The organism is Hyphomonas sp., assembly GCF_022844445.1.
In the GTDB taxonomy this organism is placed as follows: Bacteria; Pseudomonadota; Alphaproteobacteria; order Caulobacterales; family Hyphomonadaceae; genus Hyphomonas.
Genome location: NZ_JALHLS010000019.1, coordinates 1 through 49,312 on the forward strand (window position 1 = coordinate 1; position 49,312 = coordinate 49,312).

Here is a 49,312-nt window from a genome sequence, read left to right on the forward strand (position 1 = left end):
TTTTCTACTACGGTGTGATCTACACGATGTGGCTGAAGCGGGCGACGCCGCAGAACATCGTGATCGGTGGCGGAGCAGGGGCCTTCCCGCCGGTTATCGGCTGGGCCGCCGTCACCGGCAACACGCCGCTCGATGCGTGGATCCTGTTCGCCATCATCTTCTTCTGGACCCCGCCGCATTTCTGGGCGCTGTCGCTGCTTGCCCACAAGGAATACGCCAAGGTTTCGGTGCCGATGCTGCCCGTCACGCACGGCGCCAAGGTCACCCGCTCGCAGATACTCGTCTACACGCTGGTACTTGTGCCGGTCTCGCTGCTGCCCCTGGCCACGGGGCTCGGCGGCTGGATCTATGGCGGCGTGGCCCTCGGCCTTGGCGCAGTGTTTCTGTCCTATGCGCTGCGCCTGTTGCGCTCCAATGCCGGTGACGCCTCGGCGTCCGGCGCCGACATGAAGCTCGCCAAGACGACCTTCGTGTTCTCGATTCTCTACCTCTTCGCCCTGTTCGGCGCCGTGCTCGTGGAGCATGCGGCCGGGCTCCACTTTCCGCTGACGGGACTTTGACATGCCCGAGCTCCCTGATCCCGTTGTTCCGAAGCTCGATGCCGAGGCCCTGAAGGCCCGCAACCGCCGCAACCTTTGGCTCGGCCTGGCGCTCGCCGCGTTTGTGGTTCTGGTGATGGTCACGACCATCATCCGGCTGCACGGCGCCCTTGGCGTATCGGAGAGGATATAATGCCCCTGACCAACCGTTCTGTCGCAACCATTGCCGCGCTCGGCGTAGCGGGCATGCTTGGGCTCGCCTTCGCGGCCGTGCCACTCTATGATGCCTTCTGCAGGATAACCGGCTTCGGCGGCACGACCCGGATCGCGACCGAGGGCCCGGCGGCCATCCTCGAGCAGACCATCGACGTGCGTTTTGACGCCAACGTCGCTGACACGCCGCTGATCTTCCGCGCGCTGCAGGCTTCGCAGACGGTGCAGGTCGGCCAGCACGGTCTTGCCTTCTACGAGGTGACGAACCCCTCCGCGCAGGAAGTCCGCGTCATCGCCAGCTATAACGTGACCCCGCATTATGCGGGACCGTACTTCAACAAGCTGGAATGTTTCTGTTTTTCCGAGCGCGTGATCGCGCCTGGCGAGACACGGAAGCTGCCGGTGGTTTACTTCGTGTCGCCGAATCTGGTGGAAGACCGGCTGGCGGGCAAACTGGAAACCATCACTCTCAGCTACACTTTCTTTGACAGTTCGGCGTATCCAGGCCCCCGCGACCAGTCGGTGGCCCAATCCGACGTGCAGGGTGCGGCGAATTCGGCCACACCCGGCTGAACCAGTTGCAACGTGGCCGGGGCGCACGTTAAACAGCCCCAAAGTTCAGGGATTCCATAAGGGATTTGACACTCATGGCCGGCGGCGAAGTCAAACACGACTACCACCTCGTAAACCCATCGCCGTGGCCGTTGATCGGCTCTATCGCGGTGCTGACGCTCGCGCTCGGCGCGGTCACCTACATGAAGGGCCTGTTCGGCCTGGCGGAAGGCACCTGGTGGCTGATGGCCGTCGGTTTCGCCATGGTCTTCTGGGTCATGTTCGGCTGGTGGGCGACCGTCGTGAAAGAGGGCCGGACCGGCGACCATACCCCGGTTGTCGAAATTGGCCTGCGCTACGGCATGATGCTCTTCATCGCGTCTGAGATCATGTTCTTCGTCGCCTGGTTCTGGGGCTTCTTTGAATTCTCGATCTTCTGGGACGCCCGCGTCGGTCACACCTGGGATGCAGCGAACCCGCTCTACCAGGAGGGTCTGGAGCGCTTCAAACAGTTCCCGCCCGCAGACGTCACCACGTTTGACCCCTTCCACCTGCCACTGATGAACACACTGGTCCTGCTGCTGTCAGGCACCACGGTCACCTGGGCGCACCATGCGCTCCAGCATGGCGACATGAAAGGTGCAAAGCTCGGCCTGTTCCTCACCATCCTGCTGGGCCTGGGGTTCACCGCTCTGCAGGTGCTCGAGTACAGCCATGCCGGCTTTACCTATGACGGCACGCTGTATGGCTCTGCATTCTATATGGCGACCGGCTTCCACGGGGCTCACGTCGTGATCGGCACGATCTTCCTGATCGTCTGCCTCGTCCGCATGTACGCCGGGAACCTGACACCGAAGAAGCACCTCGGTTTCGAATTTGCCGCCTGGTACTGGCATTTCGTGGACGTTGTGTGGCTCTTCCTCTTCGCCTTCGTCTACGTCGTCCCCTACCTGGCGTTCGAGGCGGGCAAGTAAGCTCAGGCAGGCAATCGCTGCTGAATAGAAAGCCCGCCGGTGCAACACGCGTCCGGCGGGCTTTTCACTTTCCGGAAGGACGACCGTGATGACCTTCAAGCCTTATCCGGTGCTGACGCTGCTGACCGCCGTGTCCGTGGTGATCCTGATCATGTTCGGGAACTGGCAGTGGCGCCGCTACGAAGAGAAAATGGCGGTGGCGGGGGCCGCGCCGGAATGGGCGACCGTGTCCGGCACGTTGATGCCGGGTAGTGTGCGGCAAGTCTATTCGCTCGCCGGCGGCAGCGCGGCCTGGCGCGACGTGGTGCTGGTGGAGACGGAAGAGGGCGCTGCCTTCGTCGCGCAGACGCTGCACTACGGCATGGACGCGCCTGCGCCGACGCTGATTTCCGAGCCGCAGTTCTTCTCGGCCCGTGGCATCTGGCACGAGGCGGGCCAGCGCAACACCTTCTCGACGGTCGACGATCCCGAAGCGGGTCTCTTCTATGCCTTCGATCCGGTCGCTCTGGCGGCGTCGCTTCCGGAGGATCTGGCCGGGAAGGTGCTGCCGCGCGTCTTCGAGCCGGAGACGCTGCTGCGCACCGACGGCGCAGCGCCGGAACCGGTAGTCAATCCCTTCGCCCAGCCCGAGCAGAACGAGCGCCTGCCGCCGGAGCGCCATTTTGGCTACGCCCTGACGTGGTGGGGCCTCGCCATCGGCCTGATCGGTGTGTATCTGGCCCTGCATCATCAGCGCGGACGCCTCCGCTTCAGGGGAACCGAGAACCCGTGAAATACATCTCCACCCGCGGCGAAGCGCCGGAAACCGGTTTTGCGGAAGCCTGCCTTGCGGGCCTCGCACCGGATGGCGGCCTTTACGTACCGAAGGAATGGCCGCGCATCGCGCCGGCGCGTCCGGGCGAGCCCTACGCCGAAGTCGCCGCGCGCATCATCTCTGCCTTTGCCGGCGACGCGATCCCGCTGGCGGACGTGCAGAAGATCTGCCGCGACGCCTATGCCGGTTTTTCGCACCACGCCGTCGCGCCGCTGACCCAGTGGGGTCCGGACTCCTGGCTGATGGAGCTGCACCACGGCCCGACGCTGGCGTTCAAGGACGTCGCCATGCAGTTGATCGCGAAACTATACGATTACTTGCTGGGCAAATCCGGCGCGCGGCTGACGGTGGTCTGCGCCACGTCCGGTGATACGGGCGGGGCAGCGGCGGCGGCCTTTGCGGGCGCGAAACAGTCCCGCCTCGTGATCCTGCATCCGCAGGGCCGCGTCTCGCCGGTGCAGCGCCTTTTCATGACGACAACCGGCGCGGGCAACATCCTCAACATCGCCACCACCGGCGACTTTGACGACGCTCAGGCGATTGTGAAGCAGCTGTTCGCCGACAAGGACTTCGCGCGCACGGTCAGCCTGTCGGGCGTCAACTCCATCAACTGGGCCCGCGTTGCCGCGCAGTCTGTCTACTACGCCACCACCCAGGCGCAGCTGCGCGGCTTGCCGATCCGCTATGTCGTGCCGAGCGGTAACATGGGCGACGCGCTGGCGGGATATGTGGCTGCGCGCTGCGGCCTGCTGACGGGCGGGTTTGAGACGGTCTGTGCGGTGAACGAGAACGACGCCCTCGCTCGGCTGTTTAATTCCGGACGGATGACGCGCACCGCTGCCGTCGCGACGCCCAGCCCTGCGATGGACATTTCCGTGCCGTCGAACTTCGAGCGCTTCCTGTTCGAAATGACCGGCCGCGATGCCGATGCCGTGCGCGCGACATATGCCGCCTACGCACAATCTGGCGACACGCCGCTGCCCGAAAGCGCCGCCGCGCGCCTCTCCTGCTCGGGCCTCTCCGCCGCTTCGATCGACAACGCCGAGACGCTGGCGGAGATGGAGCGCTACCGAAAGGAAACCGGCTGGCTGATCTGCCCGCACACGGCGGTGGGCACCGCGCTGGCGCGCCGCCTGCCGAAAAAGGATGTCGCCACTGTCGTCCTGGCCACCGCAGCTGCCTCGAAGTTCCCGGAGACGGTGCTGGAAGCGACTGGCCACGACGCCCCGCTGCCGGTGCGCTCGCAGGCGCTGCGCGACCGCGGTGAGGTCTTCGAAAGCCTCCCAGCCGAACTCGGCGCGGTGCGCACCCGTATCCTCGATTTCGCGCGCTGACCGCTCCCGATGGGCGTGCCGCTGGACACCCTGATCACGACGCCGCGGCTGATCCTCGCGCCGGCGCGCCGTCAGGACTACGCGGACTGGGCCCGCCTGCGCACCGGAAGCCGCGCCTATATCGAGCCCTGGGAGCCGCTCTGGCCCTCTGACGCGCTGTCACGGCGCGACTGGAACCGCCGCCTTTCGGCCTGGAATGCGGCGTGGAAGGCCGGCACCGCCTATGTGTTCTTCACCCGCCGCCAGAGCGACAACGCGCTGCTGGGCGGCCTCTCCTTCACGCAGGTGCGCGCCTGGCCGGCGAACGCTGCAAGCCTTGGTTACTGGCAGGGCGCAGGCTTCGAAGGGCAGGGCTACATGCGCGAGGCTGTCTCGGCGGCGTGCAGCTGGGCCTTCCGCGATCTCGGCCTCTGGCGTGTCGAAGCGGGAATCGTGCCCGAAAACGCGCGCTCCCGGCGCGTTCTCGAAGGCACGGGATTTGCTGAGGAAGGGCTGGCCGCGTCGTACCTGGAGATTGCAGGAACCCGCCGCGAGCACGTCCTTTTCGGTCTCGTCAGGCCGCGCACAGACCGCTAGGTATCCTGCCCATGGCACTTGCAAAACCCGCCCAGGCTCAAGGCAGCTGGATCTGGCGCCCTGAACCGGGCCGTCTCGAGATCGAAGCGCCGTCCGGCACGCCGCTGTCCGATCTGGGCGGCGTCTGGTCGCTGGATGCGCTGGACAAGATGCTGGAGGGGCTGAGCCGAGGCCGTCTTGGCCGTGCGTTCGCGCCGGGCGACGGATCGGTCCTGTGTCCCTTGCGCCTGTCCAGCGGGCAGGACGTCCACCTCGTCGGCATGTTCACCAGTGAAGTCGAAGCCCGTGGCATGCTGCTGACGGGCGAGAAGTTTCCGGAATTCGATCCTTCCGAACTGAAGCCCGGCCCGGATCTGGTGCCGGTCTACCAGCCAATCATCTCCCTGCGCGATGGCCGCGTCGTCGGCTTCGAAGCGCTTGCCCGATGGACCGGTCCCGGCCTCACCGCGCCGCCGAGCCGCTGGGAAGACCAGGCGCTCGCCTCGAACATGCTGATCCGCGCCGCCGAAACGCTGGCGGACCTGCGCCGCGAAGCGAAGCGCGATGATCTCTTCATGCATGTGAACCTGACCGCGCGCGAACTCACCAAGAGCACCATTCCGGCGCTGATCGATGCGCTGACGACGAGTTACGAATTGCCTGAGCGCGCCATCCGCATCGAGCTGACCGAACAGGCCGCCTTGCGCGACGAGACGAAGACGCTCGCGTCCGCGATGGCGCTGAAAGCCGTCGGTGCGGGCCTCGTGCTCGATGATTTCGGCACGGGCCACTCCTCCTTCGCCTGGCTCGCGGACCTGCCGTTCGACAGCCTGAAGATCGACCACGGCCTTACGGCCAAGCTCGGCCAGGCGCGCACCGACACGATCCTCTCGACGATCACATTGCTTGCCAGCCGCCTCGGTATGTCGACCACCGCCGAGGGCGTGGAGAAGCGCGAAGACGCAGGCCGCCTGCGTGCGCTCGGCTTCGACAACGCGCAGGGCTTCGCTTTTTCGAAAGGCATCGAAGCGAAAGCGGCGCTGAATTTCCTGAAGGGCTGAGGCTAAGCCGCCAGATCCCGTTCCATGAACAGCATCATTGGCCGCATGCGTTCCGGATAGTCCACGAACGGGGCGCAATCCGAGAACCCCATCGAATGGTAGAGGCCGATCGCCTCCACCATGTCCCGGGTCGTGTCGAGGCGCATGCGGCGATAGCCATCCTTCGCCGCCGTCTTCAGCAGCGCCTCGCAAAGCTTGCGGCCGAGCCCGCGGCCGTTCGCCGTAGTGCGCACGAACAGGCGCTTCATCTCGCACGTGTCCTCGTCCACATGCTTGTAAGCCACACCGCCGAGGATCTCGTCCGCATCCTCGGCAATCAGCATACGGCCATTCGGCGGCGCGTAGAGCGTCGTCAGCGCCATCAGTTCCGCGTCCAGCCCCTGATGGCTGAATGCCATCTCCACGAGCCAGGAATCGTTGCGATAGCGCTCGCGGCACCACGCGACATATTCGGAGATCAGCCCGCCGAAGGCAGCGATCTCCAGAGGGGAGGTCGCCTCGTGAATGGCAGTCGCCCCCGAATGTCTCATGCGTTGCCCGCCCCGGGTTGCAGTCTCGACAGATCAACGCCCAGCCGCGTCATTGCGTGGCGCCATTTGTGTTCATACGCACCGCCGAACACGAGATCGGAATCCGGCTCGCACACGAGCCAGGCATTTTCCGCCAGTTCGTTTTCCAGCTGCCCGGCGCCCCAGCCGGCATAACCCAGCGCGAACACGGACTGCCGCGGCGCCGCCATCGAGGCGACCATCCCCAGAATGTCGCGCGTCGCGGTCATGCAGATATCGCCGTCGACTTCCATAGTCGCGCCGTCGCAGATCACATCATCCGTATGCAGTACAAATCCGCGCTCGGTCGCCACGGGGCCGCCTTCCAGCACAGTCACGCCGCGCAGCGAGATTTCCATCTTGATGCCCATCTGCTCCATCAGGTCCTGGAGGTCGATACCCTCCACGGGCTTGTTGAGCACGATGCCCATCGCGAATTCCGGTGTATGGGCGCAGAGCAGGATGACGGAACGCTCGAATCGCGTGTCGCCGATGCCCGGAAGGGCGATCAGGAGCTTGCCGGTGAGGTCGGTCTCAAGCTGCATGCCTGCCTCCAGAACCAAGGCTGGGCCAGCGGGCAGCTGATTGCAAGTGAAAACCGGCGCACGGGCAACGCCGCCGCCGCCGGGGTATGGCTTGCGGCCCGGCGGCCCGCGCCCTATGTCCGGCAGTCAAACAAGGAGAATGCCCCATGACCATCAAAGTCGGCGACAAGCTGCCCGAAGCCACCTTCATGGAAATGACAGTCGATGGCCCGAAACCCGTCACCACCGCGCAGGTGTTCGGCGGCAAGACGGTCGCGCTGTTCGCGGTTCCCGGTGCCTACACGCCCACTTGCTCCGCCCGCCACCTGCCGGGTTATGTCGACAAGGCGGCCGAGTTCGAAGCCAAGGGCGTCTCGGAAATCGTCTGCACCTCGGTCAATGACGTTTTCGTCATGGGCGCCTGGGGCAAGTCCTCGCACGCCGAAGACAAAATCCGCATGCTGGCTGATGGCAACGGCGCCTTCGCGCAGGCGATCGGCCTCGAGCTGGATGCTTCCGGTTTCGGCATGGGCAAGCGCTCGCAGCGCTATTCGATGCTGGTTAAGGACGGTGTGGTCGCGGAGCTCAACGTGGAGCAGGGCGGCGAGTTCAAGGTGTCGGCCGCCGACTACCTCCTCGCCCAGCTTTAAGAGCGGCCGTTAACGAACCTTAACCGAATACGACCATGATCGGCCTGCTCGGGGTACGGGCGGGCCGATTTGCATTGCGTATTTATTGAAAAACGGCAAATCCTTCCCCAACTTAGATCCAGTTATCCTGTGGAGGGACACCTATGGACATTATCGTCGCAGCATTTGTGCTGATCTTCATCGTCGGCATTATCGGCCTGTTCGGGGCGCTCAAGTTCGTCCCGCAGGGCTACAACTGGACCATCGAGCGTTTCGGCCGCTACACGAAAACCCTGTCGCCGGGCCCCCACGTCATCAACCCGTTCTTCGACCGCGTCGGGCGCAAGATGAACATGATGGAGACCGTGCTGGACGTGCCCCAGCAGGAAGTGATCACGCGCGACAACGCGATGGTCTCCTGCGATGCCATCGTCTTTATCCAGGTCGTCGATGCGGTCCAGGCCGCCTATGAGGTCAACAACCTCGTCAGCGCCATCACCAACCTCTCTATGACCAACATCCGCACCGTCGTCGGCTCGATGGACCTCGACCAGGTCCTGTCGAACCGCGACGAGATCAACGCGCGCCTCCTCGGAACGATCGACGCCGCAACGCTCCCCTGGGGCGTGAAGGTCACGCGCATCGAGATCAAGGACCTTACCCCGCCGGCGGACATTACCGAAGCAATGGCCCGCCAGATGAAGGCCGAGCGCCTCAAGCGCGCCGAAATCCTCACGGCCGAAGGCGAGAAGCAGTCCGCCATCCTCAAGGCAGAAGGCATGAAGCAGGCGCAGATCCTGCAGGCCGAAGGCCGCAAGGAAGCCGCCTTTCGCGACGCTGAAGCGCGTGAGCGCGAAGCCGAAGCCGAAGCGAAGGCCACCGCCATGGTGTCCGAAGCCATCGCACGCGGCGACGTCAACGCCATCAACTACTTCCTTGGCCAGGCCTATGTCGCAGCGTTCGAGAAACTCGCTACCTCGCCGCAGCAGCGCACGGTAATCATCCCGGCGGAATTCTCCTCTATCCTCGGCACGATCGAAGGCATCCGTGGACTGACGGATTCCGCCAAGGTGGCAAACAATACGCCGCGCCCGCCCGGCGGCGCGGTTCCGCCGACCCGCACCTGATCCACCCACTGCCTGCAGAAGAGGGCACTTCCCATGGAACAACTGCTTACTCAGATCACCTGGTGGCACTGGCTGGTGCTGGCGCTGATCCTGTTCGGTATCGAGATGCTCACCGGCACGTTCGATCTGCTGATGGCCTCCATCGCAGCGGCGCTGACGGCGGGCTTTGCGGCGTTCGCGCCGGAAAGCGCCACTGCCTGGCATGTGCAGGTGCTTGTCTTCACCGTTGCCTCTGTTGCGCTGATCCTCGCCAGCCGCCTGCTGTTTCCCGGCATGCGAAAGGCTTCGCCCGAACATCCAACGCTGAACAAGCGCATGGCCAGCCTCGTCGGCCAGCGCGGCGAGGTTACGCGTGACCTTTCCGGCGGGCAGGGGCAGGTGAAGATCGGGGATACGGTCTGGGGCGCCGAAGCCGCGGACGGTGAAGGCCCTCTGGTCATCGGCAATGCCGTGATCGTGGACTCTACGCGCGGGATCATGGCGGTGGTGCGCAAGGCCTGAGCGGCGCCTACTCCGTACCCGGACGGCCGGCCTGTTTCGGGTCGTGCTTCGGGGCCGGGGCGAGGCGCATCACTTCGGTCTGGAAGCGCTCGTCATCGCCCGCCAGCAGGAAGGGCAGAGCCTTGCAGATCGCGTCGCTCAGCGGCACGAACCAGTCCAGATCCGCCTTGGAGAAGTCGGAAAGAACGTAAGGCATCACCATAGACTTGTCGCCCGGATGGCCAACGCCGACGCGGATGCGGCGGAAGTCCCCGGTCAGATGCGCCATGGCTGAGCGGATGCCGTTATTGCCCGAGTGCCCGCCGCCGCGCTTCACGCGCACACGGCCCGGCGCCAGGTCGATTTCGTCGTGCAATACGGTCACGGCCTGGCCGTCCACCTTGTAAAACGTGCAGGCCTTGGACATCGCCCGGCCGGACTCATTGTAGTAGGTCTGCGGCTTCATCAGCAGAACCTTCACGCGTCCGTTCGGTGTATCGACCGCGCCTTCAGACACATCGGACTCGAACTTTGCGCGCCACGGCCCGAAGCCGTGGACGTTATGAATCCGGTCGAGCAGCAGGAAGCCCGCATTGTGCCGGTTCTTCGCGTATTTCGCGCCCGGGTTTCCCTGTCCGGCAAGGATCAGCATGGCTCGCCTGTCCGTCGTTCATCCGCCCCCGGAATCAAAGAGGCCGCCCGCTTGTGACGGGCGGCCTCCAGATTGTCCAGAAGGATCACTTCTTGCCGGCAGGCTTCGCCGGAGCGGCGCCTTTGGCGGGGGCAGCGCCCTTCGCCGGGGCAGCAGCAGCGCCTGCGGCCGGGGCTTTCGCCTTGGCGGCCGGCACAGCGTCGGCCGAAGCCACTGCTGCGGGCTCTTCTTCAGCCTTGCCGCCGCGGCCGGCGATCGTGGCGATCGTGAAGTCGCGGTCGGTGATGGCCGGGGTCGCGTTGCTCGGAAGCTTGATGTCCGAAATCTTGACGTTATCGCCGACTTCGAGCGCCGAGATGTCGGCTTCGAGGTATTCGGGGATCTTGGCAGCCGGCACGTTCAGTTCGACCGAGTGGCGAACGACGTTCAGCGTACCGCCTTTTTTCAGGCCGGGGCTGGCTTCCTGGCCTTTGAAGTGGACCGGAACCTCGACCTTGATGATCTGGTCAGGCTCGACGCGGCGCAGGTCAACGTGCCAGGGCTGGTCGGAAACCGGGTGCATCTGGATGCCCTGAGGGATGACCAGCTGCTTCTCGCCTTTGTGGATCAGGGTGGCGGTCGTGTTCAGGAACTGGCCTGTTTCGATCGCCTTGATCACTTCGGCTTTCTTGAGGTTGATGGCGACGGGGGCGAGGTCGCCGCCGTAGAGCACGCCGGGCACGAAGCCGAGGCGGCGAGCCTCACGGGCGCCACCGGTGCCCACGCGCTCACGCACGTCGACATTGAACGAAATCTTGTGTTTGGACATTTTGTTTCCTTTCGCCCTGGACCGTGCCTTCCGTAAGGTAAGGTCGGAACCTGACAGGTACGGCCTCGCGCCGCCCTTTCTGAACGGCGGCGTATAGGGGAAGGGCTCCGGGAAGGCAAGCGGCGGCGGGCAGGGGCCTGGCCTAACCCCTAAACGCGTCCGCCGCCTCGCCCATCCAGCGCATCACCGCGTCCTTCTGCTCGAGCGGTGATTTGCCGTTTCGCACGAGGATCAGGTCCAGTTCCGGCACCATGACCGTGTACTGTCCCTCATAGCCGTTGGACGAGAAGCTGCCCGGCCCTGCCATGCCAAGCCACCAGTGGGCGCCGTAGCCATAGGTCTCGGTGGGCGGCACCGGCGTCGGCGTGCGGGCATAGTCTACCCAGCCTTCCGGCAGGATGCGCCGCCCGTCCCATACGCCGCCGCGCAGGTAGAGCAGGCCGAAGCGCGCAAAGTCCCGCTCGGTGCAGAAACAGAAGGACGAGCCGATGAACGTGCCCGCCTTGTCGAACTTCGGGTCGGCAGAGGTCATGCCGATCGGCCCGAACAGTTCGCGGAACATGAAGTCGCGGAAGCCGTCTCCGCTCTGGCCCAGCGCCCGCGCGGCAATGCGCGCAATGATGTTGGTCGTCCCGCTCGCATAGCTCCAGGCCGTGCCGGGCGGATGGATCAGCGGGAAGTTCGCGGCAAAGCCCCCCACGTCTTCCTTGCCGGACCCGAACAGCATCTCGATCACGTCGGAGACGCCGGCGTCCACATAGTCCTCGGCAAACTTGAGGCCGCTCGACATTCGCAACAACTGATCCAGCGTGATGGCGCGCCGCGGATCATCTGCGCCCTGCCAGTCGGGCACATCAGCCGGCGCGTGGATGTCCAGCTTCCCCTCGCGGACCAGAATGCCGATCAGCGCCTGCGTCATGCTCTTGGCCTGCGACCAGGAATGATGCGTGCTGCTCCGGTCAAAGCCCGTCCAGTATCGTTCCGCAACGATCCGCCCACCGTGCACCGCAAGGAAGGCATGCGTCTCGCCGAGGCTCGCCGGCGCCGGATCGCTGAAGGCCAGATCCAGCAGGGGCTGAAGCTTCGCGGCGACCTTGCTGTCCAGCTTTGCTTCCGGCCATTCCCGGGTCGGCCAGGGCACGCCGGCCGGCTGCGCAGGCAGGGTTGGCAGCAAGGTCCTCGCACCGCTCACAGCTTGTATACCTTCCGCGCTGTGCCGCTGAAGAGTGCCGTCTGCGCCGGCTCGGGATAATCCCTGGCGATCTTCTTCAGGCCGTTCCACAGCGTGCGGTAACTGATCGACAGCCGGTCGACCGGGAAATTGCTCTCGAACATGCACCGGTCCGGACCGAACACGTTGATCGCATGGTCATACCAGGCCATCTGCGCCGAGACGAATTCATCCGAGGTCGGAGGTTTCTCCCGTTTGTCCCAGCCATAGCCGTTGTCCGGCATCGCCATGCCGCCGAGCTTCATGTAGACGTTCGGGCAGGCGGCCACGGCGGCAATATCGTCCTTCCATTTCGCGAAAATTTCCTCGCGCCGGCCTTCATAGGGGCCCACGCCCAGCGGCGTCCCGAAATGGTCGAGGATCATCACCGTGCCGGGCACGGCGCGGGCGAGCGCAGCATAGTCCGGAATCTGGTGGTGGTAGATCCAGGTGTCGAAGGTCAGTCCCCGATCACCCAGCCGCGCCACCCCGCGCCGGAAGGCCGGGTCCTCGAACAGGCCCTTCGGCGCACGGCCCGGAATGCGCAGCTCCGCGCCGCTTTCGTCGCGCGATCCTGCATGGCGTATCCCGCGGAACCGGCCTTTCGCCGCTGCCACATGCGCGTCCAGCACGCTGTCCAGTTCGGCGAGGCGCAGGTCCGCATGCCCCACGATGCCGGCAATCTGCGCCTTCTTTGGCTCGGCCGCCGCGCGCTCCGCCACCGAGACCACATACTCGGTCTCGCCCACCGGCTTCATGTGCTCCGGCCCGTCCGTGCGGTAGGTCGATCCGCACTCCATGAACACGGTCTGCACCACATTGTGCCCGTCCTGCGTGTCGGACCACAGCTCGGCGAGGTCATAGGTCAGTGGCGGCTTCGGCCACAGATGGTGGTGCGGATCGACAATTTCCCGGCCGGGATCGATCACATCCTCACGAGCCTGTTTCAGCCATTCGTCATTGTTGAACATAGGCTGTCCTCCCTTTTCTTCTGTTGTGGGCATTCAGAACGTCCTCCTTGCGCCAAGTAAAGGCTTGATCGTGCGGGCGGAGTGCTGCCACATCCCGGACATACAGAGTCCGGGGAGGGACCAGATGGCCGACGCGCCCGAATCGCCAGACCGAAAGGGCTATTGGCCCGAAGTCATCCGCCTGACGCTCACCCTGCTGGCGATCTGGTTCCTCGTCTCCTTCGGGGCCGGCATCCTGCTGCGCGAGTTCCTGGACCAGTTCCATATCGGCGGCGCCCCGCTCGGCTTCTGGTTCGCGCAGAACGGCTCGATCTACGTCTTCGTCGCGCTGATCTTCTACTACTGCGCCGCGATGAACCGCCTCGAGAAGAAATACCGGATCGAGGGCTGAGACATGGATTGGACACTGATCTGGGTCTTAGGCACCTTCGGCCTCTATATCGGCATCGCCCTCTGGGCCCGTGCGGGCTCCACCAATGACTTCTACGTTGCCGGTCACGGCGTCCACCCGGTCGTCAACGGCATGGCAACCGCCGCCGACTGGATGAGCGCGGCCTCCTTCCTCTCGATGGCCGGCCTGATCGCCGGCATGGGCTATGGCGGCTCGGTCTACCTGATGGGCTGGACGGGCGGCTACGTGTTGCTCGCGCTGCTGCTGGCCCCGTTCCTGCGCGAGTTCGGCAAGTTCACCGTGCCGGACTTTGTCGGCGACCGGTACTATTCCAACACCGCGCGCCTCGTCGCCGTCGTCTGCGCGCTGTTCGTCTCCTTCACCTACATCGCGGGCCAGATGTCCGGCGTCGGCATCGCCTTCTCGCGCTTCCTCGGCGTCGACTTCAACACCGGCATCTTCTTCGGCATGGCCATCGTCTTCGTCTATGCCGTGCTGGGCGGCATGAAGGGCGTCACCTACACTCAGGTCGCCCAGTATGTGGTACTCATCTTCGCCTATACGGTGCCCGCCATCTTCATTTCGCTGATGATCACGGACAATCCGATCCCCCAGCTGGGCTTCATCGGCAACATCAAGGGTGAAGACATCTCGATGCTCCAGAAGCTCGACGAGACCGTGAAAGGCCTCGGCTTCGAGAGCTACCTGGCATCAACGAAGACCAGTTTCGACATCTTCTGCATCACCGCCGCGCTGATGTTCGGCACCGCCGGCCTGCCGCATGTAATCATCCGCTTCTTCACTGTGCCGAATGCCGCTGACGCGCGCCTGTCGGCCGGCTGGGCGCTGGTCTTCATAGCGATCCTGTACACCGTCGCGCCCGCTGTCGGCGCCTTCGCGCGCCACAACATCATCGAGTCCGTCAACGAGACGACCTACGTTCCGGCGGCGGACTATGCCGCCGGCAGCCAGCGCGTCAGCGAAGCGGGCGAGTCGCCGAGCCCCGCCTGGTTCGCCAACTGGGAAAGCACCGGCCTTGTCGCCTTCGACGACAAGAACGGCGACGGCCAGATGCAGATCCGCGGGCCCGCAGCGCCGGACGGCCTCGAGAACGAGGTCACGATCAACAACGACATCTACGTGCTCGCCAATCCCGAGATCGCGCAGCTGCCGGAATGGGTCATCGGCCTCGTGGTCGCGGGCGGCCTTGCCGCCGCGCTGTCGACGGCCGCTGGCCTGCTCATGGTCATCTCCTCCGCCATCAGCCACGATCTCTGCCGCCGCACCTTCTTCAAGAACATGAGCGACAAGACCGAACTGCGCGTTGCCCGCGTCGCGGCGGCCGGCGCGGTCATCGCGGCCGGCTTCATGGGCATCTACTCGGCCGACCTCGCCTTCGTCGCACAGGTCGTTGCCTTCGCCTTTGGCCTAGCGGCAGCGTCGCTCTTCCCGGTCATCCTGCTCGGCATCTTCTGGAAGCGCATGAACCGGGAAGGCGCCATCGCCTCGATGCTTACCGGCCTTATCCCCACCTTCGCCTATATCTGGCACTTCAAGCTTGGCGCGGGCAAAACGGCCACGCCTGACCAGTGGTTCCTCGGCGTCTCGCCGGAAGGCATCGGGTTCGTCGTAATGATCCTTTCCATGGCGGTCGGCATCGCGGTTTCCCTTGCGACAAAGCCGCCCCCGCAGGACATCCAGGATCTGGTCGAGGACATCCGGATTCCAGGCAAGCGCCGTTCCCATGGCATTGCGGACTCGGGCATGGCGCCGGTAGACTAGGGGCAGACCCCCGAAACGCCCCAAGCGGAAGCGCGAACCCACCCCATGACCGACACGTCGAAATCCTATCCCGTTCCCGAAGCCTTCGCCGCGCAGGCCAACCTGACGCCGGAGAAGTACAAGGAAATGTACGCCGCCTCGATCGCCGACCCCGTCGCCTTCTGGGGCGAGCAGGGCAAGCGGCTGGACTGGATCAAGCCCTACACCCAGGTGAAGGACGTCTCCTGGGAGACCGGCGACCTGCACGTGCGCTGGTACCATGACGGCGTCCTGAACGTCTCCGCCAACTGCCTCGACCGCCACCTCGAAAAGCGCGGCGACAAGGCCGCGATGATCTGGGAAGGCGACGCCCCCGGCGAGACCTACACCATCACCTACCGGCAGATGCACACCGCCGTCTGCAAGTTCGCCAACGTCCTGAAGAAGCTTGGCGTCAAGAAAGGTGACCGCGTCACCATCTACATGCCGATGATCCTCGAGGCGGCCTACGCCATGCTCGCCTGCGCGCGGATCGGCGCGGTCCACTCGGTCGTCTTCGGCGGGTTCTCGCCGGACGCCCTCGCGGGCCGCATCTCCGATTGCGGCTCCGAAGTCATCATTACTGCCGATGAAGGCCTGCGCGGCGGCAAGACCGTCCCGCTGAAAGCCAACGTCGACCGCGCCTGCGAGATCGTGGGCGGCACGGTGAAGTCGGTCCTCGTCGTCCAGCGCACCGGCGCGGACGTTAACATGGCACAAGGCCGCGACCACTGGCTGCACGAGATCGGCGCCGACATCTCCGCCGACTGCCTGCCCGAGCCGATGAACGCCGAAGACCCGCTCTTCATTCTCTACACGTCCGGCTCCACCGGCAAGCCGAAGGGCGTGCTGCACACCACCGGCGGCTATCTCCTCTGGGCCTCGATGACGCATGAGTACGTCTTTGACCTGAAGGAAAACGACATCTTCTGGTGCTCGGCCGATGTCGGCTGGGTCACGGGCCACACCTATATCGTGTACGGACCATTGGCCAATGGCGCGACCAGCCTGATGTTCGAAGGCGTGCCGACCTATCCGGACGCCAGTCGCTTCTGGAAAGTCTGCGACCATCACAAGGTCACGATCTTCTACACCGCGCCCACCGCCATCCGCGCCCTGATGCGCGAAGGCGAGGGCCCCGTGAAGAAAACCCGGCGCACCTCGATCCGCCTTCTCGGCACGGTCGGCGAGCCGATCAACCCCGAGGCCTGGGAATGGTATTTCCATGTCGTCGGCGAAGGCCGCTGCCCCATCGTCGATACGTGGTGGCAGACCGAGACCGGCGGCACGCTGATCGTTCCGTTGCCGAACACGACCGCGATGAAACCCGGCGCCGGCTCGCATCCCTTCTTCGGTATCAAGCCAGTGCTCGTCGACGGAGAGGGCAGGGAACTGCAGGGCGCCGCCGACGGCAACCTGCTGATCACCGACAGCTGGCCCGGCCAGATGCGTACCGTGTACGGAGATCACCAGCGCTTCATCGACACCTACTTCACCGCCTATCCTGGCCAGTATTTCACCGGCGACGGCTGCCGCCGCGACGAGGATGGCTTCTACTGGATCACCGGCCGCGTGGATGATGTCATCAACGTCTCCGGCCACCGCATGGGCACGGCCGAAGTCGAAAGCGCGCTCGTCAGCCACGATGCTGTCGCCGAGGCCGCCGTGGTCGGCTATCCGCACGATATCAAGGGGCAGGGCATCTACGCCTATGTCACGCTGCGGGCCGGCTGCGAGGCCGACGACGCCCTGCGCAAGAACCTGATCCAGCACGTGCGCCACGAGATCGGCCCGATCGCCTCGCCGGACCTCATCCAGTTCGCCCCCGGCCTGCCGAAAACCCGCTCCGGCAAGATCATGCGCCGCATCCTGCGCAAGATTGCCGAGAACGAGTTCGGCAGCCTTGGCGACACGTCCACGCTGGCTGATCCCGAAGTCGTCAACGACCTGATCGAGAACCGCCAGAACCGCTGATCGGCAAGGCTTTTGCAGCCCGGTTCGGGCAAATCCGGACGGCTTGGTAAAAGCTTTGTTATCGCTATTTCTGGCATAAGGGGCGCCAGATCTGCCCCGGGGAGAACATGAGCGCGCCGACGGTGTCCATCGTCATGCCGGCCTGGAAAGCCGAAGCCTTCATCGCGCATGCGGTGGAGAGCGTGCTGGCGCAGACGCTCACCGATTGGGAACTCATCGTCGTGGATGACTGCTCGCCGGACGCGACCGGCGCCGCTGCGCTCGCGGCGGCCAAGGGCGATCCGCGCGTGCGCGTTGTCCGCGCGCCGGAAAATGGCGGCGTCGCCCGCGCCCGTAATCTGGGCATGCAGCATGCCACCGGCACCTGGATCGCCGTGCTCGATTCCGACGACGCGTACGAGCCAACCCGCCTCGAGGCGCTGGTCGCGGTCGCCGAGCGCGAAAAGCTGGACATCCTCACAGATGACATGATCCTCGTCCCGTTCGACACTATGTACACGGACGGACCAGCCTATCTCGGCGCGGGGTCTGCTGCCCTGATCCCGGTCGATCTGCCCGCCTGGCTGCGCGCCAACCATGTCGATAGCAATGCGCCGCTCTACGGCTACCTGAAACCGATCTTCCGCCGCGCCTTCATTGCCGCGCACAAGGCCGAATACATTGCGGACCTGCGTGTCGCCGAGGACTGCTGGTTCGTCGCCGACCTGCTTGCATATGGCGCGCGCCTCGCGGTCCATCCGCAGCCGCTCTATCGCTACGCCGTGCGTCCCGCCTCGCTGTCGCGTACGCGCAGCACGCAGAACGTCTATTCGCTGCAGCGCCCCGTCTACGATCCTTTCATCGCGCGCCACAGAGGCCGCCTCTCGCCGGCGGACCAACGCGCGCTGCGCGCACACGAAACAGCCCTTCGCGATGCCGAAGCGTACGAGGATTTCATCATCAAGGCGCGCCAGAAAAAATTTTCCGCCGCGCTCGGCGCGCTGGCGGCGCGTCCGCAGTCAGCGCGGTTCCTGTCGCGCCCCGTCGCGGCTCGCCTGAAACGCCTTGCCCAGAAATTCGGCTACAAGCCCGCCCTGCGCGTCGGCTAGGCTGCCGGCAGGTCCACGGTGAACTTCGCGCCGCCTTCGGCCCGGTTCTCTGCCCACACCTTGCCGCGGTGCGTGGCAATGATCTGCTTCACGATCGAAAGCCCAAGCCCGGAATTGTTCCCGAAGGCCGTGCCTTTCGGTCTGTCCGTATAGAAACGGTTGAAGATCGTCTCCAGCTTGTCGGGCGGCACACCGGGGCCGGAATCCTCCACGGTCAGCCGCGCAATCGTGCGCGGGCCTTCATTGGTCTGGTCGAGGCGCACTTCCACGGTTGAGCCGCCTGGCGAGAAGGAGCGCGCATTGTCGATCAGGTTGCGCAGCACCTGTCCGAGCGGCCCCTCACGCCCCCGCACGATCAGCCGCGCGCCCATCGTGGCATCCGTGAAGGCCACATGCACGGCAGACTCGCCTTCACCGATGCCTTCATAGGTGCGCACGACATCGCGCACAAAGCGGGCAATATCGATCTGCTCGCTCGGAAGGCGTGTCATTTCTGCTTCAAGTCGTGAGGCGTTCGAAATATCCGTGATCAGACGGTCAAGCCGCTTCACGTCTGAGGTGATCACCTGCCTGAGCCGCGTCGCCGCGTCAGGGTCTTTCACACGCTCCAGTGTCTCCACCGCCGAGCGGATCGACGTCAGCGGGTTCTTCAGCTCATGCGCCACGTCCGCCGCAAACTGCTCGTTCGCCTCGATCCGCTCCAGCAGAGCCTCGGTCATGCTCTGGATGGAGGTTGCCAGGTCACCGATCTCGTCGGTGCGCTGGGTCAGCAGCGGCACGTCGATCTTGTCGGATGCGCCAGACCGGATGCGGTCCGCCGCCAGCGCCAGACGCCGCAAGGGCCGCGCGATCCCGAGGGTCAGCATCACCGACGTAATGAACGCCATCAGCACCGCCACACCAATGAACGGCACCAGCGCCACCCGCTCTGCGCGAATGATCTCGTCAATGTCGCTCGCCTCGAGCACCAGGACGCCGACGACGGCAGACACGCGCTGCACGGGCATGGAGACCGAGATCACGCGGTTCCCCCGGTCGGAAAAGCGCTGGCTGGCCGACTGGCCCCCAAGGGCCGCAATCTCGAATTCCTCCTCGAGGCTCTGTGTGCGCAGCGCTTCGGAGGTGCGGCGCGGCGAGAAGAAACCGAATACGTTGCCGGCCCATTCCGACAGGTCGCGCCCGGTACGCGACAGGAAGCCCGGCTCCGCCAGCGGGGGGAGGGCGGTCACGTCCACGCGGTCGGAGAGGTAATAGCTGTCGCCAATCAGTTCGCCGTCCGGCGTGAATATGCGCGCGCGCACGCGCTCCGGCAGGTTCAGCCTTTCCAGCGTCTGGCGCGCCGCCTCATGGTTGAGGCCGGGCTCCGGCGTGGTCGCGTCATCGGAAAGCAGGCTCGAGAAAATCTGCGCCTGCGCCTCAAGATCCTGCTGCTTGGAAGCTACGAAGCCCGCGCGCATCTCGTTCAGCACCATTGCCCCGATGATGAGGATGGCGAGGCCCGCGAGGTTCGAGGCAAAGATCAGCCGCGCAATGCGCGAGCCGAGGATGGTGGTGGTGCGCCGCTGAGACGGCCGGCGGCGAGGGGCGCTTGGTTCTGCCATGGCCTTTTCCCCTCCCGTCGCCGGCCTGCCGCGATCAGGCGTCGGCTGCGACGCGCATCGAGATGATGCGATCCGGGTTCTTCGGCGGCTCGCCCTTCGCCAGCGCGTCGATAGCGTCCATGCCTTCGGTCACCTGACCCCACACCGTGTACTGCCGGTTGAGGAAGGAGGCATCGCCGAAGCATATGAAGAACTGGCTGTTGGCGGAGTTCGGCGCCGAGGTGCGCGCCATCGAGCAGGTGCCGCGCACGTGCGGCTCCGGATTGAACTCGGCCTTCAGGTCCGGCTTTTTCGAATTGCCAGTGCCGGTGCCCTTCGGGCAGCCCGTCTGCGCCATGAAGCCGGCGATGACGCGGTGGAAGATGATGCCGTCATAAAACCCCTCGCGCGCGAGTTCCTTGATGCGGGCGACATGGCCGGGGGCGAGATCCGGGCGAAGCGCGATCGTCACTTTGCCTTTCGAGGTCTCCAGCAGCAGCGTGTTTTCGAGGTCAGACATCGGGCAAACTCCTATTACTCTGTCCGTCATGTAAGGATCAGGCCCTTGGCTATTCAATCGCGGGTCTGGCGGCAAGCTTGCCCTGCATGTATTGTTGGGCCTCGGGAGTGGTGGAAGAGGCCGGTTTTGGCAGATATTGTAGGCAATTGTCTGGCCTTTATGCTCGCCTCAGTGGGCGTACTCTACTTGCTCTGGACCGCTGGTGTGACTTTTCCGTTCGCTAACGAACAGTCGCTGGCCCGGTCGCTGATCGGCCGGCGCGGAATCACCCGGGTGCCCTCCCGCGCGGCCTTCCTCTACATCAGCGCGCTGTTCTTTGCCGCCGCCGCGGCCGCCTTCCTGATGGGGGGCTACAGCGAAGCAGTGCCGCATTCGAAGCCTTTCCTCGCGCCGGTCGGCTTGCTGCTGGCCCTGGTTTTCATCGGCCGGGGCGTCGCCGGCGTTCTGCCGGCGTTCGAGCGTGCCGCGCCGGAACAGCCCTACCTCTCGCTCAACCGGCGCCTTTATTCGCCGCTCTGCGTCCTCGCAGGCCTCGGTTTCCTGTTCCTCACGCTGGCTCTGCCGAACTGGTCGGCGCGGCTCAGCCAGCTGTTTGGCTGAGCAGCAGGTCCGGAAACGCCGCCAGCCAGTCCTCGGCGCTCTGTCCGTCGGGTCCGCGTGCCTGCATCATGCCGCGGAAGTTCCAGTGGTTCAGCTCTGTGTCGATCCGCGTTTCCGCCTGCTGAAACGCGCGCGGCACGCCGCCGCCCGTGATAAAGCCCGCCGCCTTCACAAGGTCGGACCGGTCATAGGCCGAAGGCGCCGCATCCACATGCACCACCCGCACGGCCGAGGCCGGCCGATCATCGCGTGCCGTCAGCCGCGTCAGCGGCTTTGCGACCGGATCGGCCCCGACGAGGAAGGCTTGAGCCACCAGTGCCTTCGCCGCGCGCAAAACCGTATCTGCCCCCCAGCTATGCCCGATCAGCGCCAGCGGCTGGCCTTCGCCGGCCAGCTCCACAGCAAGTCGCTGCGCGGCTGTGATCTTCCAGTGAGGGAGGTAATGCACGTCCCGCTTCCCCCGCACCTGCTGCCGGCGTGCTTCGGCATAAGACAGGACAAGGCGGGAGGCTTCGTCTCCCGCCCCGCCGATATACAGCTCTGCCGGGGGCCTACTCGGTGTAGCGATAGCCGACGCCATAAAGCGTTTCGATCGCGTCGAACTCGTCGGTCACTTCGCGGAACTTCTTGCGCAGCCGCTTGATGTGGCTGTCGATGGTCCGGTCGTCGACGTAGATCTGGTCATCGTAAGCGGCGTCCATCAGCTGGTCGCGGCTCTTCACATATCCGGGGCGCGAGGCGAGCGCCTGCAGGATCAGGAACTCGGTCACGGTCAGGCGGACAGTCTTGCCGTCCCAGGTACAGGCGTGGCGATTGGGATCCAGCACTAGCTTGCCGCGCACGATCGGCTTGGAGTCGCCTTCCTCGGGGCCGGCAACGCCGCCGCGGGCGCGGCGGAGTACCGCCTTTACGCGTTCGGCCAGAAGGCGGTTGGAGCAGGGTTTGCGCACGAAATCGTCGGCGCCGATGTTAAAGCCGATTACTTCGTCGATCTCTTCATCCTTGGAGGTGAGGAAGATCACGGGCAGCTCGGAGGTCTGGCGCAGACGGCGCAGCAGCTCCATGCCGTCCATCTTCGGCATCTTCACGTCGAGGATGGCGATGTCCGGCGGGCTTTCGGTGAGGGCGGGCAGCGCGGACTCCCCGTCATGATAGGTTCGCACCTGGTAGCCTTCGGCCTCAAAGAACATCTTGAGCGAGGCCACGATGTTTTCGTCATCGTCCACCAGTGCGAGTGTCGTCATTGCCTTGTCCTTCTCGGCCAGCCGGAAGCTGGATAGTGCTTCAGTCCGCTTGGCAGAAGGTTCAATCACAGCTCGGTCCATTTCAAAAGCCCTCCATTGGTGGAGCTTCAACAAAATCAACGGAGTGCGGCGCGCGTTTGCGCGGATTGGGGCGCTCTCGCGATTCATTGCGGCGAAAAGCGCCGCATGTGTGAAAGTGCGGGTGGAAGTTGCGTCGGTTCGGCGCCTATGCCTCGGTTTCGGGAGAATTCCGGCACGAATCGCGATTTTCTTTCAAGGCGGACCGTCGCCGGGAAGTGCGCTGCGGGAAGGGTTTTCCGCCCCAGTTTATCCGGCTGCAACAACCGCGGCCAAAAACAACCACCCCCTTGCGAACTTGGCGGGATGAGCGGCGGGGTTTTTGTCCGCTCAAGCGTGAGACGAAGGAGGTGACAGGCCAGAACTCACGCGGGTCCGCCGTTACGGGAAGGTTCCCGTATGGTTGGAAGCTGATGGGATGATGGGCTCCATGACCACCGGGATTATCTGACGCTGATCACCCAATTCACATCCCGGGACCTAAGGGCCCACGTCCATCAGCAGGACCTGAAATCAAGCGAAACCGGAAGGGGCGCGGCCGCGTCCGGGTGTTGTTCGTGTTGGGGTACGCGAACCACTCAGCCGTTGTGCTGGGCAACCAGTTGGATCTTGTATTCCCTCATCGTCTGGACATCCGCTTGGGAAAGCGGAGCTCTTCCGTTTCGATGCCAAGCCCAAAATTCGATCGCGTCTCGGAAAAGCTTCGCAATCCGGTCGTCTAAATTGCCGTCGTCCTTCATGGTACTTACTAGCTCACCGAGTTCGTAATTCCCGAACTTCGAGTACTTTGCTCGCGTCTTGCCATGAACGGCCGGATCGTTGGCCCGTCTCCAGAGTTCATCCCGGATCGAGTACCAGTTCTCCTTCAGCTTAGTGCGCAATTCGTTCAACTGATGATCCGCAGGCAGTGCGTTTACTTCTTCTGCCGCTGCAGCTTCGGTTTGAATATCCGATACCGCTCCCTTCAATTGCCCAAGCGCAGCCATCGTAGATGCCAACTGTTCGTTCATCTCGAGGAGCTTTTCGTTCGTCTTGGCGCCGTGTTCGTTGATCGCTTTCACAGATTGATCCAGCGCGGACTGCAAGTCCTTGACGCGACCTCCAAATAGCCAAGAGCCCATTAGCACGCCTATCCCGCCGCCGACGATAAGCATGGCAGTAGTCACGATTGCCGTTTGACTATCTTCGAATTGCCCAACCGCTTCCCACAATCCCATTGAGGCCCCTTGCCAATTTAAGATTGACGAAGTTCTGTGGCAAGAGACGCTGTCGAGTCAACGTAGAGTTAGACTGTCTTGCGGTATTCGTCTGATCTGTAACGTTCGCTACCCCAACCACCCCGCAAGCCACGGCGCATGTTCGGTCACCAGCGTCGCCGCAAAGCCTGCGCCCGTGATCAGGCCGAACACAAGAATGCCCAGCGCCGTGATCCAGCCGAGGGCGAGGGCGCCGCCGGCCGACATGAACATGCCGTCGCGCTGGAGCAGTCCGACAGCCGCCACGGTGATTGCCAGCGACGGGATCGTGTTGGTAATCGGCAGCATGATGGTAACGGCGGCGAGCGCAATGATCAGCCCGAGGATCCGCTCGCCGGCGCCAAGCGCGATAAAGCGCCAGCGCGGGCGCGACAGGCGCTCGGTCCAGCGCAGGCGCTTGTTGGCAAACTCGGCAATCGAGGACAGCCATTCCGGCTTCAGCTTGGCGCGCATCGCCCAGCCCGGCAGCCAGGGCTCGTTGCGACCGAACACGATCTGCAGGCCCAGAAGGAAGATGGGTATGGCGATGATCTGTGCGCCCGGGAGTCCCGGAACGAGACAGGGGATGGTGAGGATCAGGATCAGCAGGCCAAAGGCGCGGTCGTCCAGCGCATCGACGACCTGGCCCAGCGTCTGCGGCGCCTCGCCCTTGCCGGCGCTGGCAATCGCAACAATGGCATCAATGAAGCCGCCCTGCGGCGCGGCTTCGACGTTTTTGGGCGCGGGGCCATTGGAGTTGGTCAATGTGCTGCTGCCCATGTTTTTGCGGCCTTTGCTTCGACCACCAGCGGGACCGACAGCTTAACTGCCGGGCCGTCCGCCGAGGCCATTGTTTCCTGTGCGACCCGGATCAGCTTCTCGGCTTCCCCTTCAGGGCACTCGAAGACCAGTTCGTCGTGCACCTGTAGCAACATCCGTGCCTTCAGGCCGGAGCCCGCGAGCGCTTCCGGCATGCGGATCATGGCGCGCTTGATAATGTCGGCGGCAGTGCCCTGCAGCGGTGCGTTGATCGCCTGGCGTTCGGCAAAGGCACGGGCCGGGCCCTTGGCCTTCATGTCCGGCAGGTTGATCTTGCGGCCGAAGGCGGTGCGCACAAAGCCTGTCTCGCGGGCATAGTCCTTGGTTTCGTCCATAAACTGACGAATGCCGGGGAAGCGTTTGAAGTATTCCTTGATGTAGGCTGCCGCTTCAGCCTGCGGGATGCCGAGCTGGCGGGCCAGGCCGAAGCCGGAGATGCCATAGATGATGCCAAAGTTGATTGCTTTGGCTTGCCGCCGGACCATAGGGTCCATGCCTTCCACGGGCACACCGAACATTTCGCTCGCCGTCATCGCGTGAATGTCGAGGCCGTCCTTGAACGCCTTTTTCAGCGCCGGAATGTCAGCCATGTGGGCGAGGATGCGCAGCTCGATCTGGGAATAGTCCGCCGAGACGAGCACGTTGCCGTCCTCGGCAATGAAGGCCTCGCGGATCTTGCGGCCTTCTTCCGTCCGTACCGGGATATTCTGCAGGTTCGGGTCGGTGGACGAAAGTCGCCCCGTCTGCGCGCCGGCCATCATGTAGCTGGTGTGCACGCGGCCGGTCTCCTTGCTGATCGCGGCCTGCAACGCCTCGGTATAGGTCGAGCGCAGCTTGGACAGCATGCGCCAGTCCACGATGGTGCGGGGCAGGGCGTGGCCCTGGTCGGCGAGTTCCTCGAGGATGTCGGCATCGGTCTGCCAGGCGCCCGTCTTGGTGCGCTTGCCGCCGGGAATGTTCATCTCGTCGAAGAGGATTTCGCCGAGTTGCTTGGGCGAGCCGATGTTGAACACGCGGCCGGCCTGCTCGTGGGCCTGCGCTTCCAGCCCAGCCATCCGCTGCGCGAAATCAGCGGAGAGGCGCGACAGCATCTGCCGGTCAACCTTTATACCGGCCTGTTCCATCGCGGCGAGCACGGGCACCAGCGGGCGCTCCAGCGTCTCGTAGACGGTCGTCACTTCCTCGGTGCGCAGACGGGGCTTCAGGGTCTGCCAGAGGCGCAGCGTCACGTCGGCGTCCTCGGCGGCGTATTCAGTCGCCTTGTCGAGTGCGACCTGTGCAAACGTCTTCTGAGTCTTGCCGGAGCCGGCGACTTCCTTGAAGGAAATTGGCTTGTGGCCGAGATAGCGCTCGGAGAGTTCGTCCATGCCGTGATTGTGGATTCCGGCATTCAGCGCGAAAGAAATGAGCATCGTGTCGTCAATCGGCGCCGTGCGAATGCCCTGGCGCTTGAAGACGCTGAGGTCGTATTTGATATTCTGTCCGATCTTCAGCACGGCTGGGTCCTCCAGCATCGGCTTCAGAACCTTTATTGCCTCGGCCATTCTGATCTGGCGAGGCGGGTCGGCGCCGAACATGTCGCCTCCGCCGGCCGCCACATCGGGGTCAACATGGGCGAGCGGAATATAGCAGGCCTCCCCGGGCGCGAGCGCCAGCGAGACGCCGACCAGTCCTCCGCCTACGGAGTCAAGTGCATCTGTCTCGGTATCCACCGCCACCCAGCCCTGCGTGATCGCCCGCGCCACCCAGTCCTCGAGCGTCTTCAGGTCCCGGATGCAAATATACGAGGAGCGGTCGATGGCGACAGCGTCTGGAGCCGCGACCTCAAGCACGCCTTCCTTCTCCATCTGCTCGCGCACCCGGCGCGTGATGGTGCGGAATTCCATTTCCTCGAGGAACTCGATCAGCGATCTCGGCTCGGGGTCCTGAACGGCGAGGTCTTCCAACGGAATGACGAGCGGCACGTCGTCCTTGAGCGTCACCAGCTGTTTCGAGATGCGCACCTGATCGGCAAAGTTCACCAGCGTCTCGCGCCGCTTCGGCTGCTTGATCTCGCCGGCGCGCTCCAGCAGCGCCTCGACACTGCCGTACTCGGTCAGCAGCTGCGCGGCTGTCTTGATGCCGATTCCGGGGGCGCCAGGTACGTTGTCCACGCTGTCGCCGGCGAGCGACTGAACGTCGATGACAAGTTCCGGGCCGACACCGAACTTTTCGATCACGTCCTCGCGGCCCATCAGCTTGTTCTTCATCGGGTCCAGCATCAGCACCTTGTCGGAGACAAGTTGCATCAGGTCCTTGTCCGAAGAGACGATGGTGACGCGCGCGCCCTTCGCCTCGGCCTGGCGTGCATAGGTCGCGATCAGGTCATCCGCCTCGAAGCCGATCAGTTCGATAGCGTGAGCGGCGAAGGCTTCGGCGGCGCGGCGCACGAGCGGGAATTGCGGCACCAGTTCCTCCGGGGCCGGCGGGCGCTGGGCCTTGTAGAGGGGGTAGAGTTCGTTGCGGAACGTGTTCCCGGACGCATCGAAGATGCATGCGAAATGCGTTGGCCGCTCTGGGCCCTTCAGTTCCTCCAGCATCTTGAACAGCATGTTGCAGAAGCCCGCGACCGCCCCGATAGGCAGTCCGTCGGACTGACGCGTTAGCGGGGGAAGGGCGTGAAACGCACGGAAAATGTAGGCGCTCGCATCGATCAGGTAGAGATGGCTTTTCTCGGTGACGGCGGCCGTGGCCATGGGCGATTCCTCTGCTTTGGTCCCGTCTAGCGGCTCCGGTCCGGAAAATCATCCTCTGGCCTGCCGCCAGTGCCTCACGGCGCCGGTTCGACGGTGATGATGCGTTCGGCTTCCTGCAGCACACGCGCGCGGGTCCAGGGGAAGGGCACGTAGTGGCCTTCGGCCCAGAGCGGGAAAAGGTCGCGGTAGTGGGCGCTCGCCGGGTCGCCGGACTGGCCGGGCGTGTTGATCGCCACGCTGTTGTCCCAGGCGCCGACATCCATGACCAGCCTTATGGAAGGGCCAGCGGCCACGCCAAAATCGCCGACCCAGCCGAGGGCATTCGGCGTCGAGCTGCTGCCGCCGATCGGTAGCGGGCCAACGCGCTGCTCGGCCTCGCGGCCGGGGATCGACAGCGCGGGTTTGAAGTTTGCGGTGTGAAGACTGCCCCAGCGCCAGGATGCGGGATCAGGCCCCATCAGCGCTTCGGCTTCGGCCCATGCCGCGCCGAGCGATTCCAGCAGGATCCGCGTCCGCACGAGATCCGCGTCGGCGCCGAGGAGCTCTCCGTCTTCCAGCACCGGGATGACCGAGGTGGATGGCGGGCGGCCGAACCGGGCACGCATCGTCTCGGGCACGAGGGCGTTCACGGCGCTGACCGGCAAGTGCCGGCCGGTCCAGATCTCATACAAGGCAGCGGGCGCAGACCCGGCCCCCATATAGCCGTCCCATCCGGCCAGCATTTCCAGCGCCGCCGCTTCGGCGGCATTGCGGCCCTGCAGACCGACGAGAAGCGCAACCGCCCGCCGGGCAAGCGGCGAGGTAATGTCATTCTGCAGCGCCATCGAATCCGTGATGCCGAAGACAGGCTTCGCCCGGATCACTTCGCTCACGCGGGTCATGCGGCTGGGGTCAGCCCATTCGAGGCCGAGCAGGTGAGGGTAGCCTTCCGGCACATTCATCTCGTTGGCGGTCGCGAGCCAGCCTTCAGCGGGATTGAGCGTGGACGGGAGCAACGCGGCGTCCAGCAGTCCCTTCCAGCGATATGTCCTGCCCGCGGGCACAGGCAGCAAGCCATCGCCTGCCGCCCGTTTCGGGACGAAGCCGCCGGGGGCCCAGCCGATGTCGCCATTGCGGCCTGCAAACAAGAGGTTCAGCGGAGGCGCCCCCCAGCGGTCGCGGGCGACGAGGAAGTCATCCCACGTGCGTGCGGTATAGGCCCAGGCGGCATGGAAATAGGCTGACCCGCCGGGTTGGCTCCATGTGGCGCGCAGTGAAAAGCTTCGACCGGTGAGAGGTTCCTCATAGAGGACCGGGCCGTCGGCGCTGAACTTCAACACCACCTCCTGCGGCGCCTCGCCCTTCACATCGACCAGCTCTTTCACTTGCGTGAGGCGCGTACCTTTCGGGTTCACCACCAGGTCCTGCTGGTCGATGGCGAAGATCGTCAGCGCCCAGGCAATATCCTCATTGTGACCGAAGCTGATCCCGGGAAGGGCCGGTTCGCCGGCGCCGGCGATCTTCAAGTCCGGCGTGTCGATGTGCGAAAGGTAACGCAGGTTCGGTATCGATTGCGCGCGGTGCGGATCGTTCGCCATGATCGGCCGGCCGGTAGCGCTGCGCGCCGGTGCGATCACCCAATTGTTCGATCCTTCGAGCGTTTCGCTCTCGCGGCTCGCGAGTACGATCGCGCCATCGGAGAAGCTGACATCGCTTGTGCCGAGCGTGAAATCGTCAAGCACGTTTTCAGGAATGCTGCACGGATCGAGACCCTTGGGGAGGGTCACGGGACGGGGCGGTTCAAGCTTGCGGCGGAGGGGCTCGAGCTTCACGTCGCCGCCGCAGAGCGCAATGGCGCGCGCGACTTCGCTGCGCAGGTTCGAGGCCAGCGCATTCGAGCGGATGCGCACCACATCGTCCGCCTGCCAACGTTCCGGCCGCGAGCCGGTGGCAGCGAATTCGGGGGGAAGGGGCTGGGTGCCGCGCTCTGTCTCGCCAATGAAGGCATTGATCCCGGCGGCAAAGGCTTCGGTCCAGGCTTTCGCGTCCGCGGGATAGCTCGCCCATTCGGCGGCCATGTCGCCGCGGTAGAGAAGAAGGCGCGCCGCGCGGTCCTGTTTCACATAGTCCGGACCAAAGCTTGCAGAGAGGCGGCCCAGTCCGCGCTTGCGCCAGAGGTCGATCTGCCAGAGCCGGTCGCGCGCGACCGCGTAGCCCTGCAGGAAAAATCCGTCGCGCGCGCTGGACGCATAGATGTGCGGAATGCCTGCCCGGTCGATGATGATCTCGCCGGGCGCGGCGAGGCCGGCCGCCTGCCGGGTTTCGGTGAAGACCGACGGCGGCACCTCTTGCGCCGCGGCGCTGCCGGCGATCAGGCTGGCGGCGAGGACGGCTCGAACGACACGTCTGATGTTCATAGGCTGCCCTCGTGTGTTGCCCGCGTAGCGCTGCCGCACCGTCCGTGAAGCCCGCCGCCAAGTCAATTCGGGCGGGCGCCGGTCCCGTCCGCGGATTAAACGAGAGTCATCGAAACCGATTCGACTTTGCGGCGGGCGGAACTGTGGTAGAAATGTGGCATGCAAAGCGACCTGGTTTTCCCAAGAGCCGTGGACCTTGCCCCGCCGGTGCAGAAGCCCGCGCTGAAGGCGCCCTGGCATCTCTTCCTCATCGGCTCCGCCGCAGTGCTCTGGAGTCTGCTCGGAGTGTTCGACTTCCTGGCGACCGCCACGCTGTATCCGCCCTACATGGAACGCTTTCCCGCCGAGGCGCAGGCCTATTGGTCGGCATTGCCCGACTGGCTCTACGGGACCTGGGCGCTGGGCGTGTTTGCGGGCCTCGCCGGCGCGATGCTGCTCGTCAAGCGACGCATCTCGGCGGTACGGGTTCTGGTGTTCTCCGCCGCCTGCACCCTGCTGACCATGGCGGCGAGCTTCTCACTCCCTGCGCCGGCCTATGATGGCAACCGCGTCTCGGCGGTCTGCATCATTGTCGTCTCGCTGCTGATCCTCAACTACGCGGTGCACCAGGCCAAGCGCGGCGTGTTGCGGTAAGCGTTTTCCGGATCAGCTTCCCGGCAGGCAAACCACGCGCGGCGTCTTGCGCTGAAGTGGATTCGGTCTAGCCTCCCGCCCAGAGAAAAGCGGGAGAACGCCATGACCAACGAGATGAACCAGACCTGGGTGTTGCGGAAGCGGCCGGTGGGTGACCTTAAGGAAGGAGATCTCGAACTGGTCGAGAGCGCCCTCTCGCCGCTCAAGGACGGCGAAGTGCGCGCCAAGACGATCTACCTCTCGCTCGATCCGACGAACCGGATCTGGATGAGTGATATGGATGCCTACCTTCCGCCGGTGCAGATCGGCGATGCGATGCGCGGCGGCGGGCTCAGCATCATCACCGAAAGCCGCTTCGATGGCCTTACTCCGGGCGACATCGTCAATACCGGCCTTGCCGGGTGGGCAATCTACAACACGCTGCCGGGCGCCGCGCTGGCCAAGCTGCCGCGCCTGCCGGGCGTGCCGCTGACGGCGTACATGGGCCCGCTGGGTGCGACCGGTATGACGGCCTATTTCGGCCTGATGGACATTGCGAAGCCCAAGGCGGGCGAGACAGTGGTGGTGTCTGCCGCTGCGGGCGCCGTTGGTTCGATGGTCGGGCAGATCGCAAAGATCCAGGGCTGCCGCGTCGTCGGCATTGCCGGCGGCAAGGACAAGTGCCGCTGGCTGACCGAGGTGGCCGGTTTCGATGCTGCCATCGACTACAAGTCCGAGGACGTGGGCGCCGCGCTCGACAAGCATTGCCCGAAGGGCATCGACATCAATTTCGAGAATGTCGGTGGACGGATCATGGACGCTGTGATGGCGCGCCTCAACGATTTTTCCCGTATGCCGCTGTGCGGCCTGATCTCGACCTATAACGACACGACGCCCGCGCCGGGTCCCTACAACTTCGCCAACCTGCTGATGCGCAGGACGCTTGTGAAGGGCTTCATCGTGATCGACTATTTCCCGCGCTTCCCGGAGGGTATCCAGCAGATGGCGATGTGGCTGATGGAGGGAAAGCTGAAGTTCGAGACTGACATTGTGGACGGCTTCGAGAAGGCGCCGTCCAGCCTGTCGCGCCTGTTCGAGGGCAAGAACCTCGGCAAGCTGGTCGTGCGGGTGAGCCCGGAGCCGGCCTGAACACCGGTTCAGCTTGCATTCATGGCCGTCCCCTCCAGGATAAATCCCAACAGAATCGGGAGTTTGGGCTAACATGACGACGGGGATGGGCGCGCGGGTGCGCCTCTGGCTGGCGGGCGCCGGGGCGCTCGCGCTGGCAGGCTGTACAACATCGGACTGGGACGCCGTGGCGATGGGTCTGCAGATGGCGGCCGACGACATGGCAGTCACCATGACCATGGTTCCGGCCTGGGAATGCGGGCTCAACGCGCAGGGCAATGCGGTTTGCGACGACACCGGGGATGGCTACGCGGATCGGTACGGCGACCCGACTTATGAGTTTGTGCATGGGTGGAACTACGGTGTTCCGACCCGCGTGAACGACTATGGCGAGGCCTTCCAATACGATGGCGGCTGTGACTGTTGGGTCCGCGAGCCGTCGCTGGATACCTATCCGCGGTAGCACCTGGCGTTCACTCTTGTGCCTTGCGCGCGCCGCACGGTGCTGATCTTATGTTGGCGGGAACAGGTTCTCGGGAGCCCTGTGATGCGGTTGCAGCCTCTGTTGGTCTTGATGCTTCTGGTAGCCGCCTGTTTCGGCGGGCGCGCAAGTGCGCAGGGCGAGACCGGCGAGGCCGCGTTCAAGGACTGGGCCGTGGGCATTCTGGCGGCAGACTGGCGCGCGGGTGACGGCACGCCGATCGAGGCGTTCGAGAATTCCCGAAAGGCGCTGGCGCAGGGCTTCGCGGATGCCGGCTTCAGCCCGGACAACATCGCCAATATGTCGCTGCGCCCGCGTGAGCTCGGCGGTTTCTCGCTGTCATCCGAAGAAGTGTTTGCGGCCTTCGGCAAGCAGGCGGCCGCTGCGCCGGCAGGGTGCCTCCTGTATTTTACCTCGCACGGCAACACGGACGGTATTGTGCTGGGACGCGAGGGTTTCCTCAGCCCCACGCGGATGAAATCGCTGGTCGGCGAATGGTGCGGCGAGCGGCCGACGGTGGTGGTGGTCTCGGCCTGTTTCTCGGGCGTATTCCTCTCCGAACTCGCTGCGCCGAACCGGATGGTGATGACGGCCGCGCGGCCTGATCGTTCATCCTTCGGATGCAGCCCCGATGCGCAGTATCCTTACTTCGATGGCTGCATTCTGGAATCGCTGCAGGCGGCGGATGACTTTGTTCACCTCGCCAGCATGTCCAAGCGCTGTGTCGCCCGGCGGGAGCGGGCCGAGCATCTCTGGCCGCCGTCCGAGCCGCTCTCGACTGTCGGCAAGGATGTCGAGGACTTCCTGATTTTCCAGAACTTCGAGCGCGCGGCGCCGCCAGGCGGTTAGGTGCCGGTTTCCCTGCGGGCCGTTTCCTCGCCGGCAAGGGGCGTCTTGTCTGCTGCCGCAGCGATCCCGGGCTCTGCTGCGGCCTTCATTGCCGATACGGACTTTTACTTGAAGTGAATACTGTCCACATCTGGCTGCGCCGCGCGCGTCCACTGCCGGGGCGAGGTGATCTCATCTGAAGCTTTTGCCGGGCAGCGAGCGGCGTCAGGCCTTTGCGAGGGCTTTGAAGCCGGCTTCGAGATCGGCCTTGAGGTCGCGCGTGGCTTCCAGGCCAATGTGAAGGCGCAGCAGCGGGCCGGCGCGGGTGTCGGTCCAGCTGCCTTTCATGCGCTCCAGCTGTTGGTCGCAGGGAATGATCAGGCTTTCGAAGCCTCCCCAGGAGAAGCCGAGCGAAAAGAGGGAGAGCGCCGCGAAGAAGCGTTCGAGGCCGCCCTCGGGGACCGGGTTCAGAATGATGCTGAAGAGGCCATTCGAACCCGTGAAGTCGCGCTGCCAGAGCTCGTGGTCGGGACTGCCCGGCAGACCGGGATGCAGCACGTCGGCCACTTCAGGGCGGGCGGCAAGCCAGTGCGCCATGTCGAGGCCGGCGGCTTCGTGCGCCTTCAGGCGCGTATGCAGGCTGCGCAGGCCGCGCAGGGCGAGGTAGGCGTCGTCCGGAGCCAGCGTGATGCCCCAATCCTCGGAGGCGGCGGCGATGCGCGTGTAGAGGCCGCTGCTGCGCGTCATCACGGCGCCGCCGAAGGCATCGGCATGGCCTACCGCATACTTGGTCAGCGCCTGAACGCAAATGTCGACGCCGAGCGCGAGCGGCTGGTGGAGCAGGCCGGCGCCCCAGGTGTTGTCGAGGATCGTCCGTATACCGCGTTGCGAAGCGGCGGCGACGATGGCAGGCGTGTCGGTGATCTCGAACGTGAGCGAGCCCGGCGCCTCGAGGAAGACCGCCTTGGTGTTCGCGCGGAACAGCGTGGCTATCTCGCCGCCGCTGCGCGGATCGAAGCGCTCGGCCTCGATACCCATCGCTTTCAGGCGGCGCTCGCAGAAGCGCGCCGTGGGACCGTAGATGCTGTCGGAGAAGAGAAGGTGGTCTCCGGAAGACACAACACTGGCGATGGCGAGCGCACAGGCCTGCAAGCCGTTACCGGCGAGGCGGGTGTGCGTTGCGCCTTCGAGTTCGCCCATCGCCGCTTCGAGTTCGCGGTGCACGGTCAGGCCCATGCGGCCATAGGTGGGTTTGGCGCCGTAGAGGCCGGCTTCGTCGCGGAACAGGACCGTGGAGGCGCGTTCCACCGGCGGGTTCACGGTGACACGGCCCAGCCGGTCTGCGCGCGTATGGATGAGGCGCGTTTCGGGGGCGGCCTCGTCCTTCTTCATGCCGGCGCTTTCGCAATGGGCCGCAAGGGATCGGACGCCCAGTCCGTCCATGACCCATCATAGACAGCGACATCATAATTGCCGAGGCGGGCGAGCGCGAGCGCCGTGATCGCGGCGGTCACACCCGAGCCACAGGTCGTGACGGTCGGCGCGAGCGGATCCTTGAACAGCTTGCGCAGTTCGCTCGCCGGTTTCATGTGGCCGTCTTCTGTCACCAGCTTGCTGCCCGGCAGGTTGATGCTGCCTGGAATATGCCCTGATGGCAGTCCCGCGCGGGGCTCCGGATCGCGGCCGAAGAAGCGGCCGTCTGGGCGGGCGTCTATAATGGTGGTGCGCGCCGTGCCGAGAAGGTTCTCGAGGCCTTTGGCGTCCATCACGAGGTCGGTACGCACACGCGGTGTGAAGTGGCGCTCGCTGGCGATGGGGGGCATGTCGTCGAGCGGACCGCCGGCCTCGACCCACGCCTTCAGACCGCCGTCGAGGACGTGCACGTCCTTGTGGCCCATGACCCGGAACATCCACCAGGCGCGGGCGCCGGCGAAAAAGTTGTTCTGGTCGTAAATGATGATGCGGTTGCCGTCGCCGAGGCCGAGGCGGCGCACGCGCGAGGAGAACTTTACGGCATCCGGCAGCATGTGCGGCAGGGGGGAGGAGGTATCGGCGATGTCGTCGATGTCGAAGTGGACGGCTTTCGGAATATGCCCGCGCATCCAGGCCTGCCGGCCAGTCTCGGGCGGGTTCGTGAAGGGCGCAAACCAGGTCGCGTCGACGATGCGCACATCGGGGGCTTCGATATTGGCGCGCAGCCAGTCGGCGCTGACGAGGGGATCTCCGGTTTCCATAGGCCTATTTCTCCATCCAGGGCGGCATCGGCAATCCCTTTGAACGCAGGAACTCCGGATTGTAGAGTTTCGACTGGTAGCGATTGCCGTAGTCGCAAAGGATCGTCACGACCGTGTGGCCGGGGCCGAGATCCCGCGCGAGGCGGATGGCGCCGGCGACGTTGACGCCGGCCGAGCCGCCGAGGCAGAGGCCTTCGGTCTCCACGAGGGCGAACAACACGCTCAGGGCTTCATCGTCGTTCACGCGGTAGGCCTTGTCGACTTCGATGCCTTCGAGGTTGGCCGTGATGCGGCCCTGACCGATGCCTTCTGTGATTGAGGTGCCTTCAGCTTTCAACTCGCCGGTCGTGTAATAGGCATAGAGAGCGGCGCCGCCGGGGTCTGCGATGCCGATCTGGATCTTCCTGTTCTTTTCCTTCAGCGCCAGCGAGACCCCGCCCAGCGTACCGCCGGAGCCGACAGCGCAGATGAAGCCGTCGAGCTTGCCGCCAGTCTGCCGCCAGATTTCCTGGCCGGTCGTTGCGAAGTGGGCACGGCGGTTTGCCTGGTTGTCGAACTGGTTGGCCCAGATGGCTCCGTTCGGCTCGCTGGCGGCAAGTTCCTCGGCGAGGCGGCCGGAATAGCGCACATAATTGTTGGGATTGGCGTACGGGACCGCATCCACCTCGATCAGCTCGGCGCCAAGCAGGCGGATGGCGTCCTTCTTCTCCTGGCTCTGGGTGCGCGGCATCACGATGACCACACGGTAGCCCAGCGCCTTGCCGACAAGGGCGAGGCCGATGCCGGTATTGCCGGCAGTGCCTTCGACGATGGTGCCGCCCGGTTTCAGCGAGCCTGCTGCTTCGGCCTCTCGCACGATTCCGAGGGCGGGGCGGTCTTTCACGGATTGGCCAGGGTTCAGGAACTCGCATTTGCCGAGGATTTCACACCCCGTCTCGTCTGATGCGCGGTTCAGGCGCAGCAGCGGCGTATTGCCGATCAGGTCAACGATCGATCGGTGAACGGTCATGCGGGGGTGTTTCCTGTGATGCTCCGGCCGGTGGCCCAGACTTAAGGGGCCGCGGGGCCCGGGGCAACGGGCAGGCAAGGTTTTGATCCGATCCGGGGCCTGCGCCGTAATGGGTCACGAACCTGTGACCGGCGACGGCACAACCATCCGGCAGGCGGGCCGTATATAGAATGTTGACCCGGCATGTGCCGGAAAGCCCACCAGGCCTGCAGTACCGGAGACGATCATGAACGCACAACGCGCCGTTTGTTCCTTCCTCTTCCTCGCCGCGTCCGCACTCGGCGCGGTGGCTGAAACATCGTCCAAGCCCTGGCAGCCGGAGGCGGGCGATGTCATCCGCTTCAACGTGCTGCGCGAAGGCAAGCCGTTCGGCAGCCACGCCGTCACGTTCGCGAACGCCGCTGACGGCGCGCTGGTGGCGACAACCAGGGTATCTCTCAAGGCTGGGCTCGGCCCGGTGACGTTGTTCCGTTACCAGCTGGATGCCACCGAGAAATGGCTGAACGGCAAGCTGGTGGCCGTGACTGGCAAACTGAACGATGACGGCAAGAAGGGGACGGTGTCGGCGACGCGCAAGGGTGACGCTCTCGACGTGGACAGCACGATCTTCAACGGCGTGGCGCCGGCCGGTATCATTCCGGCGAGCCACTGGAACTATGCCCAGACGCAGACCACGAAGCTGATCTCGACCGGCAACGGGGAGATCATCAGCGTGAAAGTCGTTCCCAAAGGCCGGGAAAAAATCAAGGCCGGCAACCAGACCATTGAGGCGAACCGCTACCTACTCGACTCGGCGCTCGATGTGGACCTCTGGTACGACAATGAGGGGCGCTGGGTAAAGCTCGCCTTCGAGGCGCGCGGCCAGCAGATCGAGTACGTGCTCGACGCAATGTACTAGGCGCCGGGGCGGTGGATGGGTGTTCTGAGACTGGTGCTCGGCGACCAGCTGTCGCCGGGCCTTTCCTCGCTTAGCGATGCCAAAGCGGGCGATGTAATCCTCATGGCCGAGGTCGCCGAAGAGGCAACATATGTGCGCCATCACAAGAAGAAGATCGCTTTTCTGTTCGCTGCCATGCGCCACTTTTCGGACGAACTTCGCGCTGGCGGGCATGATGTGCGCTATGTGAAGCTGGACGGCGCAGGCAATGCCGGATCGCTGCGGGGCGAAGTGGCTCGCGCTCTGGAAGATGTGCCTGGGCTTACGCGTGTCGTGGTAACCAAGCCGGGCGAGTGGCGCCTGCTGGCGGACATGGAAACCTGGCGCGACCTGTTTGGCGTGCCGGTCGAGCTGCGAGACGATACGCGCTTCATTGTTCCGCTCACGGAATTCCTCGCCTGGGCGAAAGGGCGCAAGCAGCTGCGGATGGAGTTTTTCTACCGCGAGGTACGCCGCAAGACCGGCCTGCTGATGGACGGACAGGAACCGGCGGGTGGGCAGTGGAACTTCGACCACGACAACCGCAAGCGCTTGCCGAAGTCGCTGACCCCGCCGCCGCGCTTGCTGCCGGCGCCGGATGCCGCGACGCGGGAGGTGATCGCGCTGGTCGCAACACGCTTTCCGGATCATTTCGGCGATCTTGAGCCCTGGGTGTTCGCGACCACGCGCAGCGGTGCGGAGGCCGCGCGGGACCATTTCATTGGAGAAATCCTGCCGGGCTTTGGCGACTGGCAGGACGCGATGGCGCAGGGCGAGCCATGGATGTGGCATTCGCTGCTGTCGATCTACATCAATTGCGGCCTGCTCGACCCGCTGGACGTCTGCCGCCGGGCGGAAGCGGAATGGCGGGCAGGGCGTGCGCCGCTGAACGCGGTGGAGGGCTTCATCCGGCAGATCATCGGATGGCGGGAATATGTGCGCGGCATCTACTGGCTGACGATGCCGGCCTATGCGGACACCAACACGCTGGCGGCGCACCGTCCGCTCCCGGACTTTTACTGGACGGGCGAGACGGATATGCGCTGCATGGCCGATGCGATCGGCCAGACGAAGCGCCATGCCTATGCGCACCATATCCAGCGCCTCATGGTAACGGGCAATTTCGCGCTGATCGCAGGGCTCGATCCGGCGATGGTGAACGAATGGTATCTGCTCGTTTACGCAGATGCCTATGAGTGGGTGGAGCTGCCGAACACGCACGGCATGGCGCTGCATGCCGATGGCGGGCTGATGGCCTCCAAACCCTACGCGGCGAGCGGAAACTACATCAACAAAATGTCTGACTATTGCGGCGATTGCGCGTTCGACGTGAGCGCCAAAACCGGACCGAAAGCGTGCCCGTTCAATTATCTGTACTGGGATTTCATCGCCCGGAACCGGGACGCCCTCTCCGGAAATCCCAGAATGGCGTTGATCTACAAGGCACTCGGCCGGCTGGATCCGGAAGCGCTTTCGGCGATGCAGGCGGACGCAAACGCCTTCCTGGACAGGGCTTGCGCGCCCGCTTCGTAAATGCCGGGTAAAGGCCGCGCGCTCAGTTTCAGGCTTCACCCTTGGCGGGCATTTACGGTGATTTGCTAGAGATATCTCGGAGAGCTCGTCGAAGCGGGCCGGAGCAGATAGATGGAAAATCACACCACCGGCGCGCCTTCAGACTGGTCCCTGGCCCGTCTGCTGAAGGAAGTTCCGGTTCCTGAGAAGTACCGCGCGAGCCTTCGCAAGAAGCAGCTCGATACGGTTGGCAACATGATTGCAGTCATGCTGCTCGCCAACCTTCTCAATGTGGCGGTCGTGCTCCAGTCCTTCCGGAACTCGCATGTCAGCAGCGTTCTGGCGATCTGGGGTTTCTGCATCATCTTCATTTCCGGCCTCGCCGTGCTGCGCCACCTGCGTACGCGCAAGGCGAGTCTCGAGGGCCGGGTTTCAGATCGCCACATCGATGCGATCGCGCGCAGCGCAATGGTGATTGGCCTCTTCTGGGCGGCGGCGCCCCTATTTGTTTTGAGCTCCACTAACGCAGAAGGCCAGATGGTGCTCAGCATCGTTCTGGCCGGCATGATGTTCGGCGGCGCGTTCCTGCTGTCGCGCCTGCCGAGTGCGGCTTATTCCTACCTCGTCCCGATCGGTATCGGTCTCGCCGCTTCGATGGCCATGGAGCCCGGCGCGGTTCACCATTTCATTGCCGTGCTGACGATCGTTTATGTCACCGTGCTGGTCTTTGCGGTGCGCTGGACACATCTCCAGTTTGTCGAACAGCACCTCAACGAAGCGGCCGTGCAGGAACAGACGCAGCTGATCGGGCTGTTGCTGCGCGACTTTGAGGAGAGCACGTCAGACTGGCTATGGCAGACCAATGCGGCCGGTGTCCTCGAAGACATTCCGCTGGTCATCGACACGAGTTCGGACACTTCAAGCTTCATGAAGGCCGGTGTGCAGCTGACATCAGTGTTTGTTGCCAGTGAAGCCCGCCGCGTACTTGAGTCGACGCTCGACCGGAATCTCGGCTTTCGCGACATCGTCCTGCAGGTGGCGGACGGCGCTGAAGAGGAATGCTGGATCTCGCTGACCGGCAAACCGATTTTTGATGGACCGGAGTTTCGGGGCTTCCGCGGCGTGGCGGCCGACATCACGCAGTCCAAGCTGATCGAAGACCGCATGGCCTACATGGCCCACTATGACGGCCTGACGGGACTGCCCAACCGCGTAACCCTGCAGGATCACCTTGAAAGGGTACTCCGCAAGCCGCCGGCGCCGAACACGGTACGCGCGCTGCTCTGGCTGGATCTCGACAACTTCAAATGGGTCAACGACACGCTCGGCCACCCGGCGGGCGACGAACTGCTGCGCCAGGTCTCGGCCCGCCTCAACGCGATGGCCGAGAAGACAGACATCGTGGCACGTCTCGGCGGTGATGAATTTGCGCTGGTGATAGAACGCCCGGCTGGCGGGGCGCTGGAAGCCTTCTTCAATCGCCTGACGGAGCATATGCGCAAGCCGTACGACATCTGGGGCTCGACGGCGCACTGCTCAGCCTCGTTTGGTGTGCGCGTGTTTGATGCTTACACCACCGATCCGCGCGAAGTGCTGAAGCATGCCGACCTGGCGCTCTATGATGCCAAGCGGACCGGCAAGGCGCAGTGGCGCATGTTCACTAATGAGCTGGAAGCCACCGCGCTCGCCCGTGTCCAGATCGAAGCCGAGCTCGAGAGCGCGATCGACAATGATGAACTGCGCGTCTTCTTCCAGCCGCTCGTCGAAGCGGGTTCGCACAAGATCCTCGGCGTGGAATCACTGCTGCGCTGGCAGCATCCGACGCGCGGTTTGGTATTCCCGGACGAGTTCATCGAACTGGCAGAGGACAATGGCCTGATCACGCGCATGGGTGAATGGGTGATCCGCGCGGCGCTGACGGAAGCGGCGCGTCTGCCGGAGAGCGTGAAGGTGGCGATCAACATCTCGCCGCTGCAGATCCATTCGGCGACGCTGATCTCGACAATCGTCAATTCGCTGGCCACCAACAATATCTCGCCAAACCGGTTGGAACTCGAAATCACCGAATCCGTGCTGATGACAGACACGGAATTCACGCTGAAACGCTTGCACCAGATCAAGGACCTGGGTGTCCGTATCTCGCTGGACGACTTCGGGACCGGCTATTCTTCGCTGAGCTACCTGCGCGCGTTCCCGTTCGACAAGATCAAGATCGACAAGAGCTTCGTGAAGGATATCGAGTCGCGTCCGGAAAGCCGCGCTATCGCGATGGCGACACTGAGCCTTGCCAAGTCACTCGGCATGCGCTGCACGGCCGAGGGCGTCGAGACGCTCTACCAGGCGGACTTCCTGCGCGACCATGGCTGCGACGAACTGCAGGGCTTCTTCATCAGCCGTGCGCAACCGCTGGACAACCTCGCCCACATCATCGAGGTGCGTCGCCGTGCCAGCGGTGAGGGCGCCGAAGTGCACCCGATCCAGTCGCCAGCCGTTACAACCGTTGTGCCGTTCACCAGTGAGAAACGCGCCTAAGGCGTTGTGCTTTCCTCGGCGGGGGCTGGTTCCGGTTCTGCAGGCGGTGTGGCCGGGCGCTTGCGTCCGAATAGGCCGCCCAGCGCATCGCGGGCAGCGTTCTCGGCGGCGTCTTCCAGTTCCTTCTCGACACTGCGCGGCGGGGCAGGCTCGGCCGGGGTGACAGGTTCGCCTTCTGCTGGCGGGATGCCGGTTGCGGGGGCTTTTGGCGGCTGCCCGAGGATGCCGCCGATGACGCCGCCCACAGAGTCGCCGCCGCGGCCGGCTACTTCTTCCAGTAGCTTGTCCTTTAGCTGTGCCTGCAGCGCAGCCTGAACACCAGAGAAGTCCGGCGTGACCTTCAACTGGTTCCAGTTGCCGGACAGGCGTACCGGCACCGGGATACCATTCAGCTGCACGACCGCGCCCTGCCCGGAGCCGGTGCGGTCAATAGCGGTGGCGAGGCGCAGGTCGAGTTTCTGGCCGCCGAGGTCGATACTGCCGGTGCCGTCGATACCGAGCGCCGGGCTGATCAGCTTCAGGATGTCGACATTGGCGACGCCGTTCTTGATTTTGAGCACGCTGTCGAACTTGGTGAAGTCGGTCTCTGCCGTCGGTGAGAGCACACTGCGGAAGTCGAGCGAGTTGAGCTTGCCGGTGGTCAGCGCCGTTTGCAACGACTGGGCGGAGCGCACCATTTGCGTGACATTGAGGCCTTTCAGAGCGCCTTCAGCGAGGTTGGTCGACACTTCGCCGTTGAGGCCGCGCACCAGGGCGTCGAGCGAGTCCCCGCGTGTGGTGGCGTCCAGCTTGAAGGCGCCCGTGCCCGCGAGCTTGTCGAAACCTGCCAGCGTACCAAGGAGGTTCGACATGGCCACGCTGTCGCCCTGCATGGCGAACGTGACAGCCGGCATGGTCGAGGCGGCGTCGACTGTCATGCGGCCTTCCCAGTTGCCGCCGAAGGCCTTGAATTTCGACAGATCGGCGGCGAGCTTGCCATCCGTCAGCTTGGCGGTGAGGGCCGCGTCGGTCAGTTTGACACTGCCCAGGCTGATCTGCGTCGTGGTGATCTGGAGGTCGGCATCTGCGGCCTGCAGACCGGCGAGGTCCAGCTTGTCCTTGCTCCAGGGCTCGATCTTGACCGGCTGCACGGCCTGATCGGCCGGGGCGAGGAAGGGCGAAAGGTCAAGATTGCCCATGTTGAGCTTGCCGGTCAGGCGCGGCTTCGGACCGGTAAGGTCGATGCCGGCCGTGCCTTTGGCCGTGATGTTGTCAAGCTTCAGGTCCAGCGCCGAAAGGGCGATGTTGGTGAAAGTGCCGCTGACATCGCTGGTGGCGGCGAAGGTTTGCAGCGTTGCGCCGGGCTCCAGTTCTACTTCCGCGGCGGCGAGCAGCTCGCGCAGCTTTTCACTGGAGGCGTTCAGTCTGCCCTTGAGGGCGCCGGGCTCGGCGAGGCCGAGTTCGCCGGTATAAGTCGCGGTGAGCAGGTCGCCGTCATGCTTGAAGTCGATGGCGCTGAGCTTCAGCGCATCAGCAGGGCCGGCAATTTTACCGGTGAAGGAAACCTTCTCCAGGGCAGGGCCGGCCGGTACATCGACGTTCATCTCACGCGCCAGCTCGCCCGCCTTCGCCGTGTCGAAGCTGAGCTTGCCGTTGACGAGGACGGCCTCGCCGAGCGTGACGCCGCCTGTATAGTTGGCGTTGATCAACGGGCCTTTGATGCGCAGCTTCTCGAAGGCGAGGGCGGGCTCGGTCAGCGCGCCGCTGATCTTGCCTTCGACATCCAGGGCGCCGAGGGGCGCAACGTTCACCGGCAGCTTCAGCGCGGCGAACTTCACCAGTGCGTCGATCTTGGGGGCGTCGAAGGCGAATTCGCCGTCGATGGTCGGCGTGGGGCCGAGGTTGATCTTGCCGGTGAAGCCGGTCTTGGCGAGATCGGAGGACTGGTTGAAACGCTTCACGTTGATCGCGAGGTTTTCCAGCGTACCGGACACGTCGCCCTCAGTGTTGATTTTGCCGAGCTTGGTGATGTCGAACGGGACTTCGACCTTGGCATAGTCGAGAAGCGAGCTGACGGCTTCGGAGCTGGCCGAGAAGGTGCCGTCGAGGGCGGGGACGGCGCCGAGCGTGATGGATCCGTCATAGCGCGCCTTGACGAAGTCCGTGCCGAGGGTCGCCTCAAGCGTGGCGGGCTTGCCCGTGGTCGCGGCGTCCAGCGAATCGAGGTTCGCATGCACGTCGAACCGCTGGCTCTGGAAGAAGCCCTTGGCGTCGAGTTGGAACGGCTGGTCGAGCGCCTTCATGGCAGCCGTGAGATCCAGTTCGCGCAGTTCATACCGTGTGCCCGCCTGGTCATCCTGATAGGTAAGGCTGGCATTCTCGAGGCGCAGGTGCTCCACCGCGCCGTTGAAGCCGCCGCCCTCGCTGGGGGCATCGCCCGACGGAGGGGTCTTCTCCAGGACCCAGTTGGTCGTGCCGTCAGCCTTCTTCTGGAGCGACACCGACGCATCGACAAAGGCGAGTTCGTGCACTTCGACGCGCTGGCCGAACAGGAGCGGCGCCCATTTGACCGCGCCGCGCAATTCGCCGGCCTCGATCATATAGGGGCCGTCGAAGCCGTCCGGGTTGGACACTTTCATGCCGCCGACACTGGCCGCAATGCGAGGGAAAAGGGACAGGCGGACCTCGCCCTCGAGCGTCACCTTGCGCTGCAGGGCTTCGCCCGCCGCACGCTCGATCTGGGCGCGGTAGACGGATTTGGGAATCAGGAACGGCACGCTCAGCGCCACGCCGATCAGGATGATAAAAATTCCACCTGAAATCAGGGCGATACGCTTCATGGTCTGAATCCGTGTTTGGGTCTCGTTATCAGATGAACAGATACTATGTCGGTTGAATGGCAGCTGAAGGAGAAATGGCAGGAAACAGGCCGTTTCCGGGGCACTGCAAGGCGCCCAACAGGACCGCTTGACCCGGCAGGCCGGCGCGATTAGAGAGGCGCTTCGCTCGAAAGGGCGGCCAGAAAAATGCGCGGGTGTAGCTCAGTCGGTTAGAGTGCCGGCCTGTCACGCCGGAGGTCGCGGGTTCGAGCCCCGTCACTCGCGCCATTCCTCCCGGAATGAAAACCTCCCAATTACTTGAAAACATTGAACTCCCGACGCCTCTGGGCGACCGGGCGTTTAGCCCCTGACCTGGATCCCGATGTGCCCGGCCTGGGCCGGTTCCCATCCAGCAAGTAAGAGGCTTGACCGGGCCCCCGGAGGCGGCGTCCGGCGCCTCATTCCTCAGCCCAGGCGTACGCTTGAACAGGGCCAGCTAGGCGCTGCGAAAGTTCGGTGCTAACGCTACGTCACCTTGAGGTGCGCGCCGGCGTGTTGCCGGCCGGCGTAGTGTCCGTAGGCGGAGCATCTTTCGAGCGTCCCGGGTGCCTCATCCGCCACCGGTTGCGTTGTGCCTGAAACGATCAGTAGGCGGAGTAATTTCGAGCCTTCGGGGGGCGTGTCCTGGGCCGGGCCCGGGTAGCCGGAAGGCGCAAAAGTTGCGTTTTATGGCGGTTTTTGGGTCTATCGGGAATTTCCGACCGGCCGGGGCGAGCCTCTTGCGCAATGTTCAAAGCAAAGATATGCGATCTCCTTCTGCAAGGAATCATCTGCAAGACTGAAACCTGGCAGGCGAAAACACCCCTGTTTAGGCTGCGTTCTGCATTCACTGTCTTAGAAAGGATAATGAAATGGCCGTAAAATCCAAAGTTGTGAAGAAGGCCCCGGTCGCGAAAGCTCCGGCGAAAAAGGTCTCCGCCAAGAAAGCCGTTGTGGCCCGGAAAGCCGCTTCGGACGTCATGACCCTGAAGCACATCGCTGCGGAAATCTCCGAAGCGCACGAAATGCCGAAGAAGCAGGCTGAAACGATCGTCAGCGACTTCATCGACCGCATGGGCGGCCACCTGAAGAAGGGCAAGAAGCTGCGCATTTCCGGCCTCGGCATCCTGCAGGTTCGCGCGCGTCCGGCACGCAAGGGTCGCAACCCGGCCACCGGCGAAGCCATCAAGATCAAGGCTTCGAAGAAAGTCGCGTTCCGTCCGTCCAAGGACCTTAAAGACCGCGTTCTCTAAGCTTCGGCCCAATTCGACTACCAGACGCCCGGCCAGCACTTCGCTCGGCCGGGCGTTTTCGTTTCAGTGTCTCAGACCACCGTGCCGGTCAGCTTGCCGATCAGCGTGGTGATGGCCATAGCAAGGGCGCCCCAGAACGTGACGCGCAGGATCGCGGTGCCGAGCTTGGCGCCCCCGGTGCGCGCGCCGGCGGCGCCGAGCAGCGCCAGGAAGGCCAGCGCCGAAAGTGATACTGCGGGCAGAAGCGAGGTGAGCGGCACGATGGCAGCAACCATGAGGGGAAGCGCAGCGCCGACTGCAAAGGTTGCGGCAGACGTGAAGGCGGCCTGCACGGGCCTTGCGGTAAGCGATTCGGAAATGCCGAGTTCGTCGCGCAAATGCGCCCTCAACGGATCCTTCTCCGTCAACTGCGTCGCAACCTGGAGCGCGAGGGCGGGCTCAAGGCCGCGTGCCCGGTAGATGCCGGTCAGCTCCTTGAGCTCGGCTTCCGGGTCATCGTGCAGTTCGCGCTTTTCCCTTTCGGTATCGGCCTTTTCGGTATCGGCCTGCGAACTGACGGAGACATATTCGCCCGCAGCCATCGACATCGCGCCGCCAACCAGCGCGGCAATGCCCGCTGTCAGAACAGCGCCGCGCGAGGCTTCGGCAGCGGCGACGCCGAGGATCAGGCTGGCAGTCGAGACGATGCCATCATTCGCGCCGAGGACTGCGGCGCGCAGCCAGCCGATCCGGTCAACGGCATGACGTTCGGTATGAAGGCGAAGACGACTCATGAGGTTGTGTCCTGTGTTGAAGAGGGATCAATGGTCTTCGCGGTCCCGGTCACGGTCGTGATCGTCATAGCCTTCACGGTGGTCACCGTCCAATGCGGCGGGAGACGGCAGGGACCAGAGGCCCGCGCTCACAACGCCGCCGAGAAGCAGGGCGACCAGGAGCGCCGGCAGGCCAGCCTGTCGCGCATCTGTTCCGGGTTCGCCTTCGGCGCGCGACTTGCGACCAGTGATCATGGCAGGCACCAGCGCGTCCTTTGCCAGCAAGCTTTCCGCCACAACGCCCAGCAGATGGAGCGCGACGAGGCCTTGCAGGACACGAAACGCGAGTTCGTGCAGGTCCGACATTTCGAAACCGATGACCTCAGCGAAAGGACCGGCGAGGCCCTCGCCGCTGCTGAAGAGGCCGGTAAGAATGCAGACCGAGACGGCGATGAGCAGCAGAAACACGGCAACGGCGCCGACCGGATTGTGGCCCAGATGACGTTCCGGCTTGCCGGCGGCAACTTGCCTGAGATGCGCGATGAGCTTGCCGGGCGAGGGGAAAAATGCGCCGAACCGTGCATGTTCGCCGCCGGCAAATCCCCAGACGATCCGGAAGACAATCAGCCCAGCGAGCATCATGCCGCTAGCCCGGTGTATGTTGGCAAGATCTCCCTCGCCGCCGGAGAACCAGCAGGCGAGCAGCAGGAGGAACAGGCTCCAATGGAAGACGCGCGTCGCGATATCCCAGACGCGGAGCTGGCGGCGAGCGGAGGTTGGCGGTGCAGAAGTTGTCATGGCGGCCTCGGGTCAAGGGAATACGGGTGAGCCTGCAACTCCGTTTTCGTCAGTTGCGCCGATGATCCAATAGGTATTGCGCCTGACAGTTCGCTGATGGAGGTTGCCGCGCTTGAAGTTGGCAGGCAGATCGCGTTTCGTTCGCGCTAGTCGCGGTTGGAAAGGCGCTGCCGAACAAAGTTTACCGACCTGGTAGCGGCGGCCTTCCTGCTTGCCGAGTAAGCGACGCCAGGGCTGCACTTACGCAGGGTGACCCCTTCCAAGCCAGGCGGAGCCTGTGTCATCCTTGCGCCATCAGGATCAACAGGCGCGGACGGCCATTGCGGCACCGTCCGCCGAACGGGAGACAGACAGATGGTAAAGACACGGATCACGGAAATGTTCGGCGTCGAGACGCCGATCGTGATGGGCGGCATGACCGGCGTCGGATATGGCGAACTGGTCGCGGCGGTGGCAAATGCCGGCGCGCTCGGTTTCATCACGGCCCACATGTTCAAGACCGGCAAGGACCTGCTCGACGAGATCGAGAAGACCAAGAAGCTGACCAACAAGCCGTTCGGTGTGAACCTGACGCTGCTGCCGTCGATCAACCCCATTCCGTATGATGAGTATCGCGAGGCAATCATCGCGTCCGGCATCAAGATCGTCGAAACCGCCGGCCGCGCGCCGACCGATCACCTGCCGCGCTTCAAGGAGCATGGTGTTAAGGTGATCCACAAATGCACCTCGGTGCGCCACTCCGTATCCGCCGTCGCAAAGGGCGTCGACGTGATCTCCATCGACGGCTTTGAATGCGCAGGTCATCCGGGTGAGGACGATGTCGGCCTTATCGTTCTTCTGCCTGCCACGGTGGACGCAGTGAACGTGCCGGTGATCGCCTCCGGCGGTATGGCGGACGGACGCAGCCTTGCCGCGGCGCTGGCGCTCGGCGCCGACGGCGTCAACATGGGCACGCGCTTCTGCGCCACCGTCGAGGCGCAGATCCATGAGAACGTGAAGAAGAAGATCGTTGAGAACAACGAACTCGACACGGTCCTCGTCGGCCGCACGTTGCGCAACACGGCGCGGGTCGCGAAGAACAACGTGTCGACGCAGGTGGCCGAAATCCAGCGTGATCCGACGAAGACCTTCGCAGACGTGAAAGAGCTGATGGCCGGCGTGCGCGGGCGTGAGAACGTCCTGCGTGACGGCCACATGGATGATGGCATCTGGACGACCGGCCAGAGCCAGGCGCTGATCCACGACATTCCGACCTGCGACCAGCTCGTCAAGAACATCATGAAACAGTTCGAAGAGGTCCGCAGCCGCGTCGCCAAAATGTAAGCGCGGCGCGCCTGCGCCCTGCTTCCCCGAAACGGTCCAGCCTCACCGCCGGGCCGTTTTCTTTTGCGGGCATCCGAAGAAGGCGGGGAGGGCGGCGCGGCCTAGTTTCCAGGCTCCTCGAGTGGCTTCCGGAACTGAGCGCCGAGAAATCGCCGGCGGCGTCATTTCCCCGTTGACCTTCACGCCCGCCAACCCTATTACCCGCGCTCTCTACCCCGTGCCCAGATGGCGGAATTGGTAGACGCACTGCTTTCAGGTAGCAGCGCTGCAAGGCGTGGAGGTTCGAGTCCTCTTCTGGGCACCAGGCACCTTTTTGTGTGCATCTCAGCACGTCCGCAGACGTCCAAAAAAATCAACAAAACCAAGAGTTTAACCAATTTCTGGCTCCGCTAGGGTCCGCTCACATCTGCCTGCGTCCGGAAGTAAGTATGGTACAGCCTCTGGTAGCATGGTACCATATCGGCAGATCGAAGCCTGTCCGTACCATACCATGCCGCTTACAGACTTGAAAATTCGGAGCATTAAGCCGGATGGCAAGCCCCGCCGGTATACTGACGGCGGCAACTTATTCGTCGAGGTTCGCCCCAATGGTTCGAAGCTGTGGCGCTTTGCCTACAAGTTCGATGGCAAGCAGAAACTCATGGCCCTCGGCACCTATCCAGAAATCTCGCTGGCAAGGGCCCGAGAGAAGCGCGCAGAAGCCCGCGCGCTTTTGATCGAGGGTATCGACCCGATGCAGCAAGCCAAAGTCGACAAGCTGGAGCGTCAGGCGCTCACTGAGCATACCTTCTCCGCCATTGCCGGCGAGCTTCTCGAAAAGAACCGAAAAGAGGGGCTCGCCGCCGCGACGCTGTCGAAGAAGACCTGGCTCGTCGGGATCGCCAATGTCGATCTCGGGGGAATGCCGGTCACGCAGATCAAACCGACGCACGTTCTAGTTCCGCTTCGTAAAGTGGAGTCGGAAGGCAATTATGAGACAGCTCGCCGTCTGCGCGCCGTGATCAGCCAGGTCTTCCGCTACGCCGTCGCAACAGCCCGCGCCGAGAATGATCCGACGGCGGGCCTGCGCGGCGCACTGATCGCGCCTAAGGTCACTCACCGGCCTGCGATTGTTGAGCGGGAGAAGTTTGGGGGACTGATCCGATCGATCTGGGCCTATGATGGGGCGATCGAGACCAAGGCCGGGTTGCAGCTGATGGCGCTGCTCTATCCCCGTCCGGGCGAACTGCGCCTCTCCACATGGGGCGAGTTCGATCTCAAGAAGCGCACATGGACGATTCCGGCGGCGCGCACCAAGATGCGCCGGGAACACAAGAAGCCGCTCTCTGGCGCCGCGTTAGATATCCTGACGCGCCTTCACGTCGTCACAGGACGTGAGCCGTACGTGTTTATCTCGCAGCTTTCACGCGGCAAGCCGATCAGCGAGAACACGCTCAACGGATCCTTGCGCCGTCTGGGATACGCCAAGGAAGAAATGACCTCCCACGGGTTCCGCGCCAGCGCCTCAAGCCTGCTCAACGAATGCGGCTGACCTGAGACCCAATTGGTCCCGCATTTGAATGGAGAGTCTGTCGTTACGGAGACAGACGATGCGGAAGAGTAAATTTACCGAGGAACAGATCATCGCGATCCTGGCTGAGCAGGAG

Annotated in this window: 46 protein-coding genes and 2 tRNA genes; 28 read left to right on the plus strand and 20 right to left on the minus strand. The window is 64.1% G+C overall.

Annotated features, from left to right (window positions below):
* The 8 genes from Q0C17_RS16240 to Q0C17_RS16275 form a co-directional block, all read left to right on the plus strand.
* The coding region (locus Q0C17_RS16240; RefSeq protein ID WP_291208547.1) for a protoheme IX farnesyltransferase at positions 1–560 on the plus strand (560 nt) is incomplete at its 5' end.
* 1 nt (position 561) lies between these two features.
* On the plus strand, positions 562–732 hold the full coding sequence (locus tag Q0C17_RS16245) for a hypothetical protein (RefSeq protein WP_291208550.1): 171 nt from the start codon (positions 562–564) through the stop codon (positions 730–732).
* Entirely contained in the window at positions 732–1,325 is a 594-nt protein-coding gene (locus Q0C17_RS16250; protein ID WP_291208553.1) for a cytochrome c oxidase assembly protein, read from the plus strand. Before Q0C17_RS16245 ends, Q0C17_RS16250 begins: the two co-directional genes overlap by 1 nt.
* Positions 1,326–1,399: 74 nt before the next feature.
* A complete protein-coding gene (locus tag Q0C17_RS16255) occupies positions 1,400–2,278 on the plus strand; it encodes a cytochrome c oxidase subunit 3 (protein WP_291208556.1) in 879 nt (292 codons plus the stop codon).
* An 88-nt stretch (positions 2,279–2,366) separates the two neighbouring features.
* A complete protein-coding gene (locus tag Q0C17_RS16260) occupies positions 2,367–3,050 on the plus strand; it encodes an SURF1 family cytochrome oxidase biogenesis protein (RefSeq protein ID WP_291208559.1) in 684 nt (227 codons plus the stop codon).
* Entirely contained in the window at positions 3,047–4,426 is a 1,380-nt protein-coding gene (thrC, locus tag Q0C17_RS16265; protein ID WP_291208561.1) for a threonine synthase, read from the plus strand. Before Q0C17_RS16260 ends, thrC begins: the two co-directional genes overlap by 4 nt.
* Before the next feature lie 9 nt (positions 4,427–4,435).
* Entirely contained in the window at positions 4,436–5,002 is a 567-nt protein-coding gene (locus tag Q0C17_RS16270; protein WP_291208564.1) for a GNAT family protein, read from the plus strand.
* An 11-nt stretch (positions 5,003–5,013) separates the two neighbouring features.
* Positions 5,014–6,042: an EAL domain-containing protein gene (locus Q0C17_RS16275; RefSeq protein ID WP_291208568.1), complete on the plus strand. Its 1,029-nt coding sequence runs from the start codon at positions 5,014–5,016 to the stop codon at positions 6,040–6,042.
* 2 nt (positions 6,043–6,044) lie between these two features.
* Here Q0C17_RS16275 and Q0C17_RS16280 read toward each other — a convergent pair whose 3' ends face one another.
* Positions 6,045–6,572: a GNAT family N-acetyltransferase gene (locus Q0C17_RS16280; protein ID WP_291208573.1), complete on the minus strand. Its 528-nt coding sequence runs from the start codon at positions 6,570–6,572 to the stop codon at positions 6,045–6,047.
* On the minus strand, positions 6,569–7,135 hold the full coding sequence (locus tag Q0C17_RS16285; RefSeq protein WP_291208576.1) for a YqgE/AlgH family protein: 567 nt from the start codon (positions 7,133–7,135) through the stop codon (positions 6,569–6,571). The genes Q0C17_RS16280 and Q0C17_RS16285 overlap by 4 nt, the downstream gene beginning before the upstream one ends.
* A 146-nt stretch (positions 7,136–7,281) precedes the next feature.
* Here Q0C17_RS16285 and Q0C17_RS16290 point away from each other — a divergent pair, with 146 nt between their 5' ends.
* The 3 genes from Q0C17_RS16290 to Q0C17_RS16300 all read left to right on the plus strand — a co-directional run bounded on the left by Q0C17_RS16290 (position 7,282) and on the right by Q0C17_RS16300 (position 9,371).
* Positions 7,282–7,764, plus strand: a complete 483-nt coding sequence (locus tag Q0C17_RS16290; RefSeq protein WP_291208578.1) for a peroxiredoxin — start codon at positions 7,282–7,284, stop codon at positions 7,762–7,764.
* A gap of 143 nt (positions 7,765–7,907) precedes the next feature.
* Positions 7,908–8,870 (plus strand): SPFH domain-containing protein, encoded by a 963-nt coding sequence (locus Q0C17_RS16295; RefSeq protein ID WP_291208582.1) that lies wholly within the window; start codon positions 7,908–7,910, stop codon positions 8,868–8,870.
* A 33-nt stretch (positions 8,871–8,903) separates the two neighbouring features.
* Complete coding sequence (locus tag Q0C17_RS16300) at positions 8,904–9,371, plus strand: NfeD family protein (RefSeq protein ID WP_291208585.1); 468 nt, start codon at positions 8,904–8,906, stop codon at positions 9,369–9,371.
* Positions 9,372–9,378: 7 nt separating this feature from the next.
* On the opposite strand, the gene pth is transcribed toward Q0C17_RS16300, so the two are convergent.
* The 4 genes from pth to Q0C17_RS16320 form a co-directional block, all read right to left on the minus strand.
* Positions 9,379–10,002 carry an aminoacyl-tRNA hydrolase gene (gene pth / locus Q0C17_RS16305; RefSeq protein WP_291208588.1) on the minus strand — a complete coding sequence of 208 codons (624 nt, stop codon included), beginning with the start codon at positions 10,000–10,002 and terminating at the stop codon, positions 9,379–9,381.
* A gap of 85 nt (positions 10,003–10,087) precedes the next feature.
* On the minus strand, positions 10,088–10,810 hold the full coding sequence (locus tag Q0C17_RS16310) for a 50S ribosomal protein L25/general stress protein Ctc (protein WP_291208591.1): 723 nt from the start codon (positions 10,808–10,810) through the stop codon (positions 10,088–10,090).
* Positions 10,811–10,952: 142 nt separating this feature from the next.
* Complete coding sequence (locus Q0C17_RS16315) at positions 10,953–11,984, minus strand: serine hydrolase (protein ID WP_291208593.1); 1,032 nt, start codon at positions 11,982–11,984, stop codon at positions 10,953–10,955.
* A gap of 14 nt (positions 11,985–11,998) precedes the next feature.
* The gene (locus tag Q0C17_RS16320; RefSeq protein ID WP_366914853.1) at positions 11,999–12,991 is read right to left on the minus strand and encodes an amidohydrolase family protein; all 993 of its coding nucleotides are present in this window, start codon (positions 12,989–12,991) and stop codon (positions 11,999–12,001) included.
* A gap of 124 nt (positions 12,992–13,115) precedes the next feature.
* On the opposite strand from Q0C17_RS16320, the gene Q0C17_RS16325 reads away from it, so the two are divergent.
* The 4 genes from Q0C17_RS16325 (at position 13,116) to Q0C17_RS16340 (ending at position 18,244) form a co-directional block, all read left to right on the plus strand.
* Positions 13,116–13,382 carry a DUF4212 domain-containing protein gene (locus Q0C17_RS16325; protein WP_291208597.1) on the plus strand — a complete coding sequence of 89 codons (267 nt, stop codon included), beginning with the start codon at positions 13,116–13,118 and terminating at the stop codon, positions 13,380–13,382.
* A 3-nt stretch (positions 13,383–13,385) separates the two neighbouring features.
* Positions 13,386–15,164, plus strand: coding sequence for a sodium:solute symporter family protein (locus Q0C17_RS16330; RefSeq protein WP_291208600.1), 1,779 nt, complete (start codon positions 13,386–13,388; stop codon positions 15,162–15,164).
* Positions 15,165–15,209: 45 nt separating this feature from the next.
* Positions 15,210–17,156 (plus strand): acetate--CoA ligase, encoded by a 1,947-nt coding sequence (gene acs, locus Q0C17_RS16335; RefSeq protein ID WP_291208603.1) that lies wholly within the window; start codon positions 15,210–15,212, stop codon positions 17,154–17,156.
* A gap of 107 nt (positions 17,157–17,263) precedes the next feature.
* The gene (locus Q0C17_RS16340; RefSeq protein ID WP_291208606.1) at positions 17,264–18,244 is read left to right on the plus strand and encodes a glycosyltransferase family 2 protein; all 981 of its coding nucleotides are present in this window, start codon (positions 17,264–17,266) and stop codon (positions 18,242–18,244) included.
* On the opposite strand, the gene Q0C17_RS16345 is transcribed toward Q0C17_RS16340, so the two are convergent.
* Positions 18,241–19,845: a stimulus-sensing domain-containing protein gene (locus tag Q0C17_RS16345; RefSeq protein ID WP_291208610.1), complete on the minus strand. Its 1,605-nt coding sequence runs from the start codon at positions 19,843–19,845 to the stop codon at positions 18,241–18,243. The two genes, Q0C17_RS16340 and Q0C17_RS16345, sit on opposite strands and share 4 nt — an antisense overlap.
* A 34-nt stretch (positions 19,846–19,879) precedes the next feature.
* Positions 19,880–20,344: a peptidylprolyl isomerase gene (locus tag Q0C17_RS16350; protein WP_291208613.1), complete on the minus strand. Its 465-nt coding sequence runs from the start codon at positions 20,342–20,344 to the stop codon at positions 19,880–19,882.
* A gap of 126 nt (positions 20,345–20,470) precedes the next feature.
* Here Q0C17_RS16350 and Q0C17_RS16355 point away from each other — a divergent pair, with 126 nt between their 5' ends.
* Complete coding sequence (locus Q0C17_RS16355) at positions 20,471–20,944, plus strand: DUF3995 domain-containing protein (protein ID WP_291208616.1); 474 nt, start codon at positions 20,471–20,473, stop codon at positions 20,942–20,944.
* Here Q0C17_RS16355 and Q0C17_RS16360 read toward each other — a convergent pair.
* The 6 genes from Q0C17_RS16360 to Q0C17_RS16385 form a co-directional block, all read right to left on the minus strand.
* Positions 20,925–21,392 carry a hypothetical protein gene (locus Q0C17_RS16360; RefSeq protein WP_291208619.1) on the minus strand — a complete coding sequence of 156 codons (468 nt, stop codon included), beginning with the start codon at positions 21,390–21,392 and terminating at the stop codon, positions 20,925–20,927. The two genes, Q0C17_RS16355 and Q0C17_RS16360, sit on opposite strands and share 20 nt — an antisense overlap.
* Before the next feature lie 103 nt (positions 21,393–21,495).
* Positions 21,496–22,188, minus strand: coding sequence for a response regulator transcription factor (locus tag Q0C17_RS16365; RefSeq protein WP_291037920.1), 693 nt, complete (start codon positions 22,186–22,188; stop codon positions 21,496–21,498).
* A gap of 656 nt (positions 22,189–22,844) precedes the next feature.
* Positions 22,845–23,483, minus strand: coding sequence for a hypothetical protein (locus Q0C17_RS16370; RefSeq protein ID WP_291208625.1), 639 nt, complete (start codon positions 23,481–23,483; stop codon positions 22,845–22,847).
* A 108-nt stretch (positions 23,484–23,591) separates the two neighbouring features.
* The gene (locus Q0C17_RS16375) at positions 23,592–24,281 is read right to left on the minus strand and encodes an exopolysaccharide biosynthesis protein (protein ID WP_291208628.1); all 690 of its coding nucleotides are present in this window, start codon (positions 24,279–24,281) and stop codon (positions 23,592–23,594) included.
* Positions 24,263–27,055: a DNA polymerase I gene (gene polA / locus Q0C17_RS16380; protein ID WP_291208631.1), complete on the minus strand. Its 2,793-nt coding sequence runs from the start codon at positions 27,053–27,055 to the stop codon at positions 24,263–24,265. The genes Q0C17_RS16375 and polA overlap by 19 nt, the downstream gene beginning before the upstream one ends.
* 74 nt (positions 27,056–27,129) lie before the next feature.
* Positions 27,130–29,451 (minus strand): penicillin acylase family protein, encoded by a 2,322-nt coding sequence (locus tag Q0C17_RS16385; protein WP_291208634.1) that lies wholly within the window; start codon positions 29,449–29,451, stop codon positions 27,130–27,132.
* Between the two features lie 159 nt (positions 29,452–29,610).
* On the opposite strand from Q0C17_RS16385, the gene Q0C17_RS16390 reads away from it, so the two are divergent.
* The 4 genes from Q0C17_RS16390 to Q0C17_RS16405 all read left to right on the plus strand — a co-directional run bounded on the left by Q0C17_RS16390 (position 29,611) and on the right by Q0C17_RS16405 (position 32,521).
* Positions 29,611–30,084 carry a hypothetical protein gene (locus Q0C17_RS16390; RefSeq protein ID WP_291208637.1) on the plus strand — a complete coding sequence of 158 codons (474 nt, stop codon included), beginning with the start codon at positions 29,611–29,613 and terminating at the stop codon, positions 30,082–30,084.
* A gap of 102 nt (positions 30,085–30,186) precedes the next feature.
* Positions 30,187–31,212, plus strand: coding sequence for an NADP-dependent oxidoreductase (locus Q0C17_RS16395; RefSeq protein WP_291208639.1), 1,026 nt, complete (start codon positions 30,187–30,189; stop codon positions 31,210–31,212).
* 73 nt (positions 31,213–31,285) lie between these two features.
* On the plus strand, positions 31,286–31,654 hold the full coding sequence (locus Q0C17_RS16400) for a hypothetical protein (protein WP_291208642.1): 369 nt from the start codon (positions 31,286–31,288) through the stop codon (positions 31,652–31,654).
* Between the two features lie 84 nt (positions 31,655–31,738).
* Entirely contained in the window at positions 31,739–32,521 is a 783-nt protein-coding gene (locus tag Q0C17_RS16405; protein ID WP_291208644.1) for a C13 family peptidase, read from the plus strand.
* Between the two features lie 204 nt (positions 32,522–32,725).
* On the opposite strand, the gene metC is transcribed toward Q0C17_RS16405, so the two are convergent.
* Genes metC through Q0C17_RS16420 form a run of 3 tightly spaced genes read right to left on the minus strand, consistent with a single transcriptional unit; the run spans position 32,726 to position 35,743 of the window.
* Positions 32,726–33,892 (minus strand): cystathionine beta-lyase, encoded by a 1,167-nt coding sequence (gene metC / locus Q0C17_RS16410; protein WP_291208648.1) that lies wholly within the window; start codon positions 33,890–33,892, stop codon positions 32,726–32,728.
* Complete coding sequence (locus tag Q0C17_RS16415; protein WP_291208651.1) at positions 33,889–34,734, minus strand: sulfurtransferase; 846 nt, start codon at positions 34,732–34,734, stop codon at positions 33,889–33,891. The genes metC and Q0C17_RS16415 overlap by 4 nt, the downstream gene beginning before the upstream one ends.
* Positions 34,735–34,738: 4 nt before the next feature.
* Positions 34,739–35,743 (minus strand): cysteine synthase A, encoded by a 1,005-nt coding sequence (locus Q0C17_RS16420; protein WP_291208653.1) that lies wholly within the window; start codon positions 35,741–35,743, stop codon positions 34,739–34,741.
* Between the two features lie 226 nt (positions 35,744–35,969).
* Here Q0C17_RS16420 and Q0C17_RS16425 point away from each other — a divergent pair, with 226 nt between their 5' ends.
* From Q0C17_RS16425 to Q0C17_RS16435, 3 genes are all read left to right on the plus strand, one after another.
* Positions 35,970–36,641, plus strand: a complete 672-nt coding sequence (locus Q0C17_RS16425) for a DUF6134 family protein (protein WP_291208655.1) — start codon at positions 35,970–35,972, stop codon at positions 36,639–36,641.
* 15 nt (positions 36,642–36,656) lie between these two features.
* A complete protein-coding gene (locus Q0C17_RS16430) occupies positions 36,657–38,192 on the plus strand; it encodes a cryptochrome/photolyase family protein (protein ID WP_291208657.1) in 1,536 nt (511 codons plus the stop codon).
* Positions 38,193–38,303: 111 nt separating this feature from the next.
* Positions 38,304–40,703: an EAL domain-containing protein gene (locus tag Q0C17_RS16435; RefSeq protein WP_291208659.1), complete on the plus strand. Its 2,400-nt coding sequence runs from the start codon at positions 38,304–38,306 to the stop codon at positions 40,701–40,703.
* Here Q0C17_RS16435 and Q0C17_RS16440 read toward each other — a convergent pair.
* Complete coding sequence (locus Q0C17_RS16440) at positions 40,700–43,522, minus strand: AsmA family protein (protein WP_291208662.1); 2,823 nt, start codon at positions 43,520–43,522, stop codon at positions 40,700–40,702. The two genes, Q0C17_RS16435 and Q0C17_RS16440, sit on opposite strands and share 4 nt — an antisense overlap.
* A 190-nt stretch (positions 43,523–43,712) precedes the next feature.
* On the opposite strand from Q0C17_RS16440, the gene Q0C17_RS16445 reads away from it, so the two are divergent.
* Both Q0C17_RS16445 and Q0C17_RS16450 read left to right on the plus strand, forming a co-directional pair.
* Positions 43,713–43,789 (plus strand) — tRNA-Asp (locus Q0C17_RS16445).
* A 623-nt stretch (positions 43,790–44,412) separates the two neighbouring features.
* Entirely contained in the window at positions 44,413–44,793 is a 381-nt protein-coding gene (locus Q0C17_RS16450; protein ID WP_291208665.1) for an HU family DNA-binding protein, read from the plus strand.
* 71 nt (positions 44,794–44,864) lie between these two features.
* Here the strand turns inward: Q0C17_RS16450 and Q0C17_RS16455 are convergent, their stop codons facing one another.
* Positions 44,865–45,566 (minus strand): VIT family protein, encoded by a 702-nt coding sequence (locus tag Q0C17_RS16455; protein ID WP_291208668.1) that lies wholly within the window; start codon positions 45,564–45,566, stop codon positions 44,865–44,867.
* A gap of 27 nt (positions 45,567–45,593) precedes the next feature.
* Positions 45,594–46,343 carry a cytochrome b/b6 domain-containing protein gene (locus Q0C17_RS16460; RefSeq protein ID WP_291208669.1) on the minus strand — a complete coding sequence of 250 codons (750 nt, stop codon included), beginning with the start codon at positions 46,341–46,343 and terminating at the stop codon, positions 45,594–45,596.
* 354 nt (positions 46,344–46,697) lie between these two features.
* Between Q0C17_RS16460 and Q0C17_RS16465 the strand changes: the two genes are divergently transcribed.
* From Q0C17_RS16465 to Q0C17_RS16475, 3 genes are all read left to right on the plus strand, one after another.
* Positions 46,698–47,666 (plus strand): nitronate monooxygenase family protein, encoded by a 969-nt coding sequence (locus Q0C17_RS16465; RefSeq protein ID WP_291208671.1) that lies wholly within the window; start codon positions 46,698–46,700, stop codon positions 47,664–47,666.
* A gap of 219 nt (positions 47,667–47,885) precedes the next feature.
* A tRNA-Leu gene (locus Q0C17_RS16470) sits at positions 47,886–47,970 on the plus strand.
* Positions 47,971–48,114: 144 nt separating this feature from the next.
* Positions 48,115–49,197 (plus strand): integrase arm-type DNA-binding domain-containing protein, encoded by a 1,083-nt coding sequence (locus tag Q0C17_RS16475; RefSeq protein WP_291208674.1) that lies wholly within the window; start codon positions 48,115–48,117, stop codon positions 49,195–49,197.
* Positions 49,198–49,312: the final 115 nt, after the last annotated feature.

What these genes read in the sequence shown, in the direction of transcription:
- Q0C17_RS16325 (WP_291208597.1), top strand. Translation starts at nt 13,116, where the DNA reads ATGGCCGACGCGCCCGAATCGCCAGACCGAAAGGGCTATTGGCCCGAA.
- Q0C17_RS16270 (WP_291208564.1), top strand. Translation starts at nt 4,436, where the DNA reads ATGGGCGTGCCGCTGGACACCCTGATCACGACGCCGCGGCTGATCCTC.
- Q0C17_RS16250 (WP_291208553.1), top strand. Translation starts at nt 732, where the DNA reads ATGCCCCTGACCAACCGTTCTGTCGCAACCATTGCCGCGCTCGGCGTA.
- Q0C17_RS16435 (WP_291208659.1), top strand. Translation starts at nt 38,304, where the DNA reads ATGGAAAATCACACCACCGGCGCGCCTTCAGACTGGTCCCTGGCCCGT.
- Q0C17_RS16375 (WP_291208628.1), bottom strand. Translation starts at nt 24,281, where the DNA reads ATGGGCAGCAGCACATTGACCAACTCCAATGGCCCCGCGCCCAAAAAC.
- Q0C17_RS16290 (WP_291208578.1), top strand. Translation starts at nt 7,282, where the DNA reads ATGACCATCAAAGTCGGCGACAAGCTGCCCGAAGCCACCTTCATGGAA.
- Q0C17_RS16450 (WP_291208665.1), top strand. Translation starts at nt 44,413, where the DNA reads ATGGCCGTAAAATCCAAAGTTGTGAAGAAGGCCCCGGTCGCGAAAGCT.
- Q0C17_RS16475 (WP_291208674.1), top strand. Translation starts at nt 48,115, where the DNA reads ATGGTACCATATCGGCAGATCGAAGCCTGTCCGTACCATACCATGCCG.
- Q0C17_RS16245 (WP_291208550.1), top strand. Translation starts at nt 562, where the DNA reads ATGCCCGAGCTCCCTGATCCCGTTGTTCCGAAGCTCGATGCCGAGGCC.
- Q0C17_RS16275 (WP_291208568.1), top strand. Translation starts at nt 5,014, where the DNA reads ATGGCACTTGCAAAACCCGCCCAGGCTCAAGGCAGCTGGATCTGGCGC.
- Q0C17_RS16415 (WP_291208651.1), bottom strand. Translation starts at nt 34,734, where the DNA reads ATGGAAACCGGAGATCCCCTCGTCAGCGCCGACTGGCTGCGCGCCAAT.
- Q0C17_RS16310 (WP_291208591.1), bottom strand. Translation starts at nt 10,810, where the DNA reads ATGTCCAAACACAAGATTTCGTTCAATGTCGACGTGCGTGAGCGCGTG.
- metC (WP_291208648.1), bottom strand. Translation starts at nt 33,892, where the DNA reads ATGAAGAAGGACGAGGCCGCCCCCGAAACGCGCCTCATCCATACGCGC.
- Q0C17_RS16430 (WP_291208657.1), top strand. Translation starts at nt 36,657, where the DNA reads ATGGGTGTTCTGAGACTGGTGCTCGGCGACCAGCTGTCGCCGGGCCTT.
- Q0C17_RS16420 (WP_291208653.1), bottom strand. Translation starts at nt 35,743, where the DNA reads ATGACCGTTCACCGATCGATCGTTGACCTGATCGGCAATACGCCGCTG.
- Q0C17_RS16455 (WP_291208668.1), bottom strand. Translation starts at nt 45,566, where the DNA reads ATGAGTCGTCTTCGCCTTCATACCGAACGTCATGCCGTTGACCGGATC.
- Q0C17_RS16365 (WP_291037920.1), bottom strand. Translation starts at nt 22,188, where the DNA reads ATGACGACACTCGCACTGGTGGACGATGACGAAAACATCGTGGCCTCG.
- Q0C17_RS16440 (WP_291208662.1), bottom strand. Translation starts at nt 43,522, where the DNA reads ATGAAGCGTATCGCCCTGATTTCAGGTGGAATTTTTATCATCCTGATC.
- Q0C17_RS16465 (WP_291208671.1), top strand. Translation starts at nt 46,698, where the DNA reads ATGGTAAAGACACGGATCACGGAAATGTTCGGCGTCGAGACGCCGATC.
- Q0C17_RS16460 (WP_291208669.1), bottom strand. Translation starts at nt 46,343, where the DNA reads ATGACAACTTCTGCACCGCCAACCTCCGCTCGCCGCCAGCTCCGCGTC.
- polA (WP_291208631.1), bottom strand. Translation starts at nt 27,055, where the DNA reads ATGGCCACGGCCGCCGTCACCGAGAAAAGCCATCTCTACCTGATCGAT.
- pth (WP_291208588.1), bottom strand. Translation starts at nt 10,002, where the DNA reads ATGCTGATCCTTGCCGGACAGGGAAACCCGGGCGCGAAATACGCGAAG.
- Q0C17_RS16345 (WP_291208610.1), bottom strand. Translation starts at nt 19,845, where the DNA reads ATGGCAGAACCAAGCGCCCCTCGCCGCCGGCCGTCTCAGCGGCGCACC.
- Q0C17_RS16330 (WP_291208600.1), top strand. Translation starts at nt 13,386, where the DNA reads ATGGATTGGACACTGATCTGGGTCTTAGGCACCTTCGGCCTCTATATC.
- Q0C17_RS16400 (WP_291208642.1), top strand. Translation starts at nt 31,286, where the DNA reads ATGACGACGGGGATGGGCGCGCGGGTGCGCCTCTGGCTGGCGGGCGCC.
- Q0C17_RS16255 (WP_291208556.1), top strand. Translation starts at nt 1,400, where the DNA reads ATGGCCGGCGGCGAAGTCAAACACGACTACCACCTCGTAAACCCATCG.
- acs (WP_291208603.1), top strand. Translation starts at nt 15,210, where the DNA reads ATGACCGACACGTCGAAATCCTATCCCGTTCCCGAAGCCTTCGCCGCG.
- Q0C17_RS16260 (WP_291208559.1), top strand. Translation starts at nt 2,367, where the DNA reads ATGACCTTCAAGCCTTATCCGGTGCTGACGCTGCTGACCGCCGTGTCC.
- Q0C17_RS16300 (WP_291208585.1), top strand. Translation starts at nt 8,904, where the DNA reads ATGGAACAACTGCTTACTCAGATCACCTGGTGGCACTGGCTGGTGCTG.
- Q0C17_RS16280 (WP_291208573.1), bottom strand. Translation starts at nt 6,572, where the DNA reads ATGAGACATTCGGGGGCGACTGCCATTCACGAGGCGACCTCCCCTCTG.
- Q0C17_RS16295 (WP_291208582.1), top strand. Translation starts at nt 7,908, where the DNA reads ATGGACATTATCGTCGCAGCATTTGTGCTGATCTTCATCGTCGGCATT.
- Q0C17_RS16285 (WP_291208576.1), bottom strand. Translation starts at nt 7,135, where the DNA reads ATGCAGCTTGAGACCGACCTCACCGGCAAGCTCCTGATCGCCCTTCCG.
- Q0C17_RS16390 (WP_291208637.1), top strand. Translation starts at nt 29,611, where the DNA reads ATGCAAAGCGACCTGGTTTTCCCAAGAGCCGTGGACCTTGCCCCGCCG.
- Q0C17_RS16425 (WP_291208655.1), top strand. Translation starts at nt 35,970, where the DNA reads ATGAACGCACAACGCGCCGTTTGTTCCTTCCTCTTCCTCGCCGCGTCC.
- Q0C17_RS16370 (WP_291208625.1), bottom strand. Translation starts at nt 23,483, where the DNA reads ATGGGATTGTGGGAAGCGGTTGGGCAATTCGAAGATAGTCAAACGGCA.
- Q0C17_RS16395 (WP_291208639.1), top strand. Translation starts at nt 30,187, where the DNA reads ATGACCAACGAGATGAACCAGACCTGGGTGTTGCGGAAGCGGCCGGTG.
- Q0C17_RS16350 (WP_291208613.1), bottom strand. Translation starts at nt 20,344, where the DNA reads ATGTCTGACCTCGAAAACACGCTGCTGCTGGAGACCTCGAAAGGCAAA.
- Q0C17_RS16405 (WP_291208644.1), top strand. Translation starts at nt 31,739, where the DNA reads ATGCGGTTGCAGCCTCTGTTGGTCTTGATGCTTCTGGTAGCCGCCTGT.
- Q0C17_RS16340 (WP_291208606.1), top strand. Translation starts at nt 17,264, where the DNA reads ATGAGCGCGCCGACGGTGTCCATCGTCATGCCGGCCTGGAAAGCCGAA.
- Q0C17_RS16320 (WP_366914853.1), bottom strand. Translation starts at nt 12,991, where the DNA reads ATGTTCAACAATGACGAATGGCTGAAACAGGCTCGTGAGGATGTGATC.
- Q0C17_RS16385 (WP_291208634.1), bottom strand. Translation starts at nt 29,451, where the DNA reads ATGAACATCAGACGTGTCGTTCGAGCCGTCCTCGCCGCCAGCCTGATC.